General features: G+C 55.2%; 55 protein-coding genes (1 of these 55 cut by a window edge). 41 read left to right on the forward strand and 14 right to left on the reverse strand.

The genetic code is table 11. The features are described from left to right. The first annotated feature begins 258 nt into the window (after positions 1-258). The 3 genes from upp to ACLD3P_RS13790 all read left to right on the forward strand — a co-directional run bounded on the left by upp (position 259) and on the right by ACLD3P_RS13790 (position 3,058). A complete protein-coding gene (upp, locus tag ACLD3P_RS13780; protein WP_000706208.1) occupies positions 259-885 on the forward strand; it encodes a uracil phosphoribosyltransferase in 627 nt (208 codons plus the stop codon). 87 nt (positions 886-972) lie between these two features. Beyond that, positions 973-2,262: a uracil permease gene (uraA, locus tag ACLD3P_RS13785; protein ID WP_000198344.1), complete on the forward strand. Its 1,290-nt coding sequence runs from the start codon at positions 973-975 to the stop codon at positions 2,260-2,262. A gap of 94 nt (positions 2,263-2,356) precedes the next feature. Then, a complete protein-coding gene (locus ACLD3P_RS13790) occupies positions 2,357-3,058 on the forward strand; it encodes a DnaA inactivator Hda (RefSeq protein WP_061835882.1) in 702 nt (233 codons plus the stop codon). Between the two features lie 26 nt (positions 3,059-3,084). Here ACLD3P_RS13790 and arsC read toward each other — a convergent pair whose 3' ends face one another. Both arsC and bepA read right to left on the reverse strand, forming a co-directional pair. Further along, the gene (gene arsC, locus ACLD3P_RS13795) at positions 3,085-3,444 is read right to left on the reverse strand and encodes an arsenate reductase (glutaredoxin) (protein ID WP_000132650.1); all 360 of its coding nucleotides are present in this window, start codon (positions 3,442-3,444) and stop codon (positions 3,085-3,087) included. 39 nt (positions 3,445-3,483) lie between these two features. After that, complete coding sequence (gene bepA / locus ACLD3P_RS13800; RefSeq protein WP_411006709.1) at positions 3,484-4,947, reverse strand: beta-barrel assembly-enhancing protease; 1,464 nt, start codon at positions 4,945-4,947, stop codon at positions 3,484-3,486. 207 nt (positions 4,948-5,154) lie between these two features. Between bepA and ACLD3P_RS13805 the strand changes: the two genes are divergently transcribed. The 4 genes from ACLD3P_RS13805 to ACLD3P_RS13820 all read left to right on the forward strand — a co-directional run bounded on the left by ACLD3P_RS13805 (position 5,155) and on the right by ACLD3P_RS13820 (position 10,166). Beyond that, positions 5,155-6,222: an AI-2E family transporter gene (locus tag ACLD3P_RS13805; RefSeq protein WP_000892056.1), complete on the forward strand. Its 1,068-nt coding sequence runs from the start codon at positions 5,155-5,157 to the stop codon at positions 6,220-6,222. Between the two features lie 275 nt (positions 6,223-6,497). Beyond that, positions 6,498-7,685: a sugar diacid recognition domain-containing protein gene (locus ACLD3P_RS13810; RefSeq protein ID WP_086813652.1), complete on the forward strand. Its 1,188-nt coding sequence runs from the start codon at positions 6,498-6,500 to the stop codon at positions 7,683-7,685. A 67-nt stretch (positions 7,686-7,752) separates the two neighbouring features. Then, complete coding sequence (locus ACLD3P_RS13815; protein ID WP_000200859.1) at positions 7,753-9,021, forward strand: GntP family permease; 1,269 nt, start codon at positions 7,753-7,755, stop codon at positions 9,019-9,021. 5 nt (positions 9,022-9,026) lie between these two features. Then, a complete protein-coding gene (locus ACLD3P_RS13820; RefSeq protein WP_411006385.1) occupies positions 9,027-10,166 on the forward strand; it encodes a glycerate kinase in 1,140 nt (379 codons plus the stop codon). Positions 10,167-10,212: 46 nt separating this feature from the next. On the opposite strand, the gene bcp is transcribed toward ACLD3P_RS13820, so the two are convergent. After that, positions 10,213-10,683, reverse strand: a complete 471-nt coding sequence (gene bcp, locus ACLD3P_RS13825) for a thioredoxin-dependent thiol peroxidase (RefSeq protein WP_001068686.1) — start codon at positions 10,681-10,683, stop codon at positions 10,213-10,215. Further along, positions 10,683-11,255, reverse strand: a complete 573-nt coding sequence (locus tag ACLD3P_RS13830) for a glycine cleavage system transcriptional repressor (protein WP_000189061.1) — start codon at positions 11,253-11,255, stop codon at positions 10,683-10,685. The genes bcp and ACLD3P_RS13830 overlap by 1 nt, the downstream gene beginning before the upstream one ends. 145 nt (positions 11,256-11,400) lie before the next feature. Between ACLD3P_RS13830 and dapA the strand changes: the two genes are divergently transcribed. The 5 genes from dapA (at position 11,401) to tmcA (ending at position 17,246) form a co-directional block, all read left to right on the forward strand. Then, on the forward strand, positions 11,401-12,279 hold the full coding sequence (gene dapA / locus ACLD3P_RS13835) for a 4-hydroxy-tetrahydrodipicolinate synthase (RefSeq protein WP_411006384.1): 879 nt from the start codon (positions 11,401-11,403) through the stop codon (positions 12,277-12,279). A gap of 16 nt (positions 12,280-12,295) precedes the next feature. Continuing rightward, positions 12,296-13,330 carry an outer membrane protein assembly factor BamC gene (gene bamC / locus ACLD3P_RS13840; protein WP_000331877.1) on the forward strand — a complete coding sequence of 345 codons (1,035 nt, stop codon included), beginning with the start codon at positions 12,296-12,298 and terminating at the stop codon, positions 13,328-13,330. 174 nt (positions 13,331-13,504) lie between these two features. Continuing rightward, the gene (purC, locus tag ACLD3P_RS13845; RefSeq protein WP_001171630.1) at positions 13,505-14,218 is read left to right on the forward strand and encodes a phosphoribosylaminoimidazolesuccinocarboxamide synthase; all 714 of its coding nucleotides are present in this window, start codon (positions 13,505-13,507) and stop codon (positions 14,216-14,218) included. Positions 14,219-14,348: 130 nt separating this feature from the next. Continuing rightward, positions 14,349-15,212, forward strand: coding sequence for a neutral zinc metallopeptidase (locus ACLD3P_RS13850; protein WP_001267523.1), 864 nt, complete (start codon positions 14,349-14,351; stop codon positions 15,210-15,212). 15 nt (positions 15,213-15,227) lie between these two features. Beyond that, positions 15,228-17,246: a tRNA cytosine(34) acetyltransferase TmcA gene (gene tmcA / locus ACLD3P_RS13855; protein WP_411006383.1), complete on the forward strand. Its 2,019-nt coding sequence runs from the start codon at positions 15,228-15,230 to the stop codon at positions 17,244-17,246. Positions 17,247-17,272: 26 nt separating this feature from the next. On the opposite strand, the gene ACLD3P_RS13860 is transcribed toward tmcA, so the two are convergent. Genes ACLD3P_RS13860 through ACLD3P_RS13870 form a run of 3 tightly spaced genes read right to left on the reverse strand, consistent with a single transcriptional unit; the run spans position 17,273 to position 18,988 of the window. Further along, positions 17,273-17,473, reverse strand: a complete 201-nt coding sequence (locus tag ACLD3P_RS13860; RefSeq protein WP_000383842.1) for a YpfN family protein — start codon at positions 17,471-17,473, stop codon at positions 17,273-17,275. 27 nt (positions 17,474-17,500) lie between these two features. Then, positions 17,501-18,628 carry a succinyl-diaminopimelate desuccinylase gene (gene dapE, locus ACLD3P_RS13865; RefSeq protein ID WP_001277825.1) on the reverse strand — a complete coding sequence of 376 codons (1,128 nt, stop codon included), beginning with the start codon at positions 18,626-18,628 and terminating at the stop codon, positions 17,501-17,503. A 3-nt stretch (positions 18,629-18,631) separates the two neighbouring features. Then, positions 18,632-18,988 (reverse strand): ArsC family reductase, encoded by a 357-nt coding sequence (locus ACLD3P_RS13870; protein ID WP_000631923.1) that lies wholly within the window; start codon positions 18,986-18,988, stop codon positions 18,632-18,634. 412 nt (positions 18,989-19,400) lie between these two features. On the opposite strand from ACLD3P_RS13870, the gene ypfM reads away from it, so the two are divergent. Further along, on the forward strand, positions 19,401-19,460 hold the full coding sequence (gene ypfM, locus ACLD3P_RS13875; RefSeq protein ID WP_001386977.1) for a protein YpfM: 60 nt from the start codon (positions 19,401-19,403) through the stop codon (positions 19,458-19,460). Positions 19,461-19,561: 101 nt separating this feature from the next. On the opposite strand, the gene acrD is transcribed toward ypfM, so the two are convergent. Both acrD and narQ read right to left on the reverse strand, forming a co-directional pair. Then, the gene (acrD, locus tag ACLD3P_RS13880; RefSeq protein WP_023205177.1) at positions 19,562-22,675 is read right to left on the reverse strand and encodes a multidrug efflux RND transporter permease AcrD; all 3,114 of its coding nucleotides are present in this window, start codon (positions 22,673-22,675) and stop codon (positions 19,562-19,564) included. A 184-nt stretch (positions 22,676-22,859) separates the two neighbouring features. Then, positions 22,860-24,560, reverse strand: a complete 1,701-nt coding sequence (gene narQ, locus ACLD3P_RS13885; RefSeq protein ID WP_000216814.1) for a nitrate/nitrite two-component system sensor histidine kinase NarQ — start codon at positions 24,558-24,560, stop codon at positions 22,860-22,862. A gap of 185 nt (positions 24,561-24,745) precedes the next feature. Here narQ and aegA point away from each other — a divergent pair, with 185 nt between their 5' ends. After that, complete coding sequence (gene aegA / locus ACLD3P_RS13890) at positions 24,746-26,707, forward strand: formate-dependent uric acid utilization protein AegA (protein ID WP_001078942.1); 1,962 nt, start codon at positions 24,746-24,748, stop codon at positions 26,705-26,707. Between the two features lie 447 nt (positions 26,708-27,154). On the opposite strand, the gene pbp4b is transcribed toward aegA, so the two are convergent. Continuing rightward, positions 27,155-28,453 carry a penicillin binding protein PBP4B gene (pbp4b, locus tag ACLD3P_RS13895; RefSeq protein ID WP_411006382.1) on the reverse strand — a complete coding sequence of 433 codons (1,299 nt, stop codon included), beginning with the start codon at positions 28,451-28,453 and terminating at the stop codon, positions 27,155-27,157. Between the two features lie 203 nt (positions 28,454-28,656). On the opposite strand from pbp4b, the gene nudK reads away from it, so the two are divergent. The 3 genes from nudK (at position 28,657) to ACLD3P_RS13910 (ending at position 30,759) form a co-directional block, all read left to right on the forward strand. Continuing rightward, a complete protein-coding gene (gene nudK, locus ACLD3P_RS13900) occupies positions 28,657-29,232 on the forward strand; it encodes a GDP-mannose pyrophosphatase NudK (protein ID WP_000084033.1) in 576 nt (191 codons plus the stop codon). Positions 29,233-29,356: 124 nt separating this feature from the next. Then, positions 29,357-30,400: a DUF1176 domain-containing protein gene (locus ACLD3P_RS13905; RefSeq protein ID WP_001270668.1), complete on the forward strand. Its 1,044-nt coding sequence runs from the start codon at positions 29,357-29,359 to the stop codon at positions 30,398-30,400. Between the two features lie 128 nt (positions 30,401-30,528). Beyond that, positions 30,529-30,759 (forward strand): hypothetical protein, encoded by a 231-nt coding sequence (locus tag ACLD3P_RS13910; RefSeq protein WP_000700635.1) that lies wholly within the window; start codon positions 30,529-30,531, stop codon positions 30,757-30,759. A 62-nt stretch (positions 30,760-30,821) separates the two neighbouring features. On the opposite strand, the gene tkt is transcribed toward ACLD3P_RS13910, so the two are convergent. Together tkt and tal are read right to left on the reverse strand one after the other, a co-directional pair. After that, positions 30,822-32,822, reverse strand: a complete 2,001-nt coding sequence (gene tkt, locus ACLD3P_RS13915) for a transketolase (protein WP_000087325.1) — start codon at positions 32,820-32,822, stop codon at positions 30,822-30,824. Positions 32,823-32,841: 19 nt separating this feature from the next. After that, positions 32,842-33,792 carry a transaldolase gene (gene tal / locus ACLD3P_RS13920; protein ID WP_076934968.1) on the reverse strand — a complete coding sequence of 317 codons (951 nt, stop codon included), beginning with the start codon at positions 33,790-33,792 and terminating at the stop codon, positions 32,842-32,844. 271 nt (positions 33,793-34,063) lie between these two features. On the opposite strand from tal, the gene maeB reads away from it, so the two are divergent. The 18 genes from maeB (at position 34,064) to eutR (ending at position 51,550) form a co-directional block, all read left to right on the forward strand. After that, complete coding sequence (maeB, locus tag ACLD3P_RS13925) at positions 34,064-36,343, forward strand: NADP-dependent oxaloacetate-decarboxylating malate dehydrogenase (RefSeq protein ID WP_000344299.1); 2,280 nt, start codon at positions 34,064-34,066, stop codon at positions 36,341-36,343. A 416-nt stretch (positions 36,344-36,759) separates the two neighbouring features. Beyond that, a complete protein-coding gene (eutS, locus tag ACLD3P_RS13930) occupies positions 36,760-37,095 on the forward strand; it encodes an ethanolamine utilization microcompartment protein EutS (protein WP_001031445.1) in 336 nt (111 codons plus the stop codon). A gap of 12 nt (positions 37,096-37,107) precedes the next feature. Continuing rightward, positions 37,108-37,587 carry an ethanolamine utilization acetate kinase EutP gene (gene eutP, locus ACLD3P_RS13935; RefSeq protein ID WP_000820751.1) on the forward strand — a complete coding sequence of 160 codons (480 nt, stop codon included), beginning with the start codon at positions 37,108-37,110 and terminating at the stop codon, positions 37,585-37,587. Beyond that, the gene (gene eutQ / locus ACLD3P_RS13940; RefSeq protein ID WP_058214575.1) at positions 37,565-38,254 is read left to right on the forward strand and encodes an ethanolamine utilization acetate kinase EutQ; all 690 of its coding nucleotides are present in this window, start codon (positions 37,565-37,567) and stop codon (positions 38,252-38,254) included. The genes eutP and eutQ overlap by 23 nt, the downstream gene beginning before the upstream one ends. Further along, positions 38,251-39,054 carry an ethanolamine utilization cob(I)yrinic acid a,c-diamide adenosyltransferase EutT gene (gene eutT, locus ACLD3P_RS13945; protein ID WP_000997661.1) on the forward strand — a complete coding sequence of 268 codons (804 nt, stop codon included), beginning with the start codon at positions 38,251-38,253 and terminating at the stop codon, positions 39,052-39,054. The genes eutQ and eutT overlap by 4 nt, the downstream gene beginning before the upstream one ends. Beyond that, the gene (gene pta, locus ACLD3P_RS13950; RefSeq protein WP_411006381.1) at positions 39,051-40,067 is read left to right on the forward strand and encodes a phosphate acetyltransferase; all 1,017 of its coding nucleotides are present in this window, start codon (positions 39,051-39,053) and stop codon (positions 40,065-40,067) included. The genes eutT and pta overlap by 4 nt, the downstream gene beginning before the upstream one ends. A gap of 40 nt (positions 40,068-40,107) precedes the next feature. After that, positions 40,108-40,398, forward strand: coding sequence for an ethanolamine utilization microcompartment protein EutM (eutM, locus tag ACLD3P_RS13955; RefSeq protein ID WP_000387716.1), 291 nt, complete (start codon positions 40,108-40,110; stop codon positions 40,396-40,398). 112 nt (positions 40,399-40,510) lie between these two features. Next, a complete protein-coding gene (gene eutN / locus ACLD3P_RS13960) occupies positions 40,511-40,798 on the forward strand; it encodes an ethanolamine utilization microcompartment protein EutN (RefSeq protein ID WP_001522340.1) in 288 nt (95 codons plus the stop codon). A gap of 11 nt (positions 40,799-40,809) precedes the next feature. Then, positions 40,810-42,213 (forward strand): aldehyde dehydrogenase family protein, encoded by a 1,404-nt coding sequence (locus ACLD3P_RS13965; RefSeq protein ID WP_023206509.1) that lies wholly within the window; start codon positions 40,810-40,812, stop codon positions 42,211-42,213. Positions 42,214-42,223: 10 nt separating this feature from the next. After that, positions 42,224-43,063, forward strand: a complete 840-nt coding sequence (gene eutJ, locus ACLD3P_RS13970; protein ID WP_023219835.1) for an ethanolamine utilization protein EutJ — start codon at positions 42,224-42,226, stop codon at positions 43,061-43,063. Then, positions 43,053-44,240, forward strand: a complete 1,188-nt coding sequence (gene eutG, locus ACLD3P_RS13975; RefSeq protein ID WP_001147505.1) for an ethanolamine utilization ethanol dehydrogenase EutG — start codon at positions 43,053-43,055, stop codon at positions 44,238-44,240. The genes eutJ and eutG overlap by 11 nt, the downstream gene beginning before the upstream one ends. A gap of 119 nt (positions 44,241-44,359) precedes the next feature. Continuing rightward, positions 44,360-45,586, forward strand: a complete 1,227-nt coding sequence (gene eutH / locus ACLD3P_RS13980; protein WP_000512356.1) for an ethanolamine utilization protein EutH — start codon at positions 44,360-44,362, stop codon at positions 45,584-45,586. Beyond that, on the forward strand, positions 45,583-46,986 hold the full coding sequence (gene eutA / locus ACLD3P_RS13985; protein ID WP_001097518.1) for an ethanolamine ammonia-lyase reactivating factor EutA: 1,404 nt from the start codon (positions 45,583-45,585) through the stop codon (positions 46,984-46,986). Before eutH ends, eutA begins: the two co-directional genes overlap by 4 nt. 11 nt (positions 46,987-46,997) lie before the next feature. After that, on the forward strand, positions 46,998-48,359 hold the full coding sequence (gene eutB / locus ACLD3P_RS13990) for an ethanolamine ammonia-lyase subunit alpha (protein WP_000769990.1): 1,362 nt from the start codon (positions 46,998-47,000) through the stop codon (positions 48,357-48,359). An 18-nt stretch (positions 48,360-48,377) separates the two neighbouring features. Next, positions 48,378-49,274, forward strand: a complete 897-nt coding sequence (gene eutC, locus ACLD3P_RS13995) for an ethanolamine ammonia-lyase subunit EutC (RefSeq protein WP_000372336.1) — start codon at positions 48,378-48,380, stop codon at positions 49,272-49,274. Positions 49,275-49,283: 9 nt separating this feature from the next. Continuing rightward, entirely contained in the window at positions 49,284-49,943 is a 660-nt protein-coding gene (gene eutL, locus ACLD3P_RS14000; RefSeq protein WP_001111054.1) for an ethanolamine utilization microcompartment protein EutL, read from the forward strand. A 12-nt stretch (positions 49,944-49,955) separates the two neighbouring features. After that, on the forward strand, positions 49,956-50,450 hold the full coding sequence (eutK, locus tag ACLD3P_RS14005) for an ethanolamine utilization microcompartment protein EutK (protein WP_000606266.1): 495 nt from the start codon (positions 49,956-49,958) through the stop codon (positions 50,448-50,450). A gap of 47 nt (positions 50,451-50,497) precedes the next feature. After that, a complete protein-coding gene (eutR, locus tag ACLD3P_RS14010; RefSeq protein WP_000753665.1) occupies positions 50,498-51,550 on the forward strand; it encodes an HTH-type transcriptional regulator EutR in 1,053 nt (350 codons plus the stop codon). Positions 51,551-51,651: 101 nt separating this feature from the next. On the opposite strand, the gene hemF is transcribed toward eutR, so the two are convergent. Continuing rightward, positions 51,652-52,551 (reverse strand): oxygen-dependent coproporphyrinogen oxidase, encoded by a 900-nt coding sequence (gene hemF / locus ACLD3P_RS14015; protein ID WP_411006380.1) that lies wholly within the window; start codon positions 52,549-52,551, stop codon positions 51,652-51,654. Positions 52,552-52,553: 2 nt separating this feature from the next. Beyond that, the gene (amiA, locus tag ACLD3P_RS14020; RefSeq protein ID WP_000102880.1) at positions 52,554-53,423 is read right to left on the reverse strand and encodes an N-acetylmuramoyl-L-alanine amidase AmiA; all 870 of its coding nucleotides are present in this window, start codon (positions 53,421-53,423) and stop codon (positions 52,554-52,556) included. A gap of 212 nt (positions 53,424-53,635) precedes the next feature. Here amiA and ACLD3P_RS14025 point away from each other — a divergent pair, with 212 nt between their 5' ends. The 6 genes from ACLD3P_RS14025 to cysP form a co-directional block, all read left to right on the forward strand. Beyond that, positions 53,636-54,061, forward strand: coding sequence for a GNAT family acetyltransferase (locus ACLD3P_RS14025; RefSeq protein WP_000406008.1), 426 nt, complete (start codon positions 53,636-53,638; stop codon positions 54,059-54,061). Continuing rightward, positions 54,048-54,497, forward strand: a complete 450-nt coding sequence (locus tag ACLD3P_RS14030) for a DUF2919 domain-containing protein (protein ID WP_000842940.1) — start codon at positions 54,048-54,050, stop codon at positions 54,495-54,497. Before ACLD3P_RS14025 ends, ACLD3P_RS14030 begins: the two co-directional genes overlap by 14 nt. Positions 54,498-54,558: 61 nt before the next feature. Continuing rightward, positions 54,559-55,134, forward strand: coding sequence for an RpoE-regulated lipoprotein (locus ACLD3P_RS14035; RefSeq protein WP_000838968.1), 576 nt, complete (start codon positions 54,559-54,561; stop codon positions 55,132-55,134). Positions 55,135-55,228: 94 nt separating this feature from the next. Next, the gene (locus tag ACLD3P_RS14040; RefSeq protein WP_316987797.1) at positions 55,229-56,128 is read left to right on the forward strand and encodes a Dyp-type peroxidase; all 900 of its coding nucleotides are present in this window, start codon (positions 55,229-55,231) and stop codon (positions 56,126-56,128) included. 237 nt (positions 56,129-56,365) lie between these two features. Then, the gene (gene ucpA / locus ACLD3P_RS14045; protein ID WP_000517460.1) at positions 56,366-57,157 is read left to right on the forward strand and encodes an SDR family oxidoreductase UcpA; all 792 of its coding nucleotides are present in this window, start codon (positions 56,366-56,368) and stop codon (positions 57,155-57,157) included. Positions 57,158-57,314: 157 nt separating this feature from the next. After that, positions 57,315-57,671 carry the 5' end (the start) of a thiosulfate/sulfate ABC transporter substrate-binding protein CysP gene (gene cysP, locus ACLD3P_RS14050; protein ID WP_000290274.1) on the forward strand. 660 nt of this gene lie beyond the right edge of the window, so 357 of the gene's 1,017 nt are visible here — the first part of the coding sequence; the start codon lies at positions 57,315-57,317; its stop codon lies beyond the right edge, outside the window.

A 57,671-nucleotide genomic window follows, 5' to 3' on the forward strand; every position in this document is an offset into this window, starting at 1 on the left:
AAAAAAGAAAAGGATATCCAGCACTTGGTTTACGACAGGCGATCAGGACAGGCCATTCACCCTTAAAATTGCTAAGATTCAATCGGTTGTTAGCCTTTATCGCCTGTTTCAACGTGAGTGATTTATACTCACTTTTCCGCTATCAGCGCTTTTGGTTGATCCAGGTCAAGCATACATTGTGTTGCGCCAGAGAGGAAAAGCGGTATAATCCGGCGATTTTTTTTGTGGTTGCCAGTCATCTGAGGATAGGAGAAGAGTATGAAGATCGTGGAAGTCAAACACCCACTCGTCAAACACAAGCTGGGTCTGATGCGTGAAAACGACATTAGCACTAAACGCTTTCGTGAACTCGCCTCAGAAGTAGGCAGCCTGCTGACGTATGAAGCGACAGCCGACCTGGAAACGGAAAAAGTCACCATCGAAGGCTGGAATGGCCCGGTGGAAATCGACCAGATCAAAGGTAAAAAAATTACCGTTGTGCCGATTCTGCGCGCGGGTCTGGGCATGATGGAAGGCGTTCTGGAAAATGTACCGAGCGCGCGTATCAGCGTAGTCGGGATGTACCGTAACGAAGAGACGCTTGAGCCAGTACCTTATTTCCAGAAACTGGTATCGAACATTGATGAGCGCATGGCGCTGATCGTCGACCCGATGCTGGCGACCGGCGGTTCTGTCATCGCGACCATCGACCTGCTGAAAAAAGCAGGCTGTAGCAGCATTAAGGTGCTGGTGCTGGTCGCCGCGCCGGAAGGCATTGCGGCGCTGGAAAAAGCGCACCCGGACGTTGAACTGTACACCGCCTCTATCGATCAGGGGCTTAACGAGCACGGATACATTATTCCGGGGCTTGGCGATGCCGGCGATAAGATTTTTGGTACCAAGTAAGTGAATAAATAATTAAAAGCCGACTTTAAGAGTCGGCTTTTTTTTGAATAAAACAACTCATAACAAACACACTTAGAGGAAAACACTATGACGCGCCGTGCTATCGGGGTGAGTGAAAGACCGCCGCTTTTACAGACAATCCCGCTTAGTTTACAGCACCTTTTCGCCATGTTTGGCGCGACCGTGCTGGTGCCAGTTCTGTTTCATATCAACCCCGCGACGGTGCTGTTGTTTAACGGTATCGGAACACTGCTGTATCTCTTTATCTGCAAAGGTAAAATTCCGGCCTACCTCGGATCGAGCTTTGCCTTTATTTCCCCGGTACTACTGCTGTTGCCGCTGGGTTATGAAGTGGCGCTGGGCGGTTTTATTATGTGCGGCGTGTTGTTCTGTCTGGTTTCTTTCATCGTTAAAAAAGCGGGCACCGGCTGGCTGGATGTGATGTTCCCGCCTGCGGCAATGGGCGCAATCGTTGCCGTCATCGGTCTGGAGCTGGCTGGCGTCGCGGCGGGGATGGCCGGATTGCTGCCTGCGCAAGGGCAGTCGCCGGACACGAAAACAATTATCATCTCCATGGTCACGCTGGCGGTGACGGTGTTCGGCTCCGTACTGTTTCGCGGTTTCCTGGCGATCATTCCGATTTTGATCGGCGTGCTGGCAGGCTATGCGCTGTCATTCGCGCTGGGAGTGGTCGATACCACGCCGATTGCCCAGGCACACTGGTTTGCGCTACCGACTTTCTATACGCCGCGTTTTGAATGGTTCGCGATCCTGACGATTCTGCCCGCGGCGTTGGTCGTGATCGCCGAGCATGTCGGTCATCTGGTGGTGACGGCGAATATCGTCAAAAAGGATTTAGTGCGCGATCCCGGTTTGCACCGCTCGATGTTCGCTAACGGACTGTCGACGATCGTCTCCGGTTTCTTCGGCTCCACGCCGAATACCACCTATGGGGAAAATATTGGCGTCATGGCGATCACCCGCGTTTACAGTACCTGGGTTATCGGCGGCGCGGCGATTTTCGCCATTCTGCTTTCCTGCGTCGGCAAACTGGCGGCGGCGATTCAGATTATCCCGTTACCCGTGATGGGCGGCGTCTCGCTGCTGTTGTACGGCGTTATCGGCGCGTCGGGGATTCGCGTATTGATCGAATCGAAAGTCGACTACAACAAAGCGCAAAACCTGATCCTCACCTCGGTGATTTTGATCATCGGCGTGAGCGGCGCGAAAGTGCATATCGGCGCGGCAGAATTGAAAGGGATGGCGCTGGCGACCATCGTCGGGATTTGCCTGAGCCTGATTTTTAAACTGATTAGCCTGTTGCGTCCGGAAGAAGTGGTACTGGAGGCAAATGATGCGGAGTCTCCGCATCAGTAACGGGTTGCCGGGCAGCGATGCTGCCCGGTTCTATCTCAAGGGAATTATGTGGTAAACTCAGCGCGATTTTATGTCATCCTGGGTTGAGGTATCTCTGAACACACCGGCACAGCTCTCTTTGCCACTTTATCTTCCTGACGACGAAACTTTCGCAAGTTTCTGGCCGGGGGATAACGCCTCTCTACTGGCCGCGTTACAAAACGTGTTGCGCCAGGAACATAGTGGATATATCTACCTTTGGGCGCGTGAAGGCGCGGGCCGCAGCCATTTGCTGCACGCCGCCTGCGCTGAATTGTCGCAGCGTGGAGATGCGGTAGGCTACGTCCCGCTCGATAAACGTACCTGGTTCGTGCCGGAAGTGCTTGACGGTATGGAACACCTCTCGCTGGTGTGTATTGATAACATTGAGTGTGTCGCTGGCGATGAACTGTGGGAGATGGCGATCTTTGATCTCTATAACCGCATTCTGGAGTCCGGTAAGACGCGGTTATTGATCACCGGCGATCGTCCGCCAAGACAGTTAAATCTGGGCTTGCCCGATCTCGCTTCCCGTCTGGACTGGGGGCAAATCTATAAACTCCAGCCTCTTTCCGATGAAGACAAACTTCAGGCGCTACAGTTGCGCGCCCGGTTACGGGGGTTTGAACTGCCGGAAGATGTCGGGCGGTTTTTACTCAAACGTCTTGATCGCGAAATGCGTACGCTGTTTATGACGCTGGATCAGCTCGATCATGCGTCGATCACTGCCCAGCGAAAATTGACGATCCCGTTTGTCAAAGAGATTCTGAAACTGTAATACGCCGCGATGGCGGCGTTCAACGGTTAACCGAGGATGTCCAGCACCTGCTCAGGCGGTCGGCCAATGCGCGCCTGACCATTTGCCACCACAATGGGGCGCTCCATCAGTTTAGGGTGTTCAACCAGCGCCTGGATTAACGCCTCTTCACTCAGCTGGCTATCCGCCAGGTGAAGCGTTTTATAGAGATCTTCTTTCTGGCGCATCAGTTCGCGCGCGCTGGACATGCCCAACATACGCAGCAGTTCCCGCACGGTGGCGGCATCGGCGGGCGTATCCAGATAAAGCACCACTTCCGGTTCCACGCCGTTAGATTTCAGCAGGTTCAGCGTGTCGCGGCTCTTCGAGCAGCGCGGGTTATGGTAGATTTTAATCGTGTCGGTCATGAGTTCTCCTTGTGACGCCATCCGGCTAATAAACGGCGATTACATTTTCGTGTATGGCTTGAAGCGTTCCTGTAACTGGCGCAACTGGTCGATACGCGCATCGTAACGCGCCTGTTGCTGGCTACCCAGTTTTGCCTGGGCGCTGGCGCTACTGAGCAGTGAAATTGCCTGATCCAGTCGTCCCGCCAGCGCATAACTTTCAGCGCGCGCCGCCAGCTCCTGATCGCGGTTGTTCAGCGCGGCTTCGGCCTGAGCAAGCAGATCCCAGCCGTTACCGTCATCTTTATGGCTAAAGGTGTAGCGATTCAGAATGGTTTCCGCCGCTTTCGGCTGGCCTCCCTGGAGGTACGCATTGGCGAGGTTTAACTGCAGCACAGGATTAACGCGCAGATCGCGGGCATTTTTCAGGCGATTAATCGCGTCGTTGGCTCTTTTCTGCCCCAGGTCAATATCGGTGGCGAGGTCAAGATACCAGGCATTGTTCGGCTCTGCGCTTAACAGCGGCTGCAACGTTTTGCGCGCTTCATCGTACTTGCTCGCTTCCATCGCCTGCAACGCCCGGCCATATTGCGCCGCATGTTGCTGACGCACGTTGCCTTTAGACCACTGATCCAGCAGGTCGCTGGTGAGCTGGTTACGTCCGGAATTGTACATTCCCAGGGCGCGCGCTTTGGCGAAATAAAAGTCGGCGGAAGATTGCACCACGACCGGGCGCATCTGGTTGGCACGGTTGCGGGCATCCGCAAGGCGGCTTTCCGGTAAGGGGTGAGTGAGCAAAATTTCAGGCGGACGCGTGGAGTAACGCGCCTGGTCGAGCAGTTTTTCGAGGAAAGAGGGCATCGCCTGTGGGTCAAATCCGGCGCGTTGCAGTACCTGAATACCAATACGGTCGGCTTCTTGCTCATTTTGCTGGGTGAAACTTATCATTCCCTGGCGCGTTCCCGCCAGAGTACCGGTTAGCGCCGCCATACCGGCCTGTGGGCTGGCCATGGCCAGCAAAATGGAACCCAGCGCGCCCACCCAGGTAAGCGGCGCGCTGCGCTTTTGATCTTCCATCGCGCGCGCCAGGTGGCGCTGCGTCACGTGGGATATTTCATGCGCCATGACTGAAGCTAGCTGGCTTTCGTTATCCGCGTAGCGAAAAAGTGCCGAGTGCAACACCACATTGCCGCCAAAGAACGCGAACGCGTTGATTTCGTCATTATTGATCAAGAAAAAATGGAAGGGCGTTTTGACGGAGTCGGCGTGCGAGACCAGACGCATCCCCAGCGCGTTAATGTATTGCACCAGCAGCGGATCGTTGATTAACGGCGCGCTGCCGCGTAGCTGGCGCACATAAAAGTCGCCCATTTGCATCTCTTGTCCGATAGAAAGCGTGCTTCCTGCCGAGGTTCCCATATCGGGCAGCGTGTCGGCAGGGTCGGCAAATGCGGGCGCGACCTGACCGAGAGTCAATGCTGCAATGAGGGTTGCCACCAGGTTTTTTTTCAACTGCCTGAACATAACCTCTATCCTGTTGTTTTGAGATAGCCCTTTGACCAACGTCGTGAAATATCGTTCCACGCTCCGACACTTCATAAGTGTAACTGTGATGAGCACAGACTCACTATTTTAGTTTCCTGAATCAACGATAAAAAGCGAAGTCTTTTTTGTGACATTTCGATACAATTCGGCATCACAATCCCGCAGTTGAGTTCTGGGAAGGGTTTTATGCTCGAAATGTTAATGCAATGGTATCGCCGTCGCTTCAGCGATCCGGAGGCGATTGCCTTGCTGGTCATTCTGGTGGCTGGTTTTAGCATCCTCTTTTTCTTTAGCGGCCTGTTAGCGCCGCTGCTGGTCGCTATCGTACTGGCCTACCTGCTGGAGTGGCCGACGGCGCGCCTGCAGGCGATTGGCTGTTCCCGGCGCTGGGCAGCCTCCATTGTCCTTATCCTCTTTGTCGGCATTTTGTTATTAATGGCGTTTGTGGTGATGCCGATTGCCTGGCAGCAGGGTATTTACCTGATTCGTGATATGCCCGGTATGTTGAATAAACTGTCCGATTTTGCCGCGACCTTGCCGCGACGCTATCCGGCGCTGATGGATGCGGGCATTATTGATGCGATGGCGGAAAACATGCGTACCCGGATGCTTAACATGGGCGATTCGGTGGTGAAGTATTCGTTGGCTTCGTTAGTCGGGCTACTGACGCTGGCGGTATATCTGGTGCTGGTGCCGCTGATGGTCTTTTTCCTGGTAAAAGATAAAGAGCAGATGCTGAATGCCGTGCGCCGCGTGCTGCCGCGTAATCGCGGGCTGGCGGGGCAGGTGTGGAATGAGATGAATCAGCAGATCACCAACTATATCCGCGGAAAAGTGCTGGAGATGGTAGTGGTGGGCGTAGCGACCTGGCTGGGCTTTTTGCTGTTTGGCCTCAACTATTCGCTACTGCTGGCGGTACTGGTGGGCTTTTCGGTCCTGATCCCCTATATCGGCGCCTTCGTGGTGACAATTCCGGTGGTGGGCGTCGCGTTGTTTCAGTTTGGCCTGGGGACGGAATTCTGGAGCTGTTTTGCCGTTTATCTGATTATTCAGGCGTTGGATGGCAATCTGCTGGTACCGGTACTTTTCTCCGAAGCGGTGAATTTGCATCCGCTGGTGATTATTCTCTCAGTGGTGATTTTCGGCGGTCTGTGGGGTTTCTGGGGAGTGTTTTTCGCCATTCCATTGGCGACGCTGATTAAAGCCGTTGTCCATGCCTGGCCGGATGGTCAGGTGACGGATGCCTCATCCTGAGCGGTCTGTACAAAAGTTGTAAAGCGTGAACGACATCATAGTGCCCTGCCGCCATTTTGCGCACGCCTGATGAGGGACAAGCGCTTAGAAAGCCGCTCTTTTTTTAATGCCGCGCCGTGTTGCGGCATTTTTATTGTCGGAACCTACAAAATTCTCGCTGTAAAGCCGCCAAAATTTGGTGACTTAACCTAAGCATTCTTCTGAGAAATTCGTTAATAAGTGACATCATTGATGCGAGATTGCTTTTTTAATGTAAAGCGATAACGAAACAGGGAATGAGTGTGTTGAGAAAACATTACTTGAAAGGGTATACCGCGCGGCAAATTGTACAGCGAGCCATGAAAATTATTCCTTACTCGGTAAACGTCATGGATGAACATGGCGTCATTATCGCGTCTGGCGAACCTTCGCGGCTTCGCCAGCGTCACGAAGGGGCCATTCTGGCGCTGAAGGAAAACCGTATTGTAGAAATTGATTCCGCTACCGCCAATCAGCTAAAAGGCGTGCGATCCGGCATTAATCTTCCCATCTCTTTTCATGAACAGCTTATCGGCGTGGTCGGCATTACCGGCGAGCCGGAGGAGGTTCGCGCGTATGCCGAGCTGGTTAAAATGGCGGCGGAGCTGGTGATCGAGCATATGGTGCTGATCGAACAGCGACAGTGGGATAAACGCTATCGCGAAGAGCTGATCAACCAATTGATTTTTCGAGAAAATTCAACAGAGTCGTTGCGCTCTATGGCGGCCTATCTGGGTATTGATCTGGCGGTTCCCAGAGTGGTGCTGATTATTGAACTTTCCCAGCCGGATCGCGAAGCGCTACGCAATGTAATGGATTATTTCGAGAATCACGCGCGCAACCATTTGGTGACGTTTACCGAATTTAATGAATTAATCATTATTAAGCCTATCACGTTAAAAGAGGGAAAGTGGAATACCCGCCAGGAAATGGGCGAATTGCAGATTTTTAAATCATGGGCTGCATCATCGGGCTTTAGCCGTATTTTGGTTGGGGGTTATTTTGCCGGCGAGACGGGATTGCACCGATCTTTGCTCACAGCGAGAGCCACGCAGGCGATGGCGAAAAGACAAAAGCTGCGCAGCCAGTACATTTTTTATCATGACCACGCGCTTCCCGCGCTGCTAAGCGGACTGTCTGAAAGTTGGCAAGTGCAGGAGTTATCGCGTCTGTGGCTGCAACTGGCGCAACATGACGCGAAAGGCGTATTGCAACAGACGCTGCGGACCTGGTTTGAACATAATTGTGACCTGACGCAAACGGCCAAAGCATTGCATATTCATGTGAATACATTGCGCTATCGCTTACAGCGCTGTGAGGATATTACGCACATAAAAATCAACGAGTTAAAAAGTACGCTTTGGCTTTATATCGGTATGGAGCTCCAGGCCGAATCTGTACCGTCCGACAAGTTACCGCTGCCTGGTCGAATCGAAATTTGTTGAAAGCTCCAGCGGATTTTTAGGCGGGTTTTTCCATACTGCGCGCTCCATGTTAAAGGAGGCGCAGTATATGACGTCGATATCCACCCTGGGAGCCATTGCCGCATTGGTTGTGGCCATCGTATTAATTTTAAGAAAAGTGTCGCCAGCCTACGGCATGATGGCAGGCGCGCTGGTCGGCGGTTTGATTGGCGGCGCCGATCTTCTGCAAACCGTGTCGCTGATGGTGTCAGGCGCGCAGGGCATCGTTAATGCCGTATTGCGTATTCTGGCCGCAGGCGTACTGGCGGGCGTATTAATTGAGTCCGGGGCGGCGAATACGATTGCTGAGACGATTGTCCGCAAAGTGGGGGAAACCCGGGCATTATTGGCATTAGCCATTGCCACACTATGTTTGACCGCCGTCGGCGTATTTATTGATGTGGCGGTGATTACCGTCGCGCCGATTGCGCTGTCGATTGCGCGTAATGCAGGCCTGTCAAAAAGCGCTATTCTGCTGGCGATGGTCGGCGGCGGCAAAGCGGGTAACGTGATGTCACCTAACCCGAACGCTATTGCCGCCTCCGATGCGTTTCATGTTCCTCTTACCTCTATTATGCTGGCGGGCGTGGTTCCGGGCATCGTTGGGCTTATTATCGCCTATCTGTTAGCGAAACGGCTGAATAATAAAGGCGCGGGCGTCGCCGATCATGAAGTGACTCACCATGATGACTCCGTCGCCAGACCCGGTTTTCTGGTGGCGATTAGCGCGCCGCTGGTCGCTATTTTCCTGCTTTCTCTCCGTCCGTTTGCCGGCATTTCCATTGACCCGTTAATTGCCCTGCCCGTAGGGGGATTGGTCGGTCTGCTGTTGATGGGACGCGCGCGCCACTGTAACCAGTACATGGTCGCCGGTCTGATGCGTATGGCGCCTGTCGCTATTATGTTGCTGGGAACCGGTACGCTGGCCGGCATTATCGCTAATTCCGAACTTAAAGATGTCCTGATTCATGGCCTCACCGCTTCGGGATTGCCATCCTGGCTGCTGGCGCCCGTGTCTGGCGCCATGATGTCAATGGCGACGGCCTCAACCACGGCGGGAACGGCGGTGGCGTCCGGCGTTTTCTCTCCCACGTTACTTGAACTTGGCGTTTCCGCCCTGGCGGGAGCCGCTATGATCCATGCGGGCGCCACGGTGCTGGACCATCTGCCGCACGGCAGCTTTTTCCACGCGACGGGCGGCAGCGTCAATATGCAAATTCATGAACGTTTAAAGCTAATGCCGTATGAAACGCTGGTGGGGTTAGCCATTACCTTTATTTCTACTCTGATGTTCGGTTTCTTTGGTTTTGCAGGATAATCCCTATGAAAATTGTTATTGCTCCTGATTCATTTAAAGAAAGTTTGTCCGCAATGGCGGTCGCTGAGGCGATAGAAAAGGGGTTCCGCGAAATTTATCCTGACGCCGACTACGTTAAAGTGCCCATGGCGGATGGCGGGGAAGGAACCGTACAATCAATGGTGGAAGCCAGCGGCGGGCGTTATGTCGACCAGTGGGTACAAGGCCCGCTTGGGCAACCGGTGGCCGCGCGCTGGGGAATGCTGGGCGATAGCGATACCGCCGTGATTGAAATGGCGGCGGCATCCGGGCTGCATCACGTTTCGCCTGAATTGCGCAACCCGCTTAATACCACCAGCTACGGCACCGGCGAGTTAATCGTCGCGGCGCTGGAGCGTGGCGTAAAGCGTATTATTCTGGGAATTGGCGGCAGCGCGACGAATGACGGCGGCGCGGGGATGATGCAGGCGCTTGGCGTTATATTGCGCGATAAACAGGGGCGCTCGCTTTCTCCGGGCGGCGAGGCGCTGGCGGCGCTGGCCTCTATCGATCTGTCCGGTTGTCACCCATTGCTGCGTAAGGTATCGATAACCGTGGCGTGCGATGTCAACAATCCGCTGTGTGGTCCCCAGGGCGCATCGGCCATTTTTGGCCCACAAAAAGGGGCGACAGCGGAAATGGTGAACACCCTGGACGCGGCGCTGGAAAACTGGGGCCGACATATTTATCAGGCTACGGGACGTGAGGTGATTAACGCTCCCGGCGCGGGCGCGGCAGGTGGAATGGGCGCCACGCTTTTAGGATTGCTCAATGCGGAATTACGCGCCGGCGTAGAGATTGTCGTGGAAACGCTACAGCTTGAGCAGGCGGTTAAAGATGCCGATCTGGTGATTACCGGAGAAGGGCGGCTGGACAGCCAAAGTATTTGCGGCAAGACGCCGATTGGCGTCGCCAGAGTGGCGAAGCGGTATCATAAACCGGTTATCGCGCTCGCCGGTGGGCTGCAACACGATCATCACGTTGTGTATCAGCAGGGTATCGATGCGGCGCTGTCGATTTTGTCGCATATCGTTACGCTGCCGGAAGCCTTACACGAGGCGGAATATAACCTGAGCCTGTCGGCGCGCAATGTGGCGGCGATATGGCGTCTGGCGCGGCAAGCCTGACGGCACATTCCCTTTCCAGGCCGCACATCAGCGCGGCCTGAGGCTTTTACGCGTTTTCTTTCAGCCAGTTCAGCACCACATCATGGTGATTGCTGGTTTTAAAATCATTAAAGACGTGTTCAATCTTACCATCAGCGTCAATCAAAAAGCTGATGCGGTGAATGCCGTCATACGTTTTGCCCATAAACGACTTTTCGCCCCAGACGCCGAACTGTTCACACACCTGATGGTTTTCATCGGACAAAAGGGTAAAGTTCAGCAGCTCTTTTTCAGCGAAACGGGAGAGTTTTTCAGGTTTATCGGTGCTGATGCCCAGCACGTCCACGCCTGCTTTTTTGAGCTCGTCCATGTTATCGCGTAAGCCGCAGGCCTGCACGGTACAGCCGGGTGTCATGGCTTTTGGGTAGAAATAAACCAGAACGCGCTGTCCCTGGAAGTCGGTCAAATTTACTTGTTCCCCGTCTTGATCCGGCAAGCTAAATTTCGGTGCGATATCACCGGCTTTCAGTGGATTCATTACTTAACTCCATCCTGTTCATCATGTTGTGAGTAATTGACGACGTTTATACTGCCTTGCGCATTGAGTTCTGTACATAGTGCTTTAAAGGCTTGCTCAATATTTGCGGAATTTTGCGACGCCGGGCTATGTGCGGTGATTTGAATAAATAATTGCGCAGCTTTATCACCTTCAGCCGGCTGCGTGCGGGAGACCAGCTCCGCAATATTCATTTCATGACTATTAAACAGCGCGGTGAATCGCTCAATTAAATGCGGGGAGTCGGCGACCTCAACCTGAACCCATACCGTTGCGGGCATTGCCGGGCGGGGGCGGTCGGACGTCCGTTTCATCACAATCAGCAGATCCAGCTCCGCGCCTTTTAACGGCAATGTCGATTCAATCAAGGTAATCGCGTTCCACGTGCCGGACAACAGCATAATAAACGTGAATTCATCGCCCAGCATCGCCAGTCGGCTGTCTTCGATATTACAGCCGCAACTGCTGACATGGCGAGTAATGGTATTCACAATACCGGGCCTGTCGGCGCCCAGCGCAGTGATAACCAAATAGTGTTGTGATGACGGTGTCAAACCAGTTATTCCTTTGAGCGGTGAGGTAATCTTAAGGAAACCATAAAAAAAACCTGCATACAACAATCAGAACGGCTTTGGTCGCTTGCTTTTATTGCCATACCAAACGTACCATTGAGAGACTTGTTTGCACAGAGGATGGCCCATGTTCACGGGAAGTATTGTCGCGCTTGTTACGCCGATGGATGAGAAAGGTAACGTCAGTAGGTCTTGCCTGAAAAAACTCATTGATTATCATGTCGCCAACGGTACCTCGGCGATTGTTTCGGTTGGCACTACCGGCGAGTCTGCCACGCTAAGCCATGATGAACATGGCGATGTCGTGATGATGACGCTGGAACTGGCTGACGGACGTATTCCGGTTATCGCCGGCACGGGCGCAAACGCGACCGCGGAAGCGATTAGCCTGACGCAGCGTTTTAACGATAGCGGCATTGTTGGCTGCCTGACGGTAACGCCGTACTACAATCGCCCCACGCAGGAAGGTTTGTTCCAGCATTTCAAAGCCATCGCGGAACACACTGACTTGCCGCAAATTCTGTATAATGTGCCGTCCCGTACCGGTTGCGACATGTTGCCGGAAACCGTGGGTCGTCTGGCGGAAATAAAAAATATTATCGCTATCAAAGAGGCGACAGGGAACTTAACCCGCGTTCACCAGATCAAAGAGCTGGTTTCAGACGATTTTATTCTGCTTAGCGGCGATGACGCGTCTGCGCTGGACTTTATGCAACTGGGTGGTCATGGCGTGATTTCCGTTACGGCTAACGTAGCGGCGCGCGAGATGGCTGACATGTGCAAACTGGCGGCGGAAGGGCTATTTGCCGAGGCGCGCGCTATCAACCAGCGTCTGATGCCGTTACACAACAAACTATTTGTCGAACCCAATCCTATCCCGGTGAAATGGGCATGTAAGGCATTGGGTCTTGTGGCGACCGACACGCTGCGCCTGCCAATGACGCCTATCACGGACCATGGTCGTGACATCGTCAAAGCAGCGCTTCAGCATGCTGGCCTGCTGTAAAGTTTAGGGAGATTTGATGGCTTACTCAGTACAAAAGTCGCGCCTGGCGAAGGTTGCGGGTGTTTCGCTTGTTTTGCTGCTCGCTGCCTGTAGTTCCGATTCGCGCTACAAGCGCCAGGTAAGCGGCGATGAATCCTATCTGGATGCCGCGCCGCTTGCTGAACTTCACGCCCCGGCAGGAATGATCCTGCCGATAACGACCGGCGACTACGTTATTCCGGTCACGAAGGGGAGCGGCGCGGTTGGTAAGGCGTTGGATATCCGTCCGCCAGCGCAGCCGTTAGCGTTAGTGAGCGGCGCGCGTACCCAGTTCTCTGGCGATACCGCTACGCTATTGGTGGAGAATGGTCGTAGCAGCACGCTGTGGCCGCAAGTCGTCAGCGTGATTCAGGCGAAAAATTATCCGATTGAAAAACGTGACGATGCCAGCCAGACCCTGACGACCGATTGGGTGAACTGGAACCGCCTGGATGAAGACGAACAGTATCGCGGACGTTATCAAATCTCGGTGAAGCCGCAGGGCTATCAGCAGGCGGTAACGGTAAAACTGGTTAATCTGGAACAGGCTGGCAAGCCGGTCGCTGACGCGGCGTCGCTGCAGCGCTATAGCACGGAAATGATGAACGTCATTTCCGCCGGTCTGGATAAGACCGCTACGGATGCGGCAAATGCCGCGCAGAACCGTTCCGCCGCAACGATGGATGTGCAGAGCGCCGCTGATGATACCGGTTTACCTATGCTGGTCGTTCGCGGTCCGTTCAACCTCGTGTGGCAACGCCTCCCGGCCGCGTTGGAAAAAGTGGGCATGAAAGTCACCGACAGCACTCGCTCTCAGGGCAGCATGGCGGTAACGTACAAACCGTTGTCTGACAGCGACTGGCGGGATCTGGGCGCTAGCGACCCGGGCCTGGCATCCGGAGACTATAAATTGCAGGTCGGCGATTTAGATAACCGCAGCAGCTTGCAGTTTATCGATCCTAAGGGGCATACTCTGACGCAAAGCCAGAACGACGCGCTGGTTGCCGTCTTCCAGGCAGCGTTCAACAAGTAATTTAACAGGGCTGGAGTAATCCGGCCCTTTTTTCTGATAAGATACGCAAACGTGTGCGTCGGTACAAAAACGCGATTTAACCGCTATTTCGCACCACAATTACAGGCCGACGTCTCCGGCAGGCGTAGCAGGAAATGAATACTTATCGTTAATTCACACCCAGGAGTGTTAAAGATGCAAAAGCAAGCTGAGTTGTATCGTGGTAAAGCGAAAACCGTATACAGCACGGAAAACCCGGACCTGTTGGTGCTCGAATTCCGCAATGATACGTCAGCAGGGGATGGCGCGCGCATTGAACAGTTTGATCGCAAAGGCATGGTAAATAACAAATTCAACCATTTCATTATGACCAAACTGGCCGAGGCGGGCATCCCGACCCAGATGGAACGTTTGCTGTCTGATACCGAGTGTCTGGTGAAGAAGCTGGAGATGGTGCCGGTTGAATGTGTGGTGCGCAACCGTGCGGCAGGGTCGCTGGTCAAGCGTCTGGGCGTGGAAGAAGGCATGGAGCTTAACCCGCCGATATTCGATCTGTTCCTGAAAAACGACGCGCTGCACGACCCGATGGTGAATAGTTCCTACTGTGAAACGTTCGGTTGGGTAAGTCAGGAAAATCTGGCGCGTATGAAAGAGTTAACCTACAAAGCCAACGACGTACTGAAAAAACTGTTTGATGACGCGGGTCTTATCCTGGTGGATTTCAAGCTGGAGTTTGGCCTGTATAAAGGCGAAGTGGTGCTGGGCGATGAGTTTTCGCCGGACGGTAGCCGCCTGTGGGATAAAGAGACGCTGGACAAAATGGACAAAGACCGCTTCCGCCAGAGTCTGGGCGGTCTGATTGAAGCCTATGAAGCCGTCGCGCATCGCCTGGGCGTGAAATTAGATTAATTCCGCTTCTGACCGGGGGGCAACCGCTCTCCGGTATCATCCTTTCCTCATTCTGATAGCGTTTACCTGTGGTAATCCTGCGCCTGACCGCCTACGATCATCTGTATAACAAAGAGAGAATGAGGTGATTATGCGCTGGCAAGGGCGTCGTGAAAGTAACAATGTAGAGGACAGACGTAATCGGCCAGGCGGCCCCTCGCTGGGTGGCCCTGGCTTTCGTCTTCCGCGCGGGAAAGGCGGCATCATTCTGTTGGTGGTGGTGTTAGTCGCAGGGTACTATGGGGTGGATTTAACCGGTCTGTTGACCGGTCAGCCGGTTTCGCAGCAGCAGTCGACGCGTTCGATAAGCCCCAATGATGATGAAGCGGCAAAATTTACCTCGGTGATCCTGGCGACGACCGAAGATACCTGGGGGCAACTCTTTCAAAAAATGGGCCGCGGCTATCAGCAGCCAAAACTGGTGATGTACCGTGGTATGACGCGTACCGGCTGTGGTGCGGGTCAGTCCGTGATGGGGCCGTTTTACTGCCCGGCGGACGGCACCGTCTATATCGATCTCTCATTTTACGATGATATGAAAAATAAGCTGGGCGCGGACGGTGATTTTGCTCAGGGTTATGTCATCGCCCACGAAGTCGGCCACCACGTACAAAAACTGTTAGGTATTGAGCCGAAAGTACGCCAGTTGCAGCAAAACGCGTCGCAAACGGAGGTGAATCGCCTTTCGGTGCGCATGGAGCTACAGGCGGATTGCTTTGCCGGCGTGTGGGGACACAGTATGCAGCAGCAAGGCGTACTGGAGGCGGGCGATCTGGAAGAGGCGCTCAATGCCGCACAGGCTATCGGCGACGATCGCTTACAGCAACAGGGGCAGGGGCGCGTCGTGCCGGATAGTTTTACCCACGGCACCTCAGAACAGCGCTACAGCTGGTTTAAGCGTGGCTTTGACAGCGGTGACCCGGCGCAATGTAATACGTTTGGCAAAAACTTTTGATAAACCGGGGCAGGGATGTCTGATATCGATGCGCTACAGGCGTTAACGTCGCAAATGACACAGGAAGGCATTCGCCGTTTACTGGTCATCAGCGGCGATGCGGCGTGGTGCCGGGAGCGGGCCGAGGCGATACGCGCTGCGCTGCCCGGTGACTGGCTGTGGGTCGCGCCTGACGCGCCCGCCCAGCCGCGCTGTACGCCACAGGCATTACAAACGCTGCTGGGCCGTGAATTCCGTCATGCGATATTTGATGCCTGGCAGGGCTTTGACGCCGCAGCGTTTGCCGCCCTGAGCGGGACCTTGCAGGCCGGAAGCTGGCTGCTTCTGCTGATGCCGCCGTATGAGACGTGGGAAAGCAGGCCTGATACCGATTCACTGCGCTGGAGCGACTGCGCGCAGCCTATCCCTACACCGCAGTTTGCACAGCATCTTAAACGGACTCTTTCCCGCGATCCGCAAACGCTGCTGTGGCGACAGCGCCAGCCGTTTTGCTGGCCATCTTATCCTTCCCGTGAACGCTGGCGACCCGCCACCGGCGAGCCGCAGCCGGAGCAGGCGGCTATCTTATCGCGTTTACGTGAAATGCCGCCCGGCGTGGCGACGGTGATTGCCCCCCGTGGGCGCGGCAAATCGGCGCTGGCCGGGCAATTCATCTCCCGGATGGCGGGCACGGCTATCGTGACCGCACCGGCGAAAACGGCAACGGATATCCTGGCAGCGTTTGCCGGTGAGCGGTTCTGCTTTATGGCGCCGGATGCGTTGCTGGCGAGCGGGGCAAGAGCCGACTGGCTGGTAGTTGACGAGGCGGCGGCAATCCCCTCGCCGCTGCTGCTGCAACTGGTTTCGCGCTTTCCCCGCATACTACTCACCACCACCGTTCAGGGCTACGAAGGCACCGGACGCGGTTTTTTACTTAAGTTTTGCGCCCGTTTTCCGCAGCTTCACCGCTTCACGCTTCGTCAGCCTGTCCGCTGGGCGCCAGAATGCCCGCTGGAAAATATCGTCAGCGAGGCGCTGATATTCGACGATGAAGCGTTTGCGCAGGCGCCACATGGCGCGATAGCAATCTCGGCGTTTTACCAACAGGCCTGGGGGGAGACGCCCGCGTTGCCGAGGGCTGTGTATCAGTTACTGTCGGGGGCGCACTATCGTACTTCGCCGCTGGATCTGCGCCGAATGATGGATGCGCCAGGGCAGCATTTTTTGCAGGCTACGGCGAATAACCGTGTGGCGGGCGCCCTCTGGCTGGTCGAAGAGGGCGGGCTATCCGCAGAACTCAGTCAGGCTGTATGGGCCGGTTTCCGGCGTCCGCGTGGAAATCTGGTGGCGCAGTCGCTGGCGGCGCACGGTAGCGACCCTTTAGCCGCGACGCTGGTCGGGCGTCGCGTAAGCCGTATCGCGGTGCACCCCGCCCGCCAGCGCGAAGGCATCGGTCAGCAGTTGATTGCCTGCGCGTGCATGCAGGCGGCGCAGTGTGATTATCTTTCCGTCAGCTTCGGCTATACGCCTGAGCTGTGGCGTTTCTGGCAACGTTGCGGCTTTGTGCTGGTACGGATGGGCAACCATCGGGAGGCGAGCAGCGGTTGCTATACGGCGATGGCGTTATTGCCGCTGAGCGACGCGGGACAACGGCTGGCGCAACAGGAACACCGACGTTTGCGCCGCGATGCGGATATCCTGACGCAGTGGAACGGCGAGGCGATACCGCTGGCGGCGTTGCGCGAACAGGCGCTTAATGATGAAGACTGGCGTGAGCTGGTCGGTTTTGCGTTCGCGCACCGCCCGCTACTGACATCGTTAGGTTGCCTGCATCGTTTACTGCAATGCAGCGCATTGCCATTGCCGGCGCTGAGAGGGCGGCTGGAGGAAAAAGCCAGCGATGCCGAACTGTGCGCCCGGCTACGCATTTCAGGCCGTAAAGCTCTGCTGGCGTTGCAGCGTGCGCAGGCGGCGCAGGCGCTGATTGCGCTGGATGCCGGACGAACGCAGCGTTTACGCGACGTAATGCCCGGCGGTGGGGACCATGCCGGATAGCGATACCTGTCCGGCATGTTATCCGGTTACTTTTTCGGCTGATCTTTCTTCGGCCAGTCTTCTTCATCGTCCCACTTATCGTTAAAATCGCGATGCGGGGGCAGCTCAGGTTTATTGGCAAGGAATTTCTTATGGTCGATGCGTTTGAGATCTTTGATCACATTCAGCAGTACGCCTACCAGAAACACCAATACCAGAATCCACCAATATTTTGCCAGCCAGTCCATGCTTATTTCCTCTTACAGGAACGCTCATCAGGCGACGAGCTGTTCCATAATACGTTGATACATACGAGCCAGTAGCTGGAGATCGGCGGCATTCACACATTCATTAATTTTATGAATGGTGGCGTTCACCGGCCCCAGTTCTACCACCTGCGCTCCCATACGGGCGATAAAACGTCCGTCGGACGTACCGCCCGTCGTCAGTAATTGCGGTTTAATTTCATTATAGTGCTCAATGGCGTTTACCACCGCGTCCACCAGCTTGCCGCGTGCGGTCAGGAACGGCTGGCCGGAAAGCCACCAGTCTACGGTATAACGCAGCTGATGCTTCTCAAGCAGCGCATGTACCCGCTCTTTGATCATCTCATCGGTCAGTTCCGTGCTGAAACGGAAGTTAAACTGCACGAACAGTTCACCGGGAATGACATTATTGCTGCCGGTGCCTGCCTGGATATTGGCTACCTGCATACTGGTGGCCGGGAAAAAGTCATTGCCCCGATCCCACTCGATAGCGACCAGTTCATTAAGAAAAGGCGCGGCGCGATGAACAGGGTTATCCGCCAGATGCGGATAGGCGACGTGCCCCTGAACGCCATGAATAGTGAGGTTACAGGTGAGGGAACCGCGACGCCCGTTTTTGACGACATCACCCACAATTTCAGTACTGGAAGGTTCGCCGACCAGACAGTAATCCAGCCGCTCGTTACGGGCCATCAGCGCTTCAACCACCTTGACGGTGCCATTTTTTGCGCTGGCTTCCTCATCAGAGGTAATCAAAAACGCGAGGCGGCCCCGGTGATGAGGATGCTGCGCAACAAAACGTTCAGCAGCCACCACCATGGCCGCCAGTGAACCTTTCATATCCGCCGCGCCGCGACCGAACAACATTCCGTCGCGAATCGTAGGCTCAAACGGCGGATTGATCCAGCGATCGACATCGCCAGCCGGTACGACGTCAGTATGCCCGGCGAACGCCAGCGTTTCGCCACGCCCACGCCATGCCCAAAAATTTTGCGTGTCGCCAAAATCCATATGCTCAATGGTAAAACCGATTTTACGCAGGCGTTCAATCATTAATGCCTGACAGCCTGCGTCATCCGGACTCAGGGAGGGGCGACGAATAAGTTGCTGTGTCAGCTCAATAACCGGGCACGACATAGACTACACCTCATCAAAAAACTGCTGATAACGGGATTCACTGAAACCAAGCAGCATAGGCTTCCCGGGCGCGCAGAGCAATGGGCGTTTGATGATTGCCGGCTGTTCAACCATGAGAGCAGCGGCGGAGTCGGCATCGGTAATCCCGCTGCGATCGCCTTCATCCAGTTTGCGCCATGTTGTGCCGCGCGTATTCAGTAAAGGCTGCCAGCCGAGTTCGGCAATAAAGGTATTAAGAAGAGGGAGGTCTATGCCATCCACACGGTAATCGTGAAAACGATAATCAATGCCATGCTCCTCCAGCCAACGGCGCGCTTTTTTGATCGTGTCGCAATTCTTAATGCCATAGAGGGTAATCATATTGAATCCTTTAACGCGAAATTCGAATAAATAATCAATAGTATCGTCTGCGGGATAATAAGTGTGGCTGTTAATGGTTATTTATCCAGCGCTGATCGGCAATCAATATAACATTGTTGAGTGAATGTGAATAATGATTCCAAAACGTTCCAGATGTGGCTTGTTTATAATTCGCGGGACAAATCCTATTTTGCGTATATGCAATTGATTGTTTTTTAACCCGATTTGATAAAGTAGTAGAAAAGGTATTAATGTTGCTAAATATTGCAGTAAGTCACATAAAATTTACGGCTACAGCGCCATAGTAATATCATAGACAGCGTAACCAGAGGATATCGCAACAATCGGTTAAATGAACTTCTCTCTATACCGCTAACTACGTAGAATACCCATAATAATAAGAGAGGCTATTATGATTGAACGTGAACTGGGGAACTGGAAAGATTTTATCGAAGTCATGCTTCGTAAATAAATGCCTGGAAGGCACCGCGCTCCCATAGGGGATAAGAAAAGGCGACTCAACGAAAGTCGCCTTTTTTGTGCCCGACACCTCGTATCAGGCTGGCCGGGAGCTTATTCCGGGCGCGGCTTCAGCGGGAAGCGGCGACGTATCAGCACGAAAAACAGGGGTACAAAGAAGATAGCCAGAATGGTTGCTGAGATCATTCCCCCCATCACGCCGGTTCCGACAGCATGTTGGCTACCCGAGCCTGCCCCGGTGCTGGTGGCCATCGGCAATACGCCAAAGATAAACGCCAGCGAAGTCATCAGTATCGGTCGCAGGCGTTGGCGGCTGGCGTACAGCGTGGCGTCTAACAGCGCGTGTCCCTTCTGATTCATTTCGTTGGCGAATTCCACAATCAGAATCGCGTTTTTCGCCGAGAGGCCGATAACGGTCAACAGCCCCACCTGGAAGTAAACATCGTTTTCCAGCCCGCGCATCCAGGTAGCGAGTAGCGCGCCAATGACGCCGAGCGGCACAACCAGCATCACCGAGAAGGGCACCGACCAGCTTTCATACAATGCCGCCAGACACAGGAAGACGACTAATAGCGAAATAGCGTACAGCGCAGGCGCCTGCGCGCCGGAGAGCCGTTCCTGGTAAGACATGGCTGTCCATTCCAGGCCAAAACCGCCCGGTAGCTGATGCACCAACGACTCCATGACATCCATCGCCGTCCCGGTACTGACCCCCGGCGCGGCCTCTCCGACAATTTCTACCGCCGAATAGCCGTTATAGCGTTCCAGACGCGGCGATCCGGTTTCCCAGCGCGAGGTGGCGAAGGCGGAGAAGGGGACCATGCCGCCGTCTTTGTTACGGACATACCAAAGATTAATATCATCCGGCAACATACGATATTTCGCCGCGGCCTGAACATAGACCTTCTTCACGCGGCCCCGGTCCATAAAGTCGTTGACGTAGCTCGATCCCCAGGCTGTTTGCAGGGTGTCGTTGATATCGTCAATCGATACGCCCAGCGCCTGCGCTTTTCGTTGGTCAATATCAATTTGCAGTTGCGGGCTGTCGTCCAGGCCGTTGTGACGCACGCGGGTCAAGGAACTGTTTTTCCCGGCCAGCTCAATGAGTTGATCTCGTGCGGCCATCAGCGCGTCATGGCCTGCTCCGGCGTGATCCTGTAATTCCATATCAAAACCGGCGGAGCTGCCCAGACCGCTAATTGCCGGCGGGCTGCTGGCGAAGACGCGAGCTTCTTTAATCTGGTTAAACGCTTTTGTCGCCCGCTCAATAATGGCGAACGAGGAGCCGGTGGTGGGATCGCGCGCGTCCCAGTCTTTCAAGCGAACAAACATGCGCGCGACGTTTTGCCCATTCCCGCCAGGGCCGGAACCTACCGTCGAGAAGACCGACATAATGTTGTCTTTCTCATGGGTGAAGTAATAGTTTTCAACCTTTTCAACGACTTTCAGGGTCTGCTGTTGCGTAGAACCGCTCGGTAGCTGGATAGACGTAGTGAACATGCCCCGATCTTCTTGCGGTAGAAAGGAGGTGGGGAGACGCAAAAACAGGAACACCATGCCGCCAAGCAACAGAACATAAATCAGAATCCAGCGCAGGCTGCGATGCAAAATTTTCGCTACGCCTTTCTCATAACGTTCGGCATTACGATTGAAGGTACGGTTAAACCAGCCGAAAAATCCGCTTTGCCCGTGTTGTTCGCCTTTGTTCAACGGTTTTAATAACGTTGCGCACAGCGCCGGCGTCAGGATCATGGCGACCAGCACCGACAGCACCATTGCCGAGACAATGGTGATAGAAAACTGACGATAAATCGCCCCGGTGGTACCGCCAAAGAACGCCATCGGCACGAATACCGCAGACAGCACCATCGCAATACCGACCAGCGCCCCCTGGATCTGCCCCATGGATTTGCGCGTCGCTTCACGCGGCGTGAGCCCTTCTTCGCTCATGATACGTTCGACGTTTTCCACCACCACGATGGCATCGTCGACCAGGAGCCCGATCGCCAGCACCATCGCGAACATGGTTAATGTGTTAATACTGTAGCCAAACGCGTAAAGCACGGAGAAGGTGCCCATTAATACCACCGGCACGGCGATCGTCGGAATCAGCGTGGCGCGAAAGTTTTGCAGGAACAGGTACATCACCAGGAAAACCAGCGCGATAGCCTCCAGCAACGTTTTGACCACATCGATAATCGAGGCTTTAACAAAGGAGGTGGTTTCATACGCGATCTTGTATTCCAGGCCGTGAGGGAAGTACTGCGCCAGCTCGTTGAGGCGATCCAGCACCAGCTTCGCGGTCGCCATTTCATTCGCGCCGGAAGCCAGCTTAACCCCAAGACCGGAAGCCGGATTGCCGTTAAAACGGCTGAGGTAGTCATACTTTTCCGCCCCCAGCTCCACGGTGGCGACATCGCCCAGTTTGACCTCGGAACCGTCCTGATTAACGCGCAGGGTGATATCGCGAAATTGTTGCGGCGTTTGCAGCAGTGACTGCGCATTAATGGTGGCGTTCAGCGCCTGCTTGTCGACCGAAGGCGTACCGCCAAGCTGCCCGACGGCGATTTGCGCATTCTGCGACTCAATTGCATCGGTCACGTCTTTCGTGGTCATCTGAAAACTATTCAATTTGGCCGGATCGAGCCAGATACGCATAGAGTACTGTGAACCATAAGCGTCAATATCGCCCACGCCGTTGACGCGGCTGAGCGGGTCCTGAATATTACTGGCGACGTAGTCGGCGATATCCTGCTTGTCCATAGAGCCGTCGGTAGAGACGAAAGCGATGGTCAAAATATTGGTATCGCCCGTTTTGCGTACCGTGACGCCTTGATCCTGTACCGCCTGCGGCAGTTTACGCATCGCGGACTGTAACTGGTTTTGCACCTGCTGAACCGCCTCATCAGGATCGGTTCCCGCAATAAAGCTCAGCGTGATGGTCGCCTGCCCGGTTCCGCTGCTTTGTGATGACATGTACATCAGATTATCGAGGCCCGTCATATTCTGCTCAATAACCTGGGTTACGGTATTTTCCAGCGTTTGCGCCGACGCTCCCGGATAATTCGCGGTAATACGTACGTTGGGCGGCGCCAGATCGGGATATTGTTCAACAGGTAAAGAGAAAATGGCTAACGCCCCTGTCAGACACAACAGGATAGCCAGCACCCAGGCAAAAATGGGGCGATCGATAAAAAAATTCGCCATTAAAGGGGAACCTCGTGTTTCTACATATCGTTATAGATTTGAACTGCTTCACTGTAGCGGCAAGCTACGAGCCAAACGTGGAGAAATAAAGGAGATAATGTAAATTATCATGCGCTTTTACAGCATACTTTTTGTGCCAACGCCGGAAAGCCTGACATCTGGCCTTCCGGCGATTTGCCGTTCTTTACGTTAACTGACTCTCTTCCTTGTTGGAGGAGCGAAAACTGATACTGACCAGTGTGCCGCCGCCGGAGGGTTGCGAAAAATTCAGCGTGCCGCCAAGGCGCTCCGCGCGCTCACGCATTATATTCAGACCATAGTGTCCGGCAGGCTCATGCGGTTCGCCGATACCAATGCCATTATCGCGAATATAAACAGTATGATCGCCGTCAGGCGCGGTAACGCAGCTCACGGCGATTTCGCTCGCGTTGGCGTGTTTAATGGCGTTCAGGACCGCTTCACGCACAATTTGCAACAAATGCACCTGCATTTGCGCATCCAGCGCCAGCGTGGGTAAACGGCAATCCAACGTGAGTTTGGCCGGGGTCTGACTCTGTAAATCTTCCAGCATCTCATGCAATGCGGAGGGTAAATCGGCCTGCTGTAACGTCAGACGGAACGTGGTGAGTAGCTCGCGAAGCTGACGGTAGGCGTCGTTCAGCGCTCTGGAAAAATCCGCCATGATGCTTTGCGCGCCGGCGTTATCCTCAGGAATAGCGCGCTTCAAAAGCGTTAACTGAATACGTAAATAAGAAAGTACCTGCGCCAGCGAATCGTGTAGCTCACGGGCAATCGTCGCGCGCTCTTCCATTAACAAAAGTTGCTGGAAGTGTTTTTGCGCCTGATTAAAGTACAAACCACGCCCCAGCATCGTGGAGACGCTGTTCAGCAGCGGCGTAGAGGCATTAACGTTGGGGCTTTGCCAGTGGAGTTCGCCATAGACCGTGTCCTGCATCGTCACTGGCAGCATTTGCATCGGCAAGTCGGGGCTTTGCGTGCCTTCGCTAATCCGCCAGTTATCGCCCACGGTTAACTCCAGATACCAGGCGGCGTCATGTTCACGGACAATTTGCAAAATATGGCGAAAACAGTGGACATCGATTTGGCTGGTATTCAGCGCCTGAGAGCACTGGTATAACACCTCCAGGCGGCGATGCGCTTCGTGCAGATCGTGCGTTTTTTCTTCCACCGAGGCTTCCAGCGAACGATAAAGTTTATGCAGCTCGCTCGACATCTGACTAAACGTTTTCGCCAACAATCCCAGCTCATTGGGTAAGCTGGTATCCAGCGGCAGCGGGGCGAACTGACCATGTTCAATACGCTGACTGGCGGTGACCAGTTGATTCAGCGGGCGAACGACCTGCTGGCGAATACGCCGTAGGGTAAAAAAGACCAGCGTAAATATGCCGATACCGCCCGCCAGCGATATGGCGACGACCAGCATGACTTTACGCTCGGCGTAATGCTGTAACGCCAGAACGAAGAGATCAATTTGATCGACGTAATTGTTGATATTGGTCTGATACCAGGCAATGTCGCCGTCCTGTAGGCGGCTATTCATCTCCAGCCAGTTGGCGTGCAGGCGCGCGTAGCGAGTTTTCACCGCCTGCGGCACATACCAGGCGTTGAGATTTTGCAGTACCGGCGAGTTGAGCGCGTGCTGGAAAAGTTGACGATGCGCATTAATCTGCGGGCTACGGCTTTGCAGATCGTAACCCAGCCGATAGCTCTGCATTCGCAGCGAACCGGCGATATTGATCGCTTCGGCATCCCGTAAACTGCTGGTCAGCGTCAGTAATGCGCTGCCGGTGGACAGAATAGACAACAGCACAATATAGAAAAAAGCCTTAGCCAGACTGGCTGAGACCGGGCGTTTAACCGTCACGCTGGCACTCCCCGCATTTAGCTGAATCGCAATTGCATTTGCTTTGAAATAAATTGATCTGCCACAGGTTCTGGACAGATAGTTGTGCTTCCTGGGCAGATGAACATTGCCGACCCCGCCTTCGTCAGTTAATAACAATGCTCATATAAAGAATAAGGTTTTTACAACCAAAACAGAAGGATGCCATGAATCGTTTTATTATGGCCAATAGCCAGCAGTGTCTGGGGTGCCATGCCTGCGAGGTCGCCTGCGTAATGGCTCACAATGATGAGCGCCATGTCCTGACGTCACAGCGCTATCAGCCCCGAATTACTGTCATCAAACATCAGCACCAGCGCAGCGCGGTCACATGTCACCATTGCGAAGATGCGCCCTGCGCCCGTAGCTGTCCGAACGGCGCGATCGCGCATATTAACGACAGCGTGCAGGTCAATGCGCAGAAGTGCATCGGCTGTAAATCCTGCGTCGTCGCCTGTCCATTCGGCACCATGCAGATGGTATTGACGCCCGTCGCGCCAAACCAGTTCAAAGCCAGCGCGCATAAATGCGATCTGTGTCAGGGACGTGAACAGGGTCCGGCCTGTGTGGAAAATTGCCCGGCGGATGCGCTGCAACTGGTCACCGAAGACTCGTTGACCCGTCTGGCTAAAACGCGACGGCTGCGTACCGCCCGGCAGGAGATTCGCCCCTGGCATACCGTGGATACACAACACAGTGGGACAGCAAGCAGCAAAGTCGAGCGTATGCAGGCGACGCCGCCACGCGGCGAACCGGATAAACTGGCGATTGAAGCGCGTAAAACCACCTTTGAGGAAATTTATCTGCCGTTTCGCGCCGCGCAGGCGGAGCGTGAAGCGGCCCGCTGCCTCACATGCGGGGAACACAGTATCTGCGAATGGACCTGTCCGCTGCATAACCATATTCCCCAGTGGATCGAACTGGTGAAAGCCGGCGATATTGATGCGGCGGTAGAGCTTTCCCACCAGACCAACTGCCTGCCGGAAATTACCGGGCGCGTCTGTCCGCAGGACCGGCTATGTGAAGGCGCGTGTACACTCCGCGATGAGTATGGCGCGGTTACCATCGGCAACATTGAGCGCTATATCTCCGATCGCGCTCTGAGCAAAGGCTGGCGTCCCGACCTGTCGGACGTACAGAAGAGCGATAAGCGCGTGGCGATTATCGGCGCGGGGCCGGCAGGTCTTGCCTGCGCTGACGTGCTGGCGCGCCATGGCGTAAGCGCCACCGTCTACGATCGCCATCCGGAAATCGGCGGTTTACTCACCTTTGGTATTCCGGCTTTCAAACTGGATAAATCTCTGCTGGCGCGCCGTCGGGAAATCTTCAGCGCGATGGGGATTCGTTTCGAGCTTAACTGCGAAGTAGGGAAAGATATTTCTCTGGAGACGCTGCTGGAAAGTTATGACGCCGTCTTTGTCGGGGTAGGAACCTATCGTTCCATGAAGGCTGATTTACCGAATGAAGACGCGCCGGGGGTATATGATGCGTTGCCATTCCTCATCGCCAATACCAAACAGGTGATGGGGCTTCCGGCGTTGCCTGACGAGCCGTTTATTGATACTGCGGGCCTTAACGTAGTTGTGCTGGGCGGCGGTGACACCGCAATGGACTGCGTACGTACGGCGCTGCGTCATGGCGCTGCTAACGTCACCTGCGCTTATCGCCGCGATGAGGCCAATATGCCGGGGTCGAAAAAAGAGGTGAAAAACGCGCGGGAAGAGGGCGCGAACTTTGAATTTAACGTTCAGCCGGTTGAGTTGGTGCTGGATACGCACGGGCGCGCCAGCGGTATTCGCTTTTTGCGTACGCGGCTTGGCGAACCGGATGGTCAGGGGCGACGCCGCCCGGTACCTGTACCGGACAGCGAGTTCGTGATGCCGGCGGATGCGGTCATTATGGCGTTTGGTTTTCATCCGCATGGTATGTCGTGGCTGGAATCGCATGGCGTGAAGGTGGATAACTGGGGACGTATTGCTGCCAGCGTCGAGAGCGAGTTTCGTTACCAGACGTCCAACCCGAAAATTTTCGCTGGCGGAGATGCGGTGCGCGGCGCCGATCTGGTGGTGACGGCGATGGCAGAAGGCCGACATGCGGCGCAGGGGATACTCGACTGGTTAGCTAAATAAGCGTATTTGTAGGCCGGTTAAGGCCTGGAACGGTTAAATGATTGAGTGATAAAAAATCTTAAACTTATTGGCTAACCTTACTCCGTTTGCAGAAATGTTGACGCTCGCAGGGCTGGACGCCCTGCGATAAACATTTTCCCGCCGGGGCGACGTTTAACAGGCCTGATGAGGCCAATCTTAGTATTGAAAATAGAGTGTAAATTGAAGGAAGGGACGCTATCAGAATCCCTTCTTAGAGCCTATCCCATTAGGGCTATTTTACTTGCCATTTTGGACCTGGGCAGTGCTCGCCAAAACGCGTTAGCGTTTTGAACGCCGCTTGCGGCGGCCCGAAGGGCGAGCGTAGCGAGTCAAACCTCACGTACTACGTGTACGCTCCGGTTTTTGCCGCTGTCCGTGTCCAAACTGGCTGCGCCAATAACGCCTGGTGGGATAGGCTCTTAATTTTTATTTTAAGGAACCATATATCTGGTCAACAATCCAGCCATACGTCGCCGCAGGTAATAACCCACTGACAAAAACATTCGGGTTCACTTTAGGATTTGCTACCGGCGAGTGCGGCCTGTTACCTAAAATCACAATCGCCATATGGTTAACCGGATCGATAGACGTCAGCGTGCCGGTCCATCCGGTATGTCCATACGTTTGCGGACTGGCTAATACCCCGAACGTGGGGGTCATTGAGGCGTTGCCGTTAACGCGCCACCCCAGACCAAAGGTAGCGTCTTCTGGCGAGCGGCGAGTAAACTGCGCAACCGTTTTGTCGTCGAATAGCTTCACGTTACCGTAGCCGCCCCCATTGAGCATGACTTGCATTAACACAGCCATATCATGGGTGTCAGAAAACAGTCCGGCGTGTCCTGAAACGCCGCCCATTGAGTACCAGGCTTTTTCGTCATGCACCTGGCCCCATAGTGTATTGGTGCGAATATTGGGGAAATGAATCACGCCGTCACGCGTATTGCCGTGTAGTTCCGTTGCGGCGATTTGCGGCGGCGTGAAGCCTTTCATCAGCGGGTTAAAGACGGTATGTTTTAATCCAAGCGGTTTGTAAATGGTGGTTTCGACGTAGCGATCTAATGGCATTGCCGTTATCGATTCAATGATAAAACCAAGAATCATATAATCCACGTCGCTGTAGATATGCTTCGACCCAGGTTGATATTCCAGCGGTGTCTTTTTAATCATCTCCAGAGTAGTGCTTTTACTCTGTGAGAATAATTTACCGGCGACGTTTTTATTGGGATATTGTGGGTCGGCAGGAAAGCCCGCGACGTGATGAAGAATATCAATAATGCGGAGTTTATCTTTGCCTTTTATTTTATCCCCAGGCATATCCTTAAAGCCGGGGATGTATTTTGATACCAAATCATTGACATCTATTTTTCCTTCATACACCAGTTTTTGCAATGCAAAGTTAGTGGCATACATTTTTGTGTTTGAAGCCAGGTCATACATCGTGTTAGTGGTCGCCCGAATAGGATGGGCTAACAGCGTGGAACCGTCATATTTTTTGGCATAGCCCCAGGCTTTTTGTAGAACAATATGATTATCTTTTATCACCAGAAGATTGATGCTGGGATATCCGGCATCAATTTGATTTTGAATCCAGCCATCAAGTCGGTGAAGTTTTTGGCTATCAAACCCCACCTGAACAGGGCTCGCGGTGGTCAATACCGGATACTCAACGGCAAAAGCTGAAAGGGAAAACGTCAGTAGAACCGTCGCAACGAGAGTAAATTTCATGATGATTCCCTCAGTCTCACTCCGGCCGTCAAATCATATCGCGAGCATGGACTCTGCGGCCCGGAGAAGCAGAATATGGTCATGGCAGTGACAGAAAAATATGGCTGTACGTCCGTTCAGTCGGCATTAAGGATTAACCCTTCAGCAGACAAAACCGACCTCACGGCGTAATATTAATGCTCTTTTTACACCCTGGAGCCAGCATGTCGCAAACCATTACGCTTATTAAGGATAAAATTCTTTCTGATAATTATTTCACTCTGCGCAACATTACCTATGACCTGACCCGTCGTAATGGCGAGGTTATCCGTCACAAGCGTGAGGTTTACGATCGCGGGAATGGCGCAACCATTCTGCTTTACAACTCAACTAAAAAAACCGTGCTTCTGGTTCGCCAGTTTCGCGTGGCGACATGGGTCAACGGTAATCAAGACGGTATGTTAATTGAAACCTGCGCTGGCCTGCTTGATAACGACGAGCCGGAGGTCTGTATCCGTAAAGAGGCCATTGAAGAGACAGGGTATGACGTTGGTGAGGTACGCAAGATATTTGAGCTTTATATGTCACCAGGCGGCGTCACGGAGCTGATTCATTTCTTCATTGCCGAATATCATGATAGCGAGCGTGCCAGCATCGGCGGCGGCGTGGAGGACGAAGAGATTGAGGTGCTTGAACTGCCGTTTTCCCGGGCGCTGGAAATGGTGCGCTCAGGTGAGATTCGGGACGGTAAGACCGTGTTATTGCTTAACTATTTACAGACGTCTCATCTAATGGACTGAAAAAAAAGAAATATATTTCTTTACACAAAAAAGACCAATCCGATAAATCTGATTGAGAACCCTGAGGCGCGCAAGGAAGATACCGCCTTAGCTGTGTTGTTCTGAATCTGGGGTTGTTCCGTTCATGCGCTACCGCGTTATTCTTTTTTGTCTGTTTGGCCTGTTGCCGGTCCAGCTACTGTGGGCTGCGCCTGCGCAACGGACTTTTTCCGACTGGCAGGTCACCTGCAATAACCAAAATTTTTGCGTAGCGCGCAATACTGGCGAACATCATGGGCTGGTGATGACATTAAGCCGCAGCGCCGGGGCGCGTACCGATGCGGTACTGCGTATCGACCGCGGCGGTTTGGCGCCGCCCGACGCTAAAGAAGCCGCAATTGCGCCTCGCTTATTGCTGGATGGCAAACCGCTTTCGTTCAACAGTCCACACTGGCGCGTGTCGCCCTGGCACCTCATGACCGGCGATCCTGCCACCATCACCGCATTTTTACAGACGATTCAGGATGCGCAAGCTATCACCTTAAAAAACGGCGTTCAGACGCTTTCGCTGGCGGGATTAAAAGCGGCATTACTGTTTATCGACGCGCAACAAAAACGTGTGGGCAGCGAAACCGCCTGGATTGAAAAAGGAAACGAACCGCCGCTCAGCGTGCCCCCGGCACCGGCATTAAAGGGGATCGCCGTGATTAATCCAACGCCCGTACCGCTGAGTGAGGAAGAACGCGACGATCTGCTGGACTACGCAGCATGGCGGGTAAACGGCATTCGCTGTTCGCTTGACCCGCTGCGTCGCGAGACGCAGGTCAGCGCGTTGACGGATGATAAAGCGTTATTGATTGTTAACTGCGAAGCCGGCGCCTATAACACTATTGATCTCGCCTGGGTAGTTTCACGCAAAAAAACGCTCGCCTCGCGCGCCGTACGTTTGCGGCTGCCGTTTAATCGCGGCGTCGAAAGTAATGACATGGAGTTGATGAACGCCTTCTTTGACGAGAAAACGCGCGAGCTGGTGACGTTGGCGAAAGGGCGGGGGTTAACCGACTGTGGTATCCAGACGCGCTGGCGTTATGATGGCGATCGTTTTCGTCTGGTACGTTATGCCGAAGAACCGAGCTGCGATAACTGGCACGGGCCGGATGCCTGGCCTACGCTGTGGATCACGCGTTGAATCCTGGTTGTTATCCCCCTTTTCAGAATAGGGATACACCTATTGAGGTTTCATTTATGGTATAGAGATTGCTACGTTACGGTAGGATTGTTATTTTACCCGATAGCCTCACCACAGCAGGAAATAGTATGAAAATAAATAATGGCCCCGTATTATGCCCCCATTGTGGCTGCCTGAGCGCTTATTATGAAATAGATCGGCTGGCGGCGATAAGAGAAAAAGTGAATAAAGAAGGCGGATCAGCGGCGTGGGATTCAACATTGCAGGCGCATAAAAAAAAGGCCTTTTGCCTGATGTGCCATAAATCCATTGATGAGGTCGTCATCGGGCAGTCAGATGCGCCTGAGTCTACGAAGTAATTTTGCACAGCCTACAGAACAGGTCTGCAGACTGCGCAAAGTCTGTGTTGCTAACGCTCGCCTTAGCCTTTGATGTTCAGCACCCGGCGGGCTTTTTCTACAATATTTTCCACGGTAAAGCCAAAATACGGGAACAGTTTGTCAGCCGGGGCGGATTCACCGTATCCCGTCATGCCGATAATTGCGCCTTTTAGGCCAACATATTTATACCAGTAGTCGGCTATACCGGCTTCCACCGCGACGCGGGCGGTCACGTGCGCCGGTAGCACTGATTCGCGATATGCTTCGTCCTGCGCATCGAAAATATCCGTTGAAGGCAACGACACCACGCGAACGTTATGCCCCTCGCCAGTCAATTTTTCCGCCGCCTGGAGGGTAATTTCCATTTCCGATCCGGTAGCGATCAGAATGATATCCGGCTTGCCGCCGCTATCTTTCAGAATATAACCGCCGCGGGCAATCGCTTTCACCTGTTCCGGCGTGCGTTCCACCTGCGCCAGATTCTGCCGCGAGAGAATCAACGCCGTCGGCCCGTGGTGACGTTCAATGGCCAGCTTCCAGCCGACCGCCGCCTCAACCTGATCGCAGGGACGCCAGGTGCTGAAGTTTGGCGTTAAGCGCAGGCTCGCCAGTTGTTCCACGGCCTGGTGCGTCGGGCCATCTTCGCCCAAACCGATGGAGTCGTGGGTATAGACCATAATCTGCCGGGCTTTCATTAAGGCCGCCATACGCGCCGCGTTACGCGCATATTCGACAAACATCAGAAACGTGGCGGTATACGGTACAAAGCCGCCGTGGTGGGCGATGCCGTTGGCAATGGCGGTCATGCCGAATTCGCGCACGCCATAGTGGATGTAATTACCTGCCGGATCCTCTTTCAACGAGGTCGAACCTTTCCAGATAGTCAGGTTGCTCGGCGCCAGATCTGCCGATCCGCCCAACAGTTCCGGCAACAGGGGACCATAGGCATTGAGCGTATTTTGCGATGCTTTACGGGTGGCGATTTTGGCCGGATTAGCCTGCAAGTCGTTAATAAATTTTTGCGTGGCGGATTCCCATGCCTCCGGCAATCCGCCGCTCATCCGGCGGGTAAACTCCGCGGCCAGCTCAGGATAAGCCTTCTCATAAGCAGCAAACTTTTCCTGCCACTGCTGCTGCGCTTTCTCGCCTTTTTCACGGCCATCCCACGCGCGGTAAATCTCTTTTGGGATCTCAAACGCCGGATGATGCCATCCCAGCTTCTGGCGGGTCAGCGCCACCTCTTCTTCGCCCAGCGCCGCGCCGTGCGACTCCTCCTTCCCGGCTTTATTCGGCGAGCCAAAACCTATCACCGTCCGACAGATAATTAGCGAAGGTTTGTCTTTTACGCTCTGGGCTTCCAGAATGGCTTTTTTCACCGCCTCCGGATCGTGCCCGTCAATGTCATGCACGACATGCCAGTGGTAGGCTTCAAAACGTTTGGCGGTATCGTCGGTAAACCAGCCTTCGGTTTCGCCATCAATGGAGATGCCGTTGTGATCGTAAAAGCCGATCAGTTTGCCCAGTCCCAGCGTACCAGCCAGCGAACACACCTCATGCGAGATCCCCTCCATCAGACAGCCGTCGCCCATAAAGACATAGGTGTAGTGGTCGACAATCTCATGGTCCGGCCGGTTGAACTGTGCGCCTAACGTACGCTCGGCAATCGCCAGCCCGACGGCATTCGCCAGCCCCTGGCCCAGCGGCCCGGTGGTGGTTTCAACGCCGGGCGTATAGCCAATCTCCGGGTGACCTGGCGTTTTAGAGTGCAGTTGACGGAAGTTTTTTAACTCCTCCAGCGGCAGGTCATAACCGGTTAAATGCAGCAGACTATAGAGCAGCATGGAGGCGTGACCGTTGGAAAGGATAAAACGATCACGGTCATACCAGGTCGGATCGGTGGGGTTATGTTTAAGAAAATCGTTCCATAGCACTTCAGCGATATCCGCCATTCCCATCGGCGCGCCGGGGTGCCCGGAATTGGCTTTTTGAACGGCATCCATGCTCAGCGCACGAATCGCATTGGCAAGGTCTTTACGGGACATAAATCACTCCATGCAAGGTTTATAGTTTGGCGGCAAGCAGGTCTTCCAGTTTGCGCTGGTCAACAGCAAAAAGACGGATACCTTCCGACAGCTTCTCTACGGCCATCGCGTCCTGATTATGTTCCCAGCGGAACTCCGCTTCCGTCATTGGCGTAGGACGGTGGAACATCTGTGAGGAAGGCACCAGTTTACGGATCACCGGTTCTTCTTTTTCTTTCAGCTCTTTAAGCAGGTTAGGGGAAATAGTCAGTCGATCGCAGCCGGTTAGCGCGAGGATTTGCTCAGTACGGCGGAAACTTGCCCCCATCACGATGGTTTCATAGCGATGCTGTTTAAAGTAATCGTAGATATTGCGTACCGATTTCACGCCGGGATCTTCCTCCACGACATACGGCTCCAGTGGACTACGCGCCTGATACCAGTCGTAAATTCGGCCCACGAACGGAGAGATCAAATAGACGCCCGCTTCGGCGCAGGCGCGCGCCTGGGCAAAAGAGAACAACAACGTCAGGTTGCAATTAATACCCTCTTTTTCGAGCTGCCCGGCGGCGCGGATACCTTCCCAGGTTGCGGCGAGCTTGATCAGAATGCGTGATTTATCAATACCCTGCTGCTGGTAGAGATCCACCAGATGGCGCGCTTTCTCGATACTTTTTTCTTTATCGAATGATAACCGCGCGTCGACTTCAGTGGAGACGCGACCGGGAATACTTTTCAGTATTTCCGCGCCAAAATTGACCGCCAGTTTATCGCTGGCTACTGCAACCTGCTGTTCCTGCGTACCGCCGTGTTTTTTCCCCCAGCCAATCGCATCCTCAATCAAATGACCATACTGCTCAAGCCCGGCGGCTTTCAGCAGTAAAGAGGGATTTGTCGTGGCATCCTGCGGCTGGTAGTGGCGGATGGACTCGATGTCGCCGCTGTCGGCGACGACGGTAGTGAATTGTTTGATGCCGTCTAGCTGGTTCATAGGAAATACTCCTTGAAAAGTAAAGTGTTAGATGAGTGTGTTGATTCACACTTCTGAAAGATTGATACACTACATAACCAAAAAGCATAGCAGACAGGCATGGTATTGCTGGTATAAGCAGGTAACATGGCCGTTATAAGTTGATAACAAACTCTTGCGCCGCGTCGTGATAGTTTGCAGACCTTCAAAGTTTGTGTTGCGCAGTACGGTGATAATGTGCGGCGCACCAGGCCGCGTCACTTTTTGAACGATACGTGAAAGGAACAACAAGATGGATGAGCAGTTAAAACAAAGCGCCCTTGATTTCCACGAATTTCCGGTACCCGGTAAAATTCAGGTTTCTCCGACTAAGCCCCTTGCCACCCAACGCGATCTGGCGTTGGCTTACTCGCCAGGCGTGGCGGCGCCCTGCCTGGAAATCGAAAAAGATCCGCTGGCAGCCTACAAATACACCGCGCGCGGCAACCTTGTCGCGGTCATTTCCAACGGTACAGCGGTGCTGGGGTTAGGCAACATTGGCGCGCTGGCCGGCAAGCCGGTCATGGAAGGCAAAGGCGTTCTGTTTAAAAAATTCGCCGGCATCGATGTGTTTGACATTGAAGTCGATGAGCTTGATCCGGACAAATTTATCAATGTGGTCGCAGCGCTGGAGCCGACCTTTGGCGGCATTAACCTCGAAGACATTAAAGCGCCGGAATGTTTCTATATTGAGCAGAAACTGCGCGAGCGCATGAACATCCCGGTTTTCCATGACGATCAGCACGGAACGGCGATCATCAGTACGGCCGCCATTCTTAATGGCCTGCGAGTCGTAGAGAAAAATATTTCCGACGTGCGGATGGTCGTCTCCGGCGCAGGGGCGGCGGCAATCGCTTGTATGAACCTGCTGGTCGCGTTGGGGATGCAAAAGCACAACATCGTGGTGTGCGACTCTAAGGGCGTTATTTACAAAGGCCGTGAGCCGAATATGGCGGAGACCAAAGCGGCCTATGCGGTAGACGACAGCGGCAAGCGCACGCTGGATGAGGTCATTGACGGCGCGGATATTTTCCTCGGCTGTTCAGGCCCGAAAGTGCTGACTCAGGAGATGGTGAAGAAAATGGCCCGCGCGCCAATGATTCTGGCGCTGGCTAACCCGGAACCGGAAATTCTGCCGCCGCTGGCGAAAGAAGTGCGTCCGGACGCCATCATCTGTACCGGTCGTTCCGACTATCCGAACCAGGTGAACAACGTATTATGCTTCCCGTTTATCTTCCGCGGCGCACTGGACGTCGGCGCGACGGCGATCAACGAAGAGATGAAACTGGCGGCGGTCCGTGCGATTGCCGAGCTGGCGCACGCCGAACAGAGCGAAGTGGTGGCCTCGGCCTATGGCGATCAGGACCTGAGCTTTGGGCCGGAATACATTATTCCGAAACCGTTTGACCCGCGTCTGATTGTCAAAATCGCTCCGGCGGTCGCGAAAGCGGCAATGGATTCCGGCGTGGCGACGCGCCCGATTGCTGACTTTGATGCCTATATCGATAAACTGACCGAGTTTGTCTACAAAACCAACCTGTTCATGAAGCCGATCTTCTCGCAGGCACGCAAAGATCCGAAGCGCGTAGTGCTGCCGGAAGGGGAAGAGGCGCGCGTGCTGCACGCAACCCAGGAGTTGATAACCCTGGGGCTGGCGAAGCCCATCCTGATCGGACGTCCGAGCGTGATCGAAATGCGTATCCAGAAACTGGGGCTACAGATCAAAGCGGGCGTTGATTTCGAGATCGTGAATAATGAATCCGATCCGCGCTTCAAAGAGTACTGGAGCGAGTATTACCAGATCATGAAGCGTCGCGGGGTAACTCAGGAACAGGCGCAGCGTGCGATGATCGGCAACCATACGGCCATTGGCGCGATCATGGTGCAGCGTGGGGAAGCGGATGCGATGATCTGCGGCACCATCGGCGACTACCATGAGCATTTCAGCGTCGTGAAAGCCGTCTTTGGCTACCGTGACGGCGTGCATACGGCAGGGGCGATGAACGCCTTACTGCTGCCAAGCGGCAACACTTTTATCGCCGATACTTATGTTAACGAAGATCCCACGCCGGAACAGTTGGCGGAGATCGCCGTAATGGCGGCGGAAACCGTTCGCCGCTTTGGTATTGAGCCGAAAGTCGCGCTGTTGTCGCACTCTAACTTTGGTTCCTCAAATTCGCTGTCCGCCAGCAAAATGCGCGAAACCCTTGAGCGGGTACGCGAACGAGCGCCCGATCTGATGATTGACGGCGAGATGCACGGTGATGCGGCGTTGGTGGAAAGTATTCGTAATGACCGGATGCCGGATAGCCCGCTGAAGGGAGCCGCCAATATTCTGGTGATGCCGAATATGGAAGCCGCCCGCATTAGTTACAACTTACTCCGCGTCTCCAGTTCCGAAGGCGTCACGGTCGGCCCAGTCCTGATGGGCGTGTCTAAACCGGTACATGTATTAACGCCGATCGCCTCTGTACGCCGTATCGTGAATATGGTGGCGTTAGCGGTAGTTGAAGCGCAAACCACGCCGCTTTAATAACGCATTACTCTCTCTTCTGGCGCAGGTTCTCCTGCGCTTTTTTTATGCGCCGCTGGGCTTCGCCATGGCATGAAAGGCTCGGGTGGGGATATTCTGGAACCTATTGCGTTACCCCTACTTATTTCACTGAATCTGTACTATGCATAAATCGAGTGATACGCATTATTTTTATCAATAGTAGTAATACAAAGAATAGCCGGTGGGTATTTATTGCGGAACAGGTTTAAATTCAGAATGACGCCTGAAAATGTGATGCACCACGATATTTATCGTTAACACCTTCGACAGAAGTCCCTTTTATTTTCTTTCTCTTAGTGATCTACCTCACCTTTTACATCACCTTGCCGAATTTTGTTATTTACTCCGACAAAAAATTGCCACGATGACGGCAGTTTCAGTGGAGATGGTGAGCAATGAATAAAGAACGCATTATTCAGGAATTTGTGCCGGGCAAACAGGTCACGCTGGCGCATCTCATTGCGCACCCTGGTGAAGAACTGGCGAAAAAGATCGGCGTTCCCGATGCTGGCGCGATTGGCATTATGACCTTAACGCCGGGGGAGACGGCCATGATCGCTGGCGATTTAGCGATGAAGGCTGCGGATGTACACATCGGTTTTCTCGACAGATTTAGCGGCGCGCTGGTGATTTATGGCACCGTCGGCGCAGTAGAAGAAGCGCTATTACAGACGGTCAGCGGGCTGGGGCGATTATTAAACTTTACCCTGTGTGAGTTAACAAAAAGTTAATTGGTGGCGGTAATGAAACGTATTGCTTTTGTCGGCGCGGTCGGTGCCGGAAAGACAACGCTTTTTAACGCGTTACGGGGAAATTATTCCCTCGCCAGAAAAACACAGGCCGTGGAATTTAATGATCATGGCGATATAGATACGCCGGGTGAATATTTTAGCCATCCCCGTTGGTATCACGCCTTAATTACCACGTTGCAGGATGTGGACACGCTGATTTATGTCCACGCGGCAAACGATAAAGAAAGTCGCTTACCTGCCGGGTTATTGGATGTTGGAACCCGTAAACGACATATCGCCGTTATCAGCAAAACGGACATGCCGGATGCCGACGTCGCCGCTACGCGGCAGTTGCTTTGCGAGATTGGATTCCGGGAGCCGATTTTCGAGCTCAACGGCCACGACCCGCAAAGCGTGCGGCAGTTGGTGGATTATCTGGCGGCTCTCAGTGAACAGGAGGAAGAGGCAGGTGAAAAAACTTATCACAGCTAACGATATTCGTGCGGCCCACGCCCGCGGCGAACAGGCGATGTCGGTAGTGCTGCGCGCCAGCATTATTACCCCGGAGGCTCGCGAAGTGGCGGAACTACTGGGCTTCACGATTACCGAATGCGACGAGTCCGTCCCGGCATCCACATCGGCGCAGGCGTGTAAAAGCGAAAGCCAGCGCATTCGGGAAGCCATCATCGCGCAGCTCCCGGAAGGGCAGTTTACTGAAAGCCTGGTGGCGCAGCTGATGGAAAAAGTGCTCAAGGAAAAGCAGTCGCTGGAACTGGGGACGATGCAGCCGAGCTTTACCTCCGTCACGGGTAAAGGCGGCGTGAAAGTCATTAACGGCAGCAGCGTGAAATTTGGCCGCTTCGACGGCGCCGAACCGCACTGCGTCGGCTTAACCGATCTGGTTACAGAGCAGGACGGCAGCAGCATGGCTGCCGGGTTTATGCAGTGGGACAACGCCTTTTTTCCGTGGACGCTGAACTACGACGAAATCGACATGGTGCTGGAGGGCGAACTGCACGTACGCCATGAAGGCGAAACCATGATTGCCAAAGCCGGAGATGTGATGTTCATCCCTAAAGGCTCCAGCATTGAATTTGGCACGCCAACGACTGTGCGCTTTCTGTACGTCGCCTGGCCTGCGAACTGGCAATCCGTATGAACGATTTCATCACCGAAACGTGGCTCAGAGCGAATCACACGCTCAGCGAAGGATCGGAAATCCATCTGCCCGCTGATGCACGACTGACGCCCTCGGCCCGGGAACTGCTGGAAAGCCGCCGCCTGCGCATTAAGTTTCTGGATCAGCAAGGCCGGCTGTTTGTCGATGATGACGAACAGCAGCCGCAGCCGGTACATGGCTTAACCAGTAGCGATACGCACCCACAGGCCTGCTGTGAACTGTGCCGCCAGCCGGTGGTGAAAAAGCCCGATACGCTGACCCATCTGACGGCGGACAAAATGGTCGCCAAAAGCGACCCGCGCCTCGGCTTTCGCGCCGCGCTCGACAGCGCCATCGCGCTGACCGTGTGGCTACAAATCGAACTGGCGGAACCCTGGCAGCCGTGGCTTTTCGATATCCGCTCGCGGCTGGGCAACATTATGCGCGCCGACGCTATAGATGAACCGCTGGCGGCGCAGTCTATCGTCGGACTGAACGAGGATGAGCTGCATCGCCTTTCCCACCAGCCGCTGCGCTATCTCGACCACGATCACCTGGTGCCGGAGGCCAGTCACGGTCGCGATGCGGCGCTGCTTAATCTGCTGCGAACCAAAGTCCGCGAAACGGAAACCCTCGCCGCACAAGTATTTATTACCCGTAGTTTTGAGGTCTTGCGCCCGGACATTTTACAGGCGCTGAACCGTCTCTCCAGCACGGTTTACGTGATGATGATTTTGAGCGTGGCGAAACATCCGCTGACGGTCGCCCAAATTCAACAACGGTTGGGAGAGAAGCCATGATCATTGAACGCGCCCGCGAACTGGCGGTACACGCCCCCGCCAGAGTCGTCTTTCCCGATGCGCTGGACGAACGCGTGCTGAAAGCGGCGCATTACCTGCAACAGTACGGTCTGGCTCGCCCCGTTCTGGTCGCCAGTCCGTTTGCGCTGCGTCAGTTTGCCCTGAGTCATCGTATGGCGATGGATGGCATTCAGGTCATCGACCCACACAGCAACCTGAGTATGCGCCAGCGTTTTGCGCAACGCTGGCTTGCCCGTGCCGGAGAAAAAACGCCGCCGGACGCAGTGGAAAAGCTTAGCGACCCGCTAATGTTCGCTGCCGCCATGGTGAGCGCCGGTGAGGCTGATGTGTGTATCGCAGGCAACCTGTCGTCAACGGCGAATGTGCTGCGCGCAGGGCTGCGGGTGATTGGCCTGCAACCCGGGTGCAAAACATTGTCGTCTATTTTCCTGATGCTGTCGCAGTATGCCGGTCCGGCATTAGGGTTCGCCGATTGCAGCGTAGTGCCGCAGCCGACGGCGGCGCAGCTGGCGGATATCGCTATCGCCAGCGCCGACACCTGGCGGGCCATTACCGGCGAAGAGCCGCGCGTGGCGATGCTGTCATTTTCAAGCAACGGCAGCGCCCGTCACCCCAATGTTGCCAACGTGCAGCAGGCGACAGAGCTCGTTCGCGAACGTGCGCCGCAACTGCTTGTGGACGGTGAATTGCAGTTTGACGCCGCTTTTGTGCCGGAGGTCGCCGCGCAAAAAGCGCCTGACAGCCCGCTGCAAGGCCGCGCCAACGTGATGATTTTCCCGTCGCTGGAGGCGGGCAATATTGGCTACAAAATCGCTCAGCGTCTGGGAGGCTATCGCGCGGTTGGGCCGCTAATTCAGGGGCTTGCCGCGCCGCTTCACGACCTCTCCCGAGGCTGTAGCGTGCAGGAAATTATCGAACTGGCGTTGGTGGCAGCCGTGCCGCGCCAGGCTGACGTGAGCCGCGAACGCAGCTTACACACACTGGTTGAATGAACGGTCCCGTTCTGGACCCCTTTAATGAGAGGAAAACACGATGGAAGCATTAGGAATGATTGAAACCCGGGGCCTGGTTGCGCTGATTGAGGCCTCAGATGCGATGGTAAAAGCCGCACGCGTGAAGCTGGTCGGTGTGAAGCAGATTGGCGGTGGCCTGTGTACGGCCATGGTGCGTGGCGACGTGGCGGCGTGCAAAGCCGCAACCGATGCTGGCGCCGCTGCGGCGCAGCGCATTGGCGAGCTGGTCTCTGTACACGTGATTCCACGCCCGCACGGCGATCTGGAAGAAGTGTTCCCGATCAGCTTCAAAGGCGACAGCAACATTTGATGGTAGGCCGGATAAGACGCGCAGCGTCGCCATCCGGCATGAATGCGCGCCATTGCCTGATGGTGCGCAGATTCAAGGCCTACGACCCAACGGGCAATCCATGGAGGCGGATATGAAACTGGCAGTCGTCACAGGACAAATCGTATGTACCGTCCGCCATCAGGGACTGGCGCATGACAAATTGCTGATGGTGGAAATGATCGATGCCCAGGGCAACCCCGACGGGCAGTGTGCCGTCGCTATCGACAGTATCGGGGCGGGAACCGGAGAGTGGGTACTGCTGGTCAGCGGCAGTTCCGCGCGTCAGGCGCATCGCAGCGAATTATCACCGGTCGATCTGTGCGTCATTGGCATCGTCGATGAAGTGGTGGCTGGCGGGAAAGTGGTTTTCCATAAATAGGACTGAACATCATGAATCAACAGGATATTGAACAGGTGGTGAAAGCGGTACTGCTGAAAATGAAAGACAGCAGCCAGCCGGCCAGCACTGTTCATGAGATGGGCGTTTTTGCCTCCCTGGATGACGCAGTGGCGGCAGCAAAACGGGCCCAGCAGGGGCTGAAGAGCGTGGCGATGCGCCAGCTTGCCATTCATGCCATTCGCGAAGCGGGCGAAAAACACGCCCGAGAATTAGCGGAACTTGCCGTCAGCGAAACCGGCATGGGACGCGTTGACGATAAATTTGCTAAAAACGTGGCGCAGGCGCGCGGCACGCCGGGCGTCGAGTGTTTATCTCCGCAGGTGCTGACCGGCGATAACGGCCTGACATTGATTGAAAATGCGCCGTGGGGCGTGGTGGCCTCGGTCACGCCGTCCACCAATCCGGCGGCGACGGTGATCAATAACGCCATCAGCCTGATTGCCGCAGGCAACAGTGTCGTGTTTGCCCCGCATCCGGCGGCGAAAAAGGTCTCTCAGCGGGCAATCACCCTCCTCAATCAGGCGGTGGTCGCCGTCGGTGGCCCGGAAAATTTGCTGGTCACCGTGGCGAACCCGGATATCGAAACTGCCCAGCGGCTGTTCAAGTACCCCGGTATTGGCCTGCTGGTGGTGACTGGCGGCGAAGCGGTGGTGGACGCGGCGCGTAAACATACTAATAAACGCCTGATCGCCGCTGGTGCCGGCAATCCCCCGGTGGTGGTGGATGAGACCGCCGACCTGCCGCGCGCTGCACAATCCATCGTCAAAGGCGCGTCGTTTGATAACAACATCATCTGCGCCGACGAAAAAGTGCTGATTGTGGTGGATAGCGTCGCCGACGAGCTGATGCGTCTGATGGAAGGTCAGCACGCGGTGAAACTGACCGCCGCTCAGGCCGAACAGCTCCAGCCGGTGCTGCTGAAGAATATCGATGAACGCGGTAAAGGCACCGTCAGCCGTGACTGGGTCGGTCGTGACGCGGGCAAGATCGCCGCAGCCATCGGCCTGAACGTCCCGGATCAAACGCGCCTGCTGTTTGTGGAAACGCCAGCTAACCATCCGTTTGCTGTCACTGAAATGATGATGCCGGTACTGCCGGTGGTACGGGTCGCCAACGTCGAAGAAGCCATCGCCCTGGCGGTACAACTTGAAGGCGGTTGCCACCATACGGCGGCGATGCACTCGCGCAATATCGACAACATGAACCAGATGGCGAACGCCATCGACACCAGCATTTTCGTCAAAAACGGGCCGTGCATTGCCGGGCTTGGATTGGGCGGAGAAGGCTGGACCACCATGACTATCACCACGCCAACCGGCGAAGGCGTGACCAGCGCGCGTACCTTTGTGCGGCTGCGTCGATGCGTGCTGGTGGATGCGTTTCGCATTGTATAAGGGATGACTCATGGCGCACGACGAACAACTCTGGCTCACCCCAAGACTGCAAAAAGCGGCGGCCCTGTGTAACCAGACGCCCGCCGCCAGCGACGCGCCGCTGTGGCTGGGCGTCGATTTGGGCACCTGCGACGTGGTGTCGATGGTGGTCGACGGCAACGCCCAGCCGGTGGCGGTGTGCCTTGACTGGGCCGACGTTGTGCGTGACGGCATCGTCTGGGATTTCTTCGGCGCCGTCACCCTCGTGCGCCGCCATCTCGACACCCTTGAACAGCAGCTCGGCTGCCGCTTTACCCACGCGGCGACCTCGTTCCCACCGGGCACCGACCCGCGTATTTCGATCAACGTGCTGGAGTCTGCCGGGTTAGAAGTCAGCCACGTACTGGATGAGCCGACGGCGGTGGCGGATCTGCTGGCGCTTGATAATGCAGGCGTGGTGGATATTGGCGGCGGTACTACCGGCATTGCCATCGTCAAACAGGGCAAGGTGACTTACTCCGCCGATGAAGCCACTGGCGGGCACCATATCTCCCTGACGCTGGCGGGCAACCGCCGTATTCCCCTGGAAGAGGCGGAACAGTACAAGCGCAGCAATGCGCAGGAGATTTGGCCGGTAGTGAAGCCGGTGTACGAAAAAATGGCGGAGATCGTTGCTCGCCACATTGAAGGGCAAGGAATTGCTGATTTATGGCTGGCGGGCGGTTCCTGTATGCAGCCGGGCGTGGAGGCGTTATTTCGCCAGCGTTTCCCGGAGTTACAGGTGCATTTGCCGCAGCACAGCCTGTTTATGACCCCGCTGGCGATAGCCAACAGCGGGAGAGCGAAAGCGGAGGGACTCTATGCAAGCTGAACTACAGACGGCGCTGTTTCAGGCATTCGACACCCTGAATCTGCAACGGGTGAAAACGTTCAGCGTACCGCCGGTCACGCTGTGCGGACTTGGGGCGCTCGGCGCCTGTGGACAGGAAGCGCAAGCGCGAGGCGTAAGCCATCTGTTTGTGATGGTCGACAGCTTCCTGCATCAGGCGGGAATGACCGCGCCGCTGGCACGTAGCCTGGCGATGAAGGGCGTGGCGATGACGGTCTGGCCGTGTCCGCCAGGCGAGCCGTGCATCACCGATGTCTGCGCGGCGGTGGCGCAACTGCGTGAGGCGGCGTGCGACGGCGTAGTGGCCTTTGGCGGCGGTTCGGTGCTGGACGCGGCGAAAGCGGTCGCCCTGCTGGTGACTAACCCTGACCAGACGCTGAGCGCCATGACCGAGCGCAGTACATTACGCCCGCGTCTGCCGCTGATTGCGGTGCCGACCACCGCCGGAACCGGTTCTGAAACCACCAACGTGACGGTGATTATCGACGCGGTCAGCGGGCGCAAGCAGGTGCTGGCACACGCGTCACTAATGCCGGATGTGGCGATTCTTGATGCTGCCGTGACCGAAGGCGTTCCGCCAAACGTGACGGCGATGACCGGTATCGATGCGTTGACGCATGCGATTGAGGCCTACAGCGCGCTCAACGCCACGCCGTTTACCGACAGCCTGGCGATTGGCGCGATAGCGATGATTGGCAAATCGCTGCCGAAAGCCGTGGGTTACGGCCACGATCTGGCGGCGCGTGAAAATATGTTACTGGCCTCCTGTATGGCGGGAATGGCCTTTTCCAGCGCCGGTCTGGGGCTGTGTCATGCGATGGCGCACCAGCCAGGGGCGGCGCTGCATATTCCGCACGGCCAGGCCAACGCTATGCTGCTGCCAACGGTCATGGGCTTTAACCGGATGGTATGCCGCGAACGCTTCAGTCAAATCGGTCGGGCGCTAACCAATAAGAAATCGGACGATCGCGATGCGATTGCGGCGGTGAGCGAGCTGATTGCCGAAGTGGGGCAGAGCAAACGGCTGGCTGACGCTGGCGCCAAACCCGAACACTACAGCGCGTGGGCGCAAGCCGCGCTGGAGGATATTTGTCTGCGCAGTAACCCACGCACCGCCACACAGGCACAGATTATCGACCTGTACGCGGCTGCCGGGTAATGCCTGTAGGCCGGATAAGGTGCTCGCACCGTCATTCGGCAATAACACGGCGTTAATGCCGGAGGCGACGTAAACGTCTTATCCGGCCTACAAATCATAAATGGCAGGGAGTAAGGGCTATGGGAATTAACGAAATCATCATGTACATCATGATGTTCTTTATGCTGATTGCCGCCGTGGACAGAATCCTGTCGCAGTTCGGCGGGTCGGCGCGCTTCCTCGGTAAATTCGGCAAGAGTATCGAGGGGTCTGGCGGCCAGTTTGAAGAGGGCTTTATGGCGATGGGCGCGCTGGGACTGGCGATGGTCGGTATGACCGCGCTGGCGCCGGTGCTGGCGCATGTACTGGGGCCGGTTATTATCCCGGTATACGAAATGCTGGGCGCGAACCCATCCATGTTCGCGGGTACGCTACTGGCTTGTGATATGGGCGGGTTCTTCCTCGCCAAAGAGCTGGCCGGCGGTGATATCGCGGCGTGGCTATACTCAGGATTAATACTTGGGTCGATGATGGGGCCGACCATTGTGTTCTCCATTCCGGTGGCGCTCGGCATTATCGAACCGTCTGACCGCCGCTACCTGGCGCTTGGCGTACTGGCGGGTATTGTCACCATTCCCATTGGCTGCATTGCGGGGGGACTGATCGCCATGTACTCAGGCGTGCAGATCAATGGTCAGCCAGTGGAGTTTACCTTCGCGCTGATCCTGATGAACATGATCCCGGTATTGATTGTCGCGGTGCTGGTAGCGCTGGGGCTGAAGTTCATCCCGGAAAAAATGATCAACGGTTTCCAGATTTTCGCCAAATTTCTGGTGGCGCTGATCACCATCGGTCTGGCGGCTGCGGTGGTTAAATTCCTGTTGGGCTGGGAGTTGATTCCGGGGCTCGACCCGATCTTTATGGCGCCAGGCGACAAACCCGGCGAAGTGATGCGCGCCATTGAAGTGATCGGCTCTATCTCCTGCGTGCTGCTCGGCGCGTATCCGATGGTGCTGTTACTGACCCGCTGGTTTGAAAAACCGTTGATGAATGTCGGTAAACTGCTGAACGTAAATAATATTGCGGCGGCAGGCATGGTAGCGACCCTGGCGAACAATATCCCCATGTTCGGCATGATGAAGCAGATGGATACCCGCGGCAAAGTGATTAACTGCGCATTTGCCGTCTCTGCGGCGTTCGCGCTGGGCGACCATTTAGGCTTCGCCGCTGCCAACATGAACGCCATGATCTTCCCGATGATTGTCGGCAAGCTGATCGGCGGTGTGACGGCGATTGGCGTGGCGATGATGCTGGTGCCGAAAGATGACGCCGCCCAGGTGAAAACCGAAGCGGAGGCGCAATCGTGAACACTCGCCAGCTACTGAGCGTCGGTATCGATATCGGCACCACCACCACGCAGGTGATCTTCTCGCGCCTAGAGTTGGTTAACCGTGCGGCGGTGTCGCAGGTGCCGCGCTACGAATTCATCAAACGCGACATTAGCTGGCAAAGCCCGGTCTTCTTTACGCCCGTGGATAAGCAGGGCGGTCTGAAAGAGGCCGAACTTAAAGCGCTGATTCTGGCCCAGTATCAGGCCGCAGGCATCGCGCCTGAATCGGTGGACTCCGGGGCTATCATTATTACCGGCGAAAGCGCCAAAACCCGCAACGCCCGTCCGGCGGTCATGGCGCTCTCGCAGTCGCTGGGCGACTTTGTGGTCGCCAGCGCCGGGCCGCATCTGGAATCAGTCATTGCCGGGCACGGCGCCGGAGCGCAAAGCCTGTCTGAGCAGCGGATGTGCCGGGTGCTGAATATTGATATCGGCGGCGGCACGTCTAACTACGCGCTGTTTGACGCGGGAAAAGTCAGCGGCACCGCCTGCCTTAACGTCGGTGGTCGCCTGCTGGAAACCGACGCTCAGGGGCGCGTGGTTTATGCCCACCAGCCGGGGCAGATGATTATCGATGAGGTGTTCGGTTCGGGTACTGATGCTCGCGCCTTAGCTGCCGCACAGTTGGGGCAGGTGGCGCGGCGGATGGCGGATCTCATCGTCGAGGTTATCACCGGCGCGCTTTCGCCGCTGGCGCAATCGCTGATGCAAACCGGGCTGCTGCCCGCCGATATTACGCCGGAGGTGATCACTCTTTCCGGTGGGGTAGGTGAATGCTACCGCAACCAACCTGCCGATCCGTTCTGCTTTTCTGATATCGGGCCGCTGCTGGCGACCGCGTTACATGAGCACCCGCGTCTGCGCGAGATGAACGTGCAGTTTCCGGCGCAAACCGTGCGCGCCACGGTGATTGGCGCGGGGGCCCATACGCTCTCGCTTTCCGGCAGTACTATCTGGCTGGAAGACGTCCAACTGCCGCTGCGCAACCTGCCGGTGGCGATCCCGCAGGATGACGCCGATCTGGTGAACGCCTGGCGGCAGGCGCTTCTCCAGCTTGATCTCGACCCGCAAACCGACGCTTACGTGCTGGCGCTTCCCGCCACGCTCCCGGTGCGTTACGCCGCATTACTCACGGTCATCAACGCGCTGACGGCTTTTGTCGCGCGTTATCCCAATCCGCATCCCCTGCTGGTGGTGGCCGAGCAGGATTTTGGTAAAGCGCTGGGCATGTTATTGCGCCCACAGTTACCGCAACTTCCGCTGGCGGTCATCGATGAGGTGGTCGTGCGGGCGGGAGACTATATCGACATTGGTACGCCTCTTTTTGGCGGATCGGTTGTGCCGGTGACGGTGAAATCACTCGCATTTCCTTCCTGAGGGAACGACTTATGAAACTAAAGACCACATTGTTCGGCAATGTTTATCAGTTTAAGGATGTAAAAGAGGTACTGGCTAAAGCCAACGAACTGCGTTCGGGGGATGTGCTGGCCGGGGTTGCCGCGGCAAGTTCGCAGGAGCGCGTAGCGGCAAAACAGGTACTATCGGAAATGACGGTGGCGGATATCCGCAACAATCCGGTGATTGCCTATGAAGAGGACTGCGTGACGCGCCTGATTCAGGACGACGTCAACGAAACGGCCTATAACCGGATTAAAAACTGGAGCATCAGCGAACTGCGTGAATACGTGCTGAGCGATGAAACCTCCGTGGACGACATCGCATTTACCCGCAAAGGCCTGACCTCCGAAGTGGTGGCGGCAGTAGCGAAAATCTGCTCCAACGCCGACCTGATCTACGGCGGCAAGAAAATGCCGGTGATCAAAAAAGCCAATACCACCATCGGTATTCCGGGCACCTTTAGCTGCCGTTTGCAGCCGAACGATACCCGTGATGATGTGCAGAGTATCGCCGCGCAAATCTACGAAGGGCTTTCTTTCGGCGCGGGCGATGCGGTGATCGGCGTTAACCCGGTGACCGATGACGTGGAGAACCTGACCCGCGTGCTCGACACCGTTTACGGCGTTATCGATAAATTCAATATTCCGACCCAGGGCTGCGTGCTGGCGCACGTCACCACCCAGATTGAAGCGATTCGGCGCGGCGCGCCGGGCGGACTGATTTTCCAGAGCATTTGCGGCAGCGAGAAGGGCTTAAAAGAGTTCGGCGTCGAGCTGGCGATGCTCGACGAAGCGCGGGCTGTGGGGGCGGAGTTCAACCGCATCGCCGGGGAAAACTGTCTGTACTTTGAAACCGGACAGGGCTCGGCGCTGTCGGCTGGCGCGAACTTTGGTGCCGACCAGGTGACGATGGAAGCGCGTAACTACGGGCTGGCGCGCCACTACGATCCGTTCCTGGTGAACACCGTCGTGGGCTTTATCGGGCCGGAGTATCTCTACAACGACAGGCAGATTATCCGTGCCGGTCTCGAAGATCACTTTATGGGCAAGCTGAGCGGCATCTCGATGGGCTGCGACTGCTGCTATACCAACCATGCCGACGCCGACCAGAACCTTAACGAAAACCTGATGATTCTGCTCGCCACTGCCGGCTGTAACTACATCATGGGGATGCCGCTCGGCGACGACATCATGCTCAACTACCAGACCACCGCTTTCCACGATACCGCCACCGTCCGTCAGTTGCTGAATTTACGGCCGTCGCCGGAGTTTGAACGCTGGCTGGAAACGATGGGCATTATGGCAAACGGTCGTCTGACCAAACGGGCGGGCGATCCGTCACTGTTCTTCTGATGACGCGGGGATAACACCATGGATCAAAAACAGATTGAAGAAATTGTACGTAGCGTGATGGCGTCAATGGGACAGGACGTACCGCAACCCGCCGCGCCGTCAACGCAGGAAGGCGCAAAGCCGCAGTGCGCCGTGCCGACGGTGGCCGAAAGCTGCGCGCTGGATTTAGGTTCTGCGGAGGCAAAAGCCTGGATTGGCGTCGAGAACCCGCATCGTGCGGACGTGCTGACCGAACTGCGTCGCAGTACTGCGGCACGTGTCTGTACGGGTCGTGCCGGGCCGCGTCCACGTACCCAGGCGCTGTTGCGCTTCCTGGCGGATCACTCCCGTTCGAAAGACACCGTGCTCAAAGAAGTGCCGGAAGAGTGGGTCAAAGCGCAAGGGCTGCTGGAGGTGCGTTCGGAAATCAGCGACAAAAACCTGTACCTGACGCGCCCGGATATGGGGCGTCGCCTGAGCCCGGAAGCCATTGACGCGCTGAAGTCACAGTGCGTGATGAACCCGGATGTGCAGGTAGTGGTCTCCGATGGCCTCTCTACGGATGCGATCACCGCCAACTATGAAGAGATCCTGCCGCCGCTGCTTGCCGGTCTGAAGCAGGCCGGGCTGAACGTCGGCACGCCGTTCTTTGTGCGCTATGGCCGCGTGAAGATTGAAGATCAGATTGGCGAAATTCTCGGCGCGAAGGTCGTCATCCTGCTGGTGGGCGAACGTCCGGGGCTGGGGCAGTCGGAAAGCCTCTCCTGCTACGCCGTCTATTCCCCGCGCGTGGCGACCACCGTCGAGGCCGACAGAACCTGTATTTCAAACATTCATCAGGGGGGGACGCCGCCAGTAGAAGCCGCCGCCGTGATTGTGGATTTGGCCAAACGGATGCTGGAGCAGAAAGCGTCCGGCATCAACATGACCCGTTAAGGAGACATCATGCCTGCATTAGATTTGATTCGACCTTCAGTGACTGCCATGCGCGTGATTGCCTCCGTGAATGACGGCTTTGCGCGGGAACTTAAATTACCGCCACATATCCGTAGCCTCGGACTCATCACGGCAGATTCTGATGATGTGACCTATATTGCCGCTGATGAAGCGACCAAACAGGCGATGGTGGAAGTGGTCTATGGCCGCTCCCTCTATGCCGGGGCGGCTCACGGGCCGTCGCCGACCGCCGGTGAGGTGTTGATTATGCTGGGCGGACCGAACCCGGCGGAAGTGCGCGCCGGTCTGGATGCGATGGTCGCCAGCATTGAAAACGGCGCGGCGTTCCAGTGGGCGAACGATGCGGAAAATACCGCGTTCCTGGCGCATGTGGTTTCGCGTACCGGCTCGTACCTCTCGTCTACCGCAGGTATCGCGCTGGGCGATCCAATGGCCTATCTGGTGGCGCCGCCGCTGGAAGCGACATTCGGCATTGACGCGGCGATGAAAGCCGCTGACGTTCAGCTGGTGACTTACGTGCCGCCGCCGTCGGAAACCAACTATTCGGCCGCGTTCTTAACGGGAAGCCAGGCCGCGTGTAAAGCCGCCTGCAACGCCTTTACCGACGCCGTGCTGGATATCGCCCGTAACCCTGTCCAGCGTGCGTAACGGAGGCTGCCAATGATCAATGCCCTGGGATTACTGGAAGTGGACGGAATGGTCGCCGCCGTCGATGCGGCGGATGCCATGCTGAAAGCGGCCAACGTGCGTTTGCTCAGTCATCAAGTGCTCGACCCTGGCAGGTTAACGCTGGTGGTGGAGGGCGATCTGGCGGCGTGTCGTGCGGCGCTGGATGCCGGAAGCGCCGCCGCGCAGCGCACAGGCCGTGTGATTAGCCGCAAAGAAATTGGTCGTCCGGAAGAGGACACCCAGTGGCTGATTGGCGGGTTTGCGCGTGCGACAACGCCGACTGAGAAAGCGCCCCAGGTACCCGCAACGCCTGAGTTCGCTGAAGCGTTACTGGCGCTGCTGGCATCAGTACGCCAGGGAATGACGGCGGGAGAGGTTGCCGCGCATTTTGGCTGGCCGCTGGAGCAGGCCAGAAACGTGCTGGAACAACTCTTTTCTGACGGAGCGTTGCGTAAACGCAGTAGTCGCTATCGCATCAAAAATTAATCTGTCGGAGGGCCGGGCGTCCTGGCGGGCGTCCGGCATAGAAGATCATGAAAAAGACCCGTACAGCGAATTTGCACCATCTTTATCATGAAGCGTTACCCGAAGACGTTAAACTTACGCCCAGAGTCGAGGTGGACAATGTTCATCAGCGACGGACGACGGATGTCTATGAACATGCTCTGACTATCACCGCCTGGCAGCAGATCTACGATCAGTTACACCCGGGTAAATTTCATGGCGAGTTCACGGAAATCCTGCTTGATGAGATTCAGGTGTTCCGTGAATACACCGGCCTGGCGCTGCGTCAGTCGTGTCTGGTTTGGCCAAACTCTTTCTGGTTTGGTATTCCGGCGACGCGCGGCGAACAGGGATTTATCGGCGCGCAGGGGCTCGGCAGCGCCGAGATTGCCACCCGACCGGGAGGCACCGAGTTTGAACTGAGCACGCCGGATGATTACACCATTCTGGGCGTCGTTATCTCGGAAGATGTTATTTCCCGTCAGGCCACGTTTTTGCATAACCCGGAAAGGGTGCTGCATATGCTGCGTAACCAGTTAGCGCTGGAGGTAAAAGAGCAGCATAAAGCGGCGCTGTGGGGCTTTGTGCAGCAGGCGCTGGCCACCTTCAGCGAGAGTCCTGAAACCCTGCATCAACCTGCGGTGCGTAAGGTCTTGAGTGATAATTTATTGCTGGCGATGGGCACGATGCTGGAAGAGGCGAAGCCGATTCATAGCGCCGAGAGCATCAGCCATCAGGGATATCGTAGGCTACTGTCGCGGGCGCGGGAATATGTGCTGGAAAATATGTCGGAGCCGCTGACGGTGCTTGACTTATGTAACCAGCTACACGTAAGCCGTCGCACGCTGCAAAATGCGTTTCACGCCATTTTGGGCATTGGCCCCAATGCGTGGCTGAAACGTATTCGCTTAAACGCAGTACGCCGGGAACTGATTAGCCCGTGGTCGCAGAGCGCCACGGTCAAAGATGCCGCGATGCAGTGGGGATTCTGGCATCTGGGGCAATTTGCCACCGATTATCAGCAATTATTTGCCGAAAAACCGTCGTTGACGCTGCATCAACGGATGCGGCAATGGGCTTGATGGCATTCTTGTGCCGGATGCGACGCTTTGCGTCTTATCCGGCCTACGGGGCGGTGCCGTTGTGGGTGTAATTGCCTGATAAGCGTAGCGCTATCAGGCAATTACACCCAGTCGCGTACCTGAATAAACTCGCTCAGCGCCGCTTCCGGGCTACCCGCTTCTGGCTGCCAGTCGTACTCCCAGCGCACCAGCGGCGGCATCGACATCAGGATAGATTCAGTGCGCCCGCCGGTTTGCAGACCAAACAGGGTGCCTCTGTCCCACACCAGATTGAACTCCACGTAGCGCCCGCGGCGGTAGAGCTGAAAATCGCGCTCGCGCGCTCCCCAGACCATCGCTTTGCGTCGTTCGACAATCGGTAAATACGCCTCGGTGTAGCCGTTGCCGACCGCCTGCATAAAGGCGAAGCAGTAGTCGAAATCCGGCGTATTCAAATCGTCAAAAAACAGGCCGCCGATACCGCGCTGCTCGTTACGATGCTTGAGGAAAAAGTAGTTGTCGCACCACTTTTTATAGCGCGGATACACATCGTCGCCAAACGGCTGACACAGGTCGCGGGCGGTGCGGTGCCAGTGAACGGCATCCTCTTCAAAGCCGTAGTAGGGCGTTAAATCGAACCCGCCGCCAAACCACCACACCGGATCGGCGCCCGGTTTTTCGGCAATAAAAAAGCGCACGTTAGCATGGCTGGTGGGAATATACGGATTGTGCGGATGCACCACCAGCGATACGCCCATTGCTTCAAAACTACGCCCGGCCAGTTCTGGCCGATGTGCGGTGGCGGACGCGGGCATTGCATCGCCGTGAACGTGAGAGAAATTAACGCCCGCCTGTTCGAAAATCCCGCCGTTGCGTAATACCCGGCTGCGTCCGCCGCCGCCCGCTTCGCGTCGCCAGCTATCTTCGACAAAGTTTGCGCCATCCACAGCGGATAACGTTTGGCAAATATCATCCTGCAGGCGTAGCAGAAACTGTTTTACGTGATGTGCATCGGGTTTCATGATTACCGTTTCTTCGTGTGTGCTTTCTGATTATCAAACCAGTGAAAATAACTGATGATGCCGTTGGCGATCGCCGTAGCGATTTTCTGGCGAAACGCCGTCGTGCCCAGCAGGCGTTCTTCTTCCGGATTGGTAATAAACGAGGTTTCGACCAGTACCGACGGAATTGACGGTGATTTTAGCACCACGAAAGCCGCTTGTTCGGTAGTGCGGCTGTGTAATTTATGTATAGGTTTGATTTTCTTGAGAATATGCGAACCCAGCGTCAGACTGTTTTTAATCGTATCGGTTTGCACCAGATCAAACAAAACTTGTTGTAATAGATGATCCCGGTCAGTGGCTTTTTTACCCGCCACTTCGTCCGCGCGGTTTTCACGCTCGGAGAGATACTTCGCCATGGCGCTACTGGCCCCGCGGTTGGAAAGCGCAAAAACGGAAGCGCCCGCCGCTTTCGGGTTGGTAAAACCATCGGCATGAATGGACATAAACAGATCCGCGCCGTGCTTATGGGCGATCTCCACCCGATCGTACAGCGGAATAAAGGTATCCCCTGTCCGGGTTAAACGCGCATCGATTCCGTGATTTCGCAAAATAGCGCGCACGTTTTTGGCAATTGCCAGCACGACGTGTTTTTCCTGAGAACCGTTGCGGCCAATCGCGCCGGTATCGATGCCGCCGTGTCCGGGGTCGAGCATCACCAGCCGTTTACTGCCGGTTTTTTTGGTTTTGGGTTTGCTGTGACCATTACTGGTTTTTAGCGTTTCTTCTTTGGCTATTGCGTGCGACATACCTGACAGCGTCAGGGCCGCCAGACCTGTTTTGAGTACCTGGCGGCGCGATGTGAGAGTTTTTAGGAGTTTAAAAGTGCTCATACGGCCTGAGTTGTGAAAATTAAGTTCAAGATGTTATATCGTATCGCGTAATCCGTTACGACGGTTGGTGATGAGAATTGTTTTACTTTTCATTTCAATACGTGACACATCGCCATTATGCCATTTTTTCCGCTACATCGCGTCAGATATTGGCTGAATCAGATGTTTGCGCCATAATCTTGGTTTTTCCACCCGAAAAGGCAACGAATACCATGGAAATACGCGTTTTTCGCCAGGAAGATTTCGAAGAGGTGATTACCCTCTGGGAGCGTTGCGACCTGCTGCGTCCATGGAACGATCCTGAAATGGATATTGAACGCAAGGTGAATCACGATGTCAGCTTGTTCCTCGTTGCGGAAGTTAGCGGCGAAGTCGTCGGTACGGTAATGGGCGGTTATGACGGGCATCGCGGCTCGGCGTATTACCTGGGCGTTCACCCGGAGTTCCGCGGGCGCGGCATTGCGAATGCGTTGCTTAACCGGCTGGAAAAAAAACTCATCGCCCGCGGGTGTCCGAAAATCCAAATTATGGTGCGCGATGATAACGATGTTGTGCTGGGCATGTATGAACGTCTGGGGTATGAGCATTCTGACGCCCTAAGTTTGGGTAAACGCCTGATTGAAGATGAAGAGTACTGAGTTTCATCCAGCCGATTATGATGTACACGGACGTTTACGCCTGCCGTTTCTGTTCTGGTGCGTACTGCTACTTCAGGCGCGCGCCTGGGTACTCTTTGTCATTGCCGGTTCATCCCGTGGACAGGGTAATACTTTGTTAAACTTTTTTTATCCCGACCATGACAATTTTTGGCTGGGGCTGTTGCCCGGCGTTCCGGCGGTAGTGGCGTTTTTACTCAGCGGGCGGCGTGAAGCGGTTCCTGGTGTGTGGCGCTGGCTGCGCGGACTCCTGATCCTTGCTCAACTGGTGTCGTTGTGCTGGCTGCCGGTGATGTGGCTGGGTGGCGACCCGGTCAACGGCGTCGGGCTGGCGCTGCTGCTGGCGGACATCGTCGCGCTGATCTGGCTGTTAACCAATCAACGTTTGCGTGCCTGTTTTTCCCTTGAGAAAGAATAACGGCACTTTTTGGCGAACCCGCACTCCAACCAACGTTAATTAATAAAAGAAAGGAAGTGAGATGAAATCGCTGCGTTTGACTTTACTCGCACTGCCGCTGGCGCTGACCGGCTGCTCAACGCTCTCCTCGGTCAACTGGTCTGCCGCAAATCCATGGAACTGGTTTGGTTCCTCGACAGAAGTCACTGAGCAAGGCGTGGGAGCGCTGACCGCCGCCACGCCGCTGGAAGAGCCGGCTATTGCAGAGGCATTAGATGGCGATTATCGCCTGCGTAGCGGTATGAAAACCGATAACGGCAACGTGGTGCGCTTTTTCGAAGCGATGAAGGGCGACAATGTCGCGATGGTGATCAACGGCGAGCAGGGAACCGTGAGCCGTATTGATGTGCTGGACAGCGATATCCCAACCGCCGCGGGGGGCAAAATCGGTACGCCGTTTAGCGACCTTTACAGCAAAGCGTTTGGTCACTGCGAGCCGGTTTCCAGCGATAGCCATACCAGCGTCGAATGTAAAGCTGAGGGAAGTCAGCATATTAGCTATGTTTTCTCCGGCGAGTGGAGCGGACCGGAAGGCTTAATGCCTCCTGATGACGTCTTAAAAAACTGGGACGTGCGCAAAATTATCTGGCGTCGTTAATTTGCGCCTGAACAAACCGCTTCGCTTAAAAACAAGGTAAAATAGCCTCCATTAATGCCACGACTGCGTGGCATTCTCATTTTCAGGAGGAATCATGTCTCAGGTTCAAAGTGGCATTTTGCCGGAACATTGCCGTGCGGCAATTTGGATTGAAGCCAATGTGAAAGGCGACCTGGACGCCCTGCGCGCGGCCAGCAGAACATTTGCCGATAAACTGGCGACCTTCGAAGTCAAATTTCCGGACGCCCATCTTGGGGCCGTTGTGGCGTTTGGCCACAACACCTGGCGCGCCCTGAGCGGCGGCGTCGGGGCGGAAGAACTGAAAGATTTTATTCCTTATGGTAAAGGGCTGGCGCCGGCCACGCAGTATGACGTGCTGATCCATATCCTTTCTCTGCGCCACGATGTGAATTTTTCTGTTGCCCAGGCGGCGATGGAAGCCTTCGGCGACTGTATCGACGTGAAAGAAGAAGTTCACGGCTTCCGTTGGGTGGAAGAACGCGATCTGAGCGGCTTTGTCGACGGGACAGAGAATCCGGCAGGCGAAGAGACGCGTCGTGAAGTGGCGGTGATCAAAGATGGCGTGGATGCCGGCGGCAGTTATGTGTTCGTGCAGCGTTGGGAACACAATCTCAAGCAACTTAACCGGATGAGTATTCACGATCAGGAGATGATGATCGGGCGTACCAAAGAAGCCAATGAAGAGATTGACGGCGATGCGCGTCCGGCAACGTCTCACCTGAGCCGCGTGGATCTCAAAGAAGATGGCAAAGGGCTGAAGATTGTGCGTCAGAGCCTGCCATACGGCACCGCCAGCGGTACTCATGGTCTCTATTTCTGCGCTTACTGCGCACGCCTGCACAATATCGAACAGCAGCTTCTGAGTATGTTCGGCGATACCGACGGTAAACGCGACGCAATGCTGCGCTTCACCAAACCGGTGACTGGCGGCTACTATTTTGCGCCGTCGCTGGATCGCCTGTTAGCGCTATAAGGTAAAACCCTGTCGGATGGCAGCGCAAACGCTTTATTCGACCTACGATTGGTAGGCCTGATAAGCGCAGCGCCATCAGGCAGAACAGCATAAAAATGCCCATCCCCGCCTCCGCGGGGATTTTTTTACCTAATATTTACCTGAATTAGTGAGCTATTCCTCAGCACTTATTTGTTATTACTGTATTTTCAGTGTTAATGGAGTGTAAGACTCCATATTCAAAAGGAGACATTGAAAATGGGTAAACTCACGGGCAAGACAGCATTGATTACGGGCGCATCGCAGGGCATTGGCGAAGGGATCGCTCGCGTATTCGCACGCCACGGCGCGAACTTAATCTTGCTGGATATCTCCGATGAGATTGAAAAGCTGGCGGATGAGCTGGGCGGGCGCGGGCATCGCTGCACTGCCGTTAAGGCTGACGTCAGAGATTTTGCTTCGGTGCAGGCGGCGGTTGCGCGCGCCAAAGAGACTGAAGGTAGAATTGATATTTTGGTGAATAACGCTGGCGTGTGCCGTCTGGGCAACTTCCTCGATATGAGTGAAGAAGATCGCGATTTCCACATTGATATTAATATTAAAGGTGTCTGGAACGTCACCAAAGCCGTCCTGCCGGAGATGATCAAACGTAAAGATGGCCGCATTGTGATGATGTCTTCCGTCACGGGAGATATGGTGGCGGACCCGGGTGAAACGGCCTATGCGCTGTCAAAAGCCGCCATTGTTGGTTTAACCAAATCGCTGGCGGTAGAGTATGCGCAGTCCGGTATTCGTGTGAATGCCATTTGCCCCGGTTATGTAAGAACGCCGATGGCGGAAAGCATTGCCCGTCAGTCTAACCCTGACGATCCGGAATCGGTATTAACGGAAATGGCAAAAGCCATTCCGCTACGCCGTCTTGCCGATCCGCTGGAAGTAGGGGAACTGGCGGCATTTCTGGCTTCCGATGAGTCCAGCTATCTTACCGGAACGCAAAACGTCATTGATGGCGGCAGTACCCTGCCTGAAAGCGTAAGCGTAGGCGTCTGATTGATGCCGGTCTCCTCCCCGCGCCGCGTGGGGAGGGATTCTCTTATTCCCTTTTCAACTTTCAAATCATCAAACGGTATATAAAACCGTTACTCCTTTAGCGCTGGTTATAAATATGATGGCCATAAGAAAGTCATTAAATTTATAAGGGTGCGCAATGGCCGTTAACTTACTGAAAAAGAGACCCCTGACGCTGGCAGCAATGCTGTTACTGGCAGGGCAGGCGCAGGCAACGGAGCTGCTGAACAGCTCATACGATGTCTCCCGCGAGCTGTTTGCCGCCCTTAACCCGCCGTTTGAGCAACAATGGGCGAAGGATAACGGCGGCGATAAGCTGACGATTAAGCAGTCTCATGCCGGGTCATCAAAACAGGCGCTGGCGATTTTGCAGGGACTGAAGGCAGACGTCGTGACCTACAATCAGGTGACCGACGTACAGATTCTTCATGATAAAGGTAAACTGATCCCTGCCGACTGGCAAAGCCGTCTGCCGAACAACAGTTCGCCATTCTAT

The sequence above is a fragment of the Salmonella sp. 741265073_HBA genome (assembly GCF_046569105.1).
GTDB lineage: Bacteria > Pseudomonadota > Gammaproteobacteria > Enterobacterales > Enterobacteriaceae > Salmonella > Salmonella enterica.

Coding starts and splice junctions, on each gene's coding strand:
- upp (WP_000706208.1), top strand. CDS start 259: ATGAAGATCGTGGAAGTCAAACACCCACTCGTCAAACACAAGCTGGGT.
- uraA (WP_000198344.1), top strand. CDS start 973: ATGACGCGCCGTGCTATCGGGGTGAGTGAAAGACCGCCGCTTTTACAG.
- arsC (WP_000132650.1), bottom strand. CDS start 3,444: ATGACCGACACGATTAAAATCTACCATAACCCGCGCTGCTCGAAGAGC.
- bepA (WP_411006709.1), bottom strand. CDS start 4,947: ATGTTCAGGCAGTTGAAAAAAAACCTGGTGGCAACCCTCATTGCAGCA.
- ACLD3P_RS13805 (WP_000892056.1), top strand. CDS start 5,155: ATGCTCGAAATGTTAATGCAATGGTATCGCCGTCGCTTCAGCGATCCG.
- ACLD3P_RS13810 (WP_086813652.1), top strand. CDS start 6,498: ATGAGTGTGTTGAGAAAACATTACTTGAAAGGGTATACCGCGCGGCAA.
- ACLD3P_RS13815 (WP_000200859.1), top strand. CDS start 7,753: ATGACGTCGATATCCACCCTGGGAGCCATTGCCGCATTGGTTGTGGCC.
- ACLD3P_RS13820 (WP_411006385.1), top strand. CDS start 9,027: ATGAAAATTGTTATTGCTCCTGATTCATTTAAAGAAAGTTTGTCCGCA.
- bcp (WP_001068686.1), bottom strand. CDS start 10,683: ATGAATCCACTGAAAGCCGGTGATATCGCACCGAAATTTAGCTTGCCG.
- dapA (WP_411006384.1), top strand. CDS start 11,401: ATGTTCACGGGAAGTATTGTCGCGCTTGTTACGCCGATGGATGAGAAA.
- bamC (WP_000331877.1), top strand. CDS start 12,296: ATGGCTTACTCAGTACAAAAGTCGCGCCTGGCGAAGGTTGCGGGTGTT.
- purC (WP_001171630.1), top strand. CDS start 13,505: ATGCAAAAGCAAGCTGAGTTGTATCGTGGTAAAGCGAAAACCGTATAC.
- ACLD3P_RS13850 (WP_001267523.1), top strand. CDS start 14,349: ATGCGCTGGCAAGGGCGTCGTGAAAGTAACAATGTAGAGGACAGACGT.
- tmcA (WP_411006383.1), top strand. CDS start 15,228: ATGTCTGATATCGATGCGCTACAGGCGTTAACGTCGCAAATGACACAG.
- ACLD3P_RS13860 (WP_000383842.1), bottom strand. CDS start 17,473: ATGGACTGGCTGGCAAAATATTGGTGGATTCTGGTATTGGTGTTTCTG.
- dapE (WP_001277825.1), bottom strand. CDS start 18,628: ATGTCGTGCCCGGTTATTGAGCTGACACAGCAACTTATTCGTCGCCCC.
- ACLD3P_RS13870 (WP_000631923.1), bottom strand. CDS start 18,988: ATGATTACCCTCTATGGCATTAAGAATTGCGACACGATCAAAAAAGCG.
- acrD (WP_023205177.1), bottom strand. CDS start 22,675: ATGGCGAATTTTTTTATCGATCGCCCCATTTTTGCCTGGGTGCTGGCT.
- aegA (WP_001078942.1), top strand. CDS start 24,746: ATGAATCGTTTTATTATGGCCAATAGCCAGCAGTGTCTGGGGTGCCAT.
- pbp4b (WP_411006382.1), bottom strand. CDS start 28,453: ATGAAATTTACTCTCGTTGCGACGGTTCTACTGACGTTTTCCCTTTCA.
- nudK (WP_000084033.1), top strand. CDS start 28,657: ATGTCGCAAACCATTACGCTTATTAAGGATAAAATTCTTTCTGATAAT.
- ACLD3P_RS13905 (WP_001270668.1), top strand. CDS start 29,357: ATGCGCTACCGCGTTATTCTTTTTTGTCTGTTTGGCCTGTTGCCGGTC.
- ACLD3P_RS13910 (WP_000700635.1), top strand. CDS start 30,529: ATGAAAATAAATAATGGCCCCGTATTATGCCCCCATTGTGGCTGCCTG.
- tkt (WP_000087325.1), bottom strand. CDS start 32,822: ATGTCCCGTAAAGACCTTGCCAATGCGATTCGTGCGCTGAGCATGGAT.
- tal (WP_076934968.1), bottom strand. CDS start 33,792: ATGAACCAGCTAGACGGCATCAAACAATTCACTACCGTCGTCGCCGAC.
- maeB (WP_000344299.1), top strand. CDS start 34,064: ATGGATGAGCAGTTAAAACAAAGCGCCCTTGATTTCCACGAATTTCCG.
- eutS (WP_001031445.1), top strand. CDS start 36,760: ATGAATAAAGAACGCATTATTCAGGAATTTGTGCCGGGCAAACAGGTC.
- eutP (WP_000820751.1), top strand. CDS start 37,108: ATGAAACGTATTGCTTTTGTCGGCGCGGTCGGTGCCGGAAAGACAACG.
- eutT (WP_000997661.1), top strand. CDS start 38,251: ATGAACGATTTCATCACCGAAACGTGGCTCAGAGCGAATCACACGCTC.
- pta (WP_411006381.1), top strand. CDS start 39,051: ATGATCATTGAACGCGCCCGCGAACTGGCGGTACACGCCCCCGCCAGA.
- eutM (WP_000387716.1), top strand. CDS start 40,108: ATGGAAGCATTAGGAATGATTGAAACCCGGGGCCTGGTTGCGCTGATT.
- eutN (WP_001522340.1), top strand. CDS start 40,511: ATGAAACTGGCAGTCGTCACAGGACAAATCGTATGTACCGTCCGCCAT.
- ACLD3P_RS13965 (WP_023206509.1), top strand. CDS start 40,810: ATGAATCAACAGGATATTGAACAGGTGGTGAAAGCGGTACTGCTGAAA.
- eutJ (WP_023219835.1), top strand. CDS start 42,224: ATGGCGCACGACGAACAACTCTGGCTCACCCCAAGACTGCAAAAAGCG.
- eutG (WP_001147505.1), top strand. CDS start 43,053: ATGCAAGCTGAACTACAGACGGCGCTGTTTCAGGCATTCGACACCCTG.
- eutH (WP_000512356.1), top strand. CDS start 44,360: ATGGGAATTAACGAAATCATCATGTACATCATGATGTTCTTTATGCTG.
- eutB (WP_000769990.1), top strand. CDS start 46,998: ATGAAACTAAAGACCACATTGTTCGGCAATGTTTATCAGTTTAAGGAT.
- eutC (WP_000372336.1), top strand. CDS start 48,378: ATGGATCAAAAACAGATTGAAGAAATTGTACGTAGCGTGATGGCGTCA.
- eutL (WP_001111054.1), top strand. CDS start 49,284: ATGCCTGCATTAGATTTGATTCGACCTTCAGTGACTGCCATGCGCGTG.
- eutK (WP_000606266.1), top strand. CDS start 49,956: ATGATCAATGCCCTGGGATTACTGGAAGTGGACGGAATGGTCGCCGCC.
- eutR (WP_000753665.1), top strand. CDS start 50,498: ATGAAAAAGACCCGTACAGCGAATTTGCACCATCTTTATCATGAAGCG.
- hemF (WP_411006380.1), bottom strand. CDS start 52,551: ATGAAACCCGATGCACATCACGTAAAACAGTTTCTGCTACGCCTGCAG.
- amiA (WP_000102880.1), bottom strand. CDS start 53,423: ATGAGCACTTTTAAACTCCTAAAAACTCTCACATCGCGCCGCCAGGTA.
- ACLD3P_RS14025 (WP_000406008.1), top strand. CDS start 53,636: ATGGAAATACGCGTTTTTCGCCAGGAAGATTTCGAAGAGGTGATTACC.
- ACLD3P_RS14030 (WP_000842940.1), top strand. CDS start 54,048: ATGAAGAGTACTGAGTTTCATCCAGCCGATTATGATGTACACGGACGT.
- ACLD3P_RS14035 (WP_000838968.1), top strand. CDS start 54,559: ATGAAATCGCTGCGTTTGACTTTACTCGCACTGCCGCTGGCGCTGACC.
- ACLD3P_RS14040 (WP_316987797.1), top strand. CDS start 55,229: ATGTCTCAGGTTCAAAGTGGCATTTTGCCGGAACATTGCCGTGCGGCA.
- ucpA (WP_000517460.1), top strand. CDS start 56,366: ATGGGTAAACTCACGGGCAAGACAGCATTGATTACGGGCGCATCGCAG.